The organism is Candidatus Pelagibacter sp., assembly GCF_052049935.1.
Classification (GTDB): domain Bacteria; phylum Pseudomonadota; class Alphaproteobacteria; order Pelagibacterales; family Pelagibacteraceae; genus Pelagibacter.
The window spans coordinates 1-57,671 of record NZ_JBNGZA010000010.1 but is presented as its reverse complement, the minus strand read 5'-3'; the positions used below and the strand labels follow the sequence as shown (position 1 = coordinate 57,671).

60 protein-coding genes and 5 tRNA genes are annotated in these 57,671 nt (G+C 27.6%); 49 read left to right on the top strand and 16 right to left on the bottom strand.

Features of this window, described 5'->3' with window-relative positions; genetic code table 11:
* Positions 1–62 precede the first annotated feature (62 nt).
* Positions 63–434, top strand: a complete 372-nt coding sequence (locus tag ACTT90_RS05905) for a helix-turn-helix domain-containing protein (RefSeq protein WP_440937855.1) — start codon at positions 63–65, stop codon at positions 432–434.
* 4 nt (positions 435–438) lie between these two features.
* Here the strand turns inward: ACTT90_RS05905 and ACTT90_RS05900 are convergent.
* Together ACTT90_RS05900 and ACTT90_RS05895 are read right to left on the bottom strand one after the other, a co-directional pair.
* Positions 439–514, bottom strand: a tRNA-Asn gene (locus ACTT90_RS05900).
* 52 nt (positions 515–566) lie between these two features.
* A tRNA-Cys gene (locus tag ACTT90_RS05895) sits at positions 567–640 on the bottom strand.
* Between the two features lie 121 nt (positions 641–761).
* On the opposite strand from ACTT90_RS05895, the gene ACTT90_RS05890 reads away from it, so the two are divergent.
* The 11 genes from ACTT90_RS05890 to phoB all read left to right on the top strand — a co-directional run bounded on the left by ACTT90_RS05890 (position 762) and on the right by phoB (position 13,864).
* The gene (locus ACTT90_RS05890) at positions 762–3,389 is read left to right on the top strand and encodes a valine--tRNA ligase (RefSeq protein WP_440937854.1); all 2,628 of its coding nucleotides are present in this window, start codon (positions 762–764) and stop codon (positions 3,387–3,389) included.
* Positions 3,389–5,107 carry a dihydroxy-acid dehydratase gene (gene ilvD, locus ACTT90_RS05885; RefSeq protein WP_440937853.1) on the top strand — a complete coding sequence of 573 codons (1,719 nt, stop codon included), beginning with the start codon at positions 3,389–3,391 and terminating at the stop codon, positions 5,105–5,107. Before ACTT90_RS05890 ends, ilvD begins: the two co-directional genes overlap by 1 nt.
* On the top strand, positions 5,107–6,312 hold the full coding sequence (locus ACTT90_RS05880) for a sugar phosphate nucleotidyltransferase (protein ID WP_440937852.1): 1,206 nt from the start codon (positions 5,107–5,109) through the stop codon (positions 6,310–6,312). The genes ilvD and ACTT90_RS05880 overlap by 1 nt, the downstream gene beginning before the upstream one ends.
* A complete protein-coding gene (locus ACTT90_RS05875) occupies positions 6,309–6,641 on the top strand; it encodes a diacylglycerol kinase (protein ID WP_440937851.1) in 333 nt (110 codons plus the stop codon). Before ACTT90_RS05880 ends, ACTT90_RS05875 begins: the two co-directional genes overlap by 4 nt.
* A gap of 30 nt (positions 6,642–6,671) precedes the next feature.
* The gene (locus ACTT90_RS05870; protein ID WP_440937850.1) at positions 6,672–7,829 is read left to right on the top strand and encodes an ATP-binding protein; all 1,158 of its coding nucleotides are present in this window, start codon (positions 6,672–6,674) and stop codon (positions 7,827–7,829) included.
* 106 nt (positions 7,830–7,935) lie between these two features.
* Complete coding sequence (locus tag ACTT90_RS05865; RefSeq protein WP_014953206.1) at positions 7,936–8,955, top strand: substrate-binding domain-containing protein; 1,020 nt, start codon at positions 7,936–7,938, stop codon at positions 8,953–8,955.
* A 110-nt stretch (positions 8,956–9,065) separates the two neighbouring features.
* A complete protein-coding gene (gene pstC, locus ACTT90_RS05860) occupies positions 9,066–10,469 on the top strand; it encodes a phosphate ABC transporter permease subunit PstC (RefSeq protein WP_440937849.1) in 1,404 nt (467 codons plus the stop codon).
* Entirely contained in the window at positions 10,462–11,724 is a 1,263-nt protein-coding gene (gene pstA / locus ACTT90_RS05855) for a phosphate ABC transporter permease PstA (RefSeq protein WP_440937848.1), read from the top strand. The genes pstC and pstA overlap by 8 nt, the downstream gene beginning before the upstream one ends.
* Positions 11,725–12,486, top strand: coding sequence for a phosphate ABC transporter ATP-binding protein PstB (gene pstB, locus ACTT90_RS05850; protein WP_440909487.1), 762 nt, complete (start codon positions 11,725–11,727; stop codon positions 12,484–12,486). It abuts the gene before it with no gap.
* 3 nt (positions 12,487–12,489) lie between these two features.
* A complete protein-coding gene (gene phoU, locus ACTT90_RS05845) occupies positions 12,490–13,182 on the top strand; it encodes a phosphate signaling complex protein PhoU (RefSeq protein ID WP_014953210.1) in 693 nt (230 codons plus the stop codon).
* 1 nt (position 13,183) lies between these two features.
* On the top strand, positions 13,184–13,864 hold the full coding sequence (gene phoB, locus ACTT90_RS05840; RefSeq protein WP_440937847.1) for a phosphate regulon transcriptional regulator PhoB: 681 nt from the start codon (positions 13,184–13,186) through the stop codon (positions 13,862–13,864).
* 6 nt (positions 13,865–13,870) lie between these two features.
* Here the strand turns inward: phoB and ACTT90_RS05835 are convergent, their stop codons facing one another.
* From ACTT90_RS05835 to ACTT90_RS05820, 4 genes are read right to left on the bottom strand one after another with little or no spacing between them, the layout of a single operon-like run.
* The gene (locus ACTT90_RS05835) at positions 13,871–14,092 is read right to left on the bottom strand and encodes a DUF6552 family protein (RefSeq protein WP_014953212.1); all 222 of its coding nucleotides are present in this window, start codon (positions 14,090–14,092) and stop codon (positions 13,871–13,873) included.
* A 48-nt stretch (positions 14,093–14,140) separates the two neighbouring features.
* A complete protein-coding gene (locus tag ACTT90_RS05830) occupies positions 14,141–14,530 on the bottom strand; it encodes a Fur family transcriptional regulator (protein WP_440909490.1) in 390 nt (129 codons plus the stop codon).
* Between the two features lie 24 nt (positions 14,531–14,554).
* Positions 14,555–15,358, bottom strand: coding sequence for a metal ABC transporter permease (locus ACTT90_RS05825; RefSeq protein WP_440909491.1), 804 nt, complete (start codon positions 15,356–15,358; stop codon positions 14,555–14,557).
* 1 nt (position 15,359) lies between these two features.
* Complete coding sequence (locus tag ACTT90_RS05820) at positions 15,360–16,103, bottom strand: ATP-binding cassette domain-containing protein (RefSeq protein WP_440937846.1); 744 nt, start codon at positions 16,101–16,103, stop codon at positions 15,360–15,362.
* 70 nt (positions 16,104–16,173) lie between these two features.
* Between ACTT90_RS05820 and znuA the strand changes: the two genes are divergently transcribed.
* Complete coding sequence (gene znuA, locus ACTT90_RS05815; protein WP_440937845.1) at positions 16,174–17,175, top strand: zinc ABC transporter substrate-binding protein ZnuA; 1,002 nt, start codon at positions 16,174–16,176, stop codon at positions 17,173–17,175.
* 42 nt (positions 17,176–17,217) lie between these two features.
* Positions 17,218–18,216: an Ldh family oxidoreductase gene (locus tag ACTT90_RS05810; protein WP_440937844.1), complete on the top strand. Its 999-nt coding sequence runs from the start codon at positions 17,218–17,220 to the stop codon at positions 18,214–18,216.
* Here the strand turns inward: ACTT90_RS05810 and xth are convergent.
* Positions 18,208–18,984, bottom strand: a complete 777-nt coding sequence (xth, locus tag ACTT90_RS05805) for an exodeoxyribonuclease III (RefSeq protein WP_440937843.1) — start codon at positions 18,982–18,984, stop codon at positions 18,208–18,210. The genes ACTT90_RS05810 and xth overlap by 9 nt on opposite strands.
* A complete protein-coding gene (locus ACTT90_RS05800; RefSeq protein ID WP_440937842.1) occupies positions 18,984–19,301 on the bottom strand; it encodes a HesB/IscA family protein in 318 nt (105 codons plus the stop codon). The genes xth and ACTT90_RS05800 overlap by 1 nt, the downstream gene beginning before the upstream one ends.
* Before the next feature lie 50 nt (positions 19,302–19,351).
* On the opposite strand from ACTT90_RS05800, the gene ACTT90_RS05795 reads away from it, so the two are divergent.
* The 13 genes from ACTT90_RS05795 to secF are packed head-to-tail and all read left to right on the top strand — an operon-like array spanning position 19,352 to position 30,143.
* Positions 19,352–20,470, top strand: coding sequence for a deoxyguanosinetriphosphate triphosphohydrolase (locus tag ACTT90_RS05795; RefSeq protein ID WP_440937841.1), 1,119 nt, complete (start codon positions 19,352–19,354; stop codon positions 20,468–20,470).
* Positions 20,467–22,200 carry an arginine--tRNA ligase gene (gene argS / locus ACTT90_RS05790; protein ID WP_440937840.1) on the top strand — a complete coding sequence of 578 codons (1,734 nt, stop codon included), beginning with the start codon at positions 20,467–20,469 and terminating at the stop codon, positions 22,198–22,200. The genes ACTT90_RS05795 and argS overlap by 4 nt, the downstream gene beginning before the upstream one ends.
* Entirely contained in the window at positions 22,200–22,463 is a 264-nt protein-coding gene (locus ACTT90_RS05785; RefSeq protein WP_014953222.1) for a hypothetical protein, read from the top strand. Before argS ends, ACTT90_RS05785 begins: the two co-directional genes overlap by 1 nt.
* Positions 22,450–23,400 (top strand): glycoside hydrolase family 3 N-terminal domain-containing protein, encoded by a 951-nt coding sequence (locus ACTT90_RS05780; protein ID WP_440937839.1) that lies wholly within the window; start codon positions 22,450–22,452, stop codon positions 23,398–23,400. The genes ACTT90_RS05785 and ACTT90_RS05780 overlap by 14 nt, the downstream gene beginning before the upstream one ends.
* Before the next feature lie 9 nt (positions 23,401–23,409).
* Positions 23,410–24,150, top strand: coding sequence for a segregation and condensation protein A (locus ACTT90_RS05775; protein ID WP_440937838.1), 741 nt, complete (start codon positions 23,410–23,412; stop codon positions 24,148–24,150).
* Complete coding sequence (gene scpB / locus ACTT90_RS05770) at positions 24,147–24,851, top strand: SMC-Scp complex subunit ScpB (RefSeq protein WP_440937837.1); 705 nt, start codon at positions 24,147–24,149, stop codon at positions 24,849–24,851. Before ACTT90_RS05775 ends, scpB begins: the two co-directional genes overlap by 4 nt.
* A gap of 38 nt (positions 24,852–24,889) precedes the next feature.
* Positions 24,890–25,102 (top strand): twin-arginine translocase TatA/TatE family subunit, encoded by a 213-nt coding sequence (locus tag ACTT90_RS05765; protein WP_014953226.1) that lies wholly within the window; start codon positions 24,890–24,892, stop codon positions 25,100–25,102.
* 5 nt (positions 25,103–25,107) lie between these two features.
* On the top strand, positions 25,108–25,329 hold the full coding sequence (tatB, locus tag ACTT90_RS05760) for a Sec-independent protein translocase protein TatB (protein ID WP_014953227.1): 222 nt from the start codon (positions 25,108–25,110) through the stop codon (positions 25,327–25,329).
* Positions 25,322–26,098 carry a twin-arginine translocase subunit TatC gene (gene tatC, locus ACTT90_RS05755; protein WP_440937836.1) on the top strand — a complete coding sequence of 259 codons (777 nt, stop codon included), beginning with the start codon at positions 25,322–25,324 and terminating at the stop codon, positions 26,096–26,098. Before tatB ends, tatC begins: the two co-directional genes overlap by 8 nt.
* Positions 26,091–27,350: a serine--tRNA ligase gene (gene serS / locus ACTT90_RS05750; protein WP_440937835.1), complete on the top strand. Its 1,260-nt coding sequence runs from the start codon at positions 26,091–26,093 to the stop codon at positions 27,348–27,350. Before tatC ends, serS begins: the two co-directional genes overlap by 8 nt.
* A 54-nt stretch (positions 27,351–27,404) precedes the next feature.
* Positions 27,405–27,692 (top strand): preprotein translocase subunit YajC, encoded by a 288-nt coding sequence (gene yajC, locus ACTT90_RS05745; RefSeq protein ID WP_440937834.1) that lies wholly within the window; start codon positions 27,405–27,407, stop codon positions 27,690–27,692.
* Positions 27,693–27,705: 13 nt separating this feature from the next.
* The gene (secD, locus tag ACTT90_RS05740; protein ID WP_440937833.1) at positions 27,706–29,262 is read left to right on the top strand and encodes a protein translocase subunit SecD; all 1,557 of its coding nucleotides are present in this window, start codon (positions 27,706–27,708) and stop codon (positions 29,260–29,262) included.
* Positions 29,259–30,143 (top strand): protein translocase subunit SecF, encoded by an 885-nt coding sequence (gene secF / locus ACTT90_RS05735; protein ID WP_440937832.1) that lies wholly within the window; start codon positions 29,259–29,261, stop codon positions 30,141–30,143. The genes secD and secF overlap by 4 nt, the downstream gene beginning before the upstream one ends.
* A gap of 1 nt (position 30,144) precedes the next feature.
* Here the strand turns inward: secF and ACTT90_RS05730 are convergent, their stop codons facing one another.
* Positions 30,145–30,747: a urate hydroxylase PuuD gene (locus ACTT90_RS05730; RefSeq protein WP_014953233.1), complete on the bottom strand. Its 603-nt coding sequence runs from the start codon at positions 30,745–30,747 to the stop codon at positions 30,145–30,147.
* Between the two features lie 45 nt (positions 30,748–30,792).
* Positions 30,793–33,648: an excinuclease ABC subunit UvrA gene (uvrA, locus tag ACTT90_RS05725; protein WP_440937831.1), complete on the bottom strand. Its 2,856-nt coding sequence runs from the start codon at positions 33,646–33,648 to the stop codon at positions 30,793–30,795.
* Between the two features lie 90 nt (positions 33,649–33,738).
* Between uvrA and ssb the strand changes: the two genes are divergently transcribed.
* The 6 genes from ssb (at position 33,739) to ACTT90_RS05695 (ending at position 39,115) form a co-directional block, all read left to right on the top strand.
* Positions 33,739–34,197, top strand: a complete 459-nt coding sequence (ssb, locus tag ACTT90_RS05720; RefSeq protein ID WP_440937830.1) for a single-stranded DNA-binding protein — start codon at positions 33,739–33,741, stop codon at positions 34,195–34,197.
* A gap of 7 nt (positions 34,198–34,204) precedes the next feature.
* Positions 34,205–36,784 carry a DNA gyrase subunit A gene (gene gyrA / locus ACTT90_RS05715; RefSeq protein ID WP_440937829.1) on the top strand — a complete coding sequence of 860 codons (2,580 nt, stop codon included), beginning with the start codon at positions 34,205–34,207 and terminating at the stop codon, positions 36,782–36,784.
* A complete protein-coding gene (coaD, locus tag ACTT90_RS05710; RefSeq protein ID WP_014953237.1) occupies positions 36,784–37,275 on the top strand; it encodes a pantetheine-phosphate adenylyltransferase in 492 nt (163 codons plus the stop codon). Before gyrA ends, coaD begins: the two co-directional genes overlap by 1 nt.
* Positions 37,272–37,832 carry a peptidylprolyl isomerase gene (locus ACTT90_RS05705; protein ID WP_440937828.1) on the top strand — a complete coding sequence of 187 codons (561 nt, stop codon included), beginning with the start codon at positions 37,272–37,274 and terminating at the stop codon, positions 37,830–37,832. Before coaD ends, ACTT90_RS05705 begins: the two co-directional genes overlap by 4 nt.
* Positions 37,833–37,844: 12 nt before the next feature.
* The gene (gene tgt, locus ACTT90_RS05700) at positions 37,845–38,957 is read left to right on the top strand and encodes a tRNA guanosine(34) transglycosylase Tgt (RefSeq protein ID WP_440937827.1); all 1,113 of its coding nucleotides are present in this window, start codon (positions 37,845–37,847) and stop codon (positions 38,955–38,957) included.
* 82 nt (positions 38,958–39,039) lie between these two features.
* Positions 39,040–39,115 (top strand) — tRNA-Lys (locus ACTT90_RS05695).
* A 1-nt stretch (position 39,116) separates the two neighbouring features.
* On the opposite strand, the gene ACTT90_RS05690 is transcribed toward ACTT90_RS05695, so the two are convergent.
* Complete coding sequence (locus ACTT90_RS05690; protein WP_440937826.1) at positions 39,117–39,941, bottom strand: M48 family metallopeptidase; 825 nt, start codon at positions 39,939–39,941, stop codon at positions 39,117–39,119.
* A gap of 114 nt (positions 39,942–40,055) precedes the next feature.
* Here ACTT90_RS05690 and ACTT90_RS05685 point away from each other — a divergent pair, with 114 nt between their 5' ends.
* Positions 40,056–40,667 (top strand): DUF502 domain-containing protein, encoded by a 612-nt coding sequence (locus tag ACTT90_RS05685; RefSeq protein WP_440937825.1) that lies wholly within the window; start codon positions 40,056–40,058, stop codon positions 40,665–40,667.
* Here the strand turns inward: ACTT90_RS05685 and recG are convergent.
* A complete protein-coding gene (recG, locus tag ACTT90_RS05680; RefSeq protein ID WP_440937824.1) occupies positions 40,664–42,712 on the bottom strand; it encodes an ATP-dependent DNA helicase RecG in 2,049 nt (682 codons plus the stop codon). The two genes, ACTT90_RS05685 and recG, sit on opposite strands and share 4 nt — an antisense overlap.
* Before the next feature lie 24 nt (positions 42,713–42,736).
* On the opposite strand from recG, the gene ACTT90_RS05675 reads away from it, so the two are divergent.
* Positions 42,737–43,003: a succinate dehydrogenase assembly factor 2 gene (locus tag ACTT90_RS05675; protein ID WP_440937823.1), complete on the top strand. Its 267-nt coding sequence runs from the start codon at positions 42,737–42,739 to the stop codon at positions 43,001–43,003.
* Position 43,004: 1 nt separating this feature from the next.
* On the opposite strand, the gene ACTT90_RS05670 is transcribed toward ACTT90_RS05675, so the two are convergent.
* A tRNA-Ser gene (locus tag ACTT90_RS05670) sits at positions 43,005–43,094 on the bottom strand.
* An 83-nt stretch (positions 43,095–43,177) separates the two neighbouring features.
* On the opposite strand from ACTT90_RS05670, the gene rarD reads away from it, so the two are divergent.
* The 9 genes from rarD to ACTT90_RS05625 are packed head-to-tail and all read left to right on the top strand — an operon-like array spanning position 43,178 to position 51,528.
* A complete protein-coding gene (gene rarD, locus ACTT90_RS05665) occupies positions 43,178–44,056 on the top strand; it encodes an EamA family transporter RarD (protein WP_440937822.1) in 879 nt (292 codons plus the stop codon).
* The gene (locus ACTT90_RS05660; protein WP_440937821.1) at positions 44,043–45,047 is read left to right on the top strand and encodes a lytic murein transglycosylase; all 1,005 of its coding nucleotides are present in this window, start codon (positions 44,043–44,045) and stop codon (positions 45,045–45,047) included. The genes rarD and ACTT90_RS05660 overlap by 14 nt, the downstream gene beginning before the upstream one ends.
* The gene (locus ACTT90_RS05655; RefSeq protein ID WP_440937820.1) at positions 45,037–45,798 is read left to right on the top strand and encodes a hypothetical protein; all 762 of its coding nucleotides are present in this window, start codon (positions 45,037–45,039) and stop codon (positions 45,796–45,798) included. The genes ACTT90_RS05660 and ACTT90_RS05655 overlap by 11 nt, the downstream gene beginning before the upstream one ends.
* Positions 45,791–46,942 (top strand): D-alanyl-D-alanine carboxypeptidase family protein, encoded by a 1,152-nt coding sequence (locus ACTT90_RS05650; protein WP_440937819.1) that lies wholly within the window; start codon positions 45,791–45,793, stop codon positions 46,940–46,942. The genes ACTT90_RS05655 and ACTT90_RS05650 overlap by 8 nt, the downstream gene beginning before the upstream one ends.
* Entirely contained in the window at positions 46,935–47,546 is a 612-nt protein-coding gene (gene tmk, locus ACTT90_RS05645) for a dTMP kinase (protein WP_440937818.1), read from the top strand. Before ACTT90_RS05650 ends, tmk begins: the two co-directional genes overlap by 8 nt.
* Positions 47,546–48,463: an AAA family ATPase gene (locus tag ACTT90_RS05640; RefSeq protein WP_440937817.1), complete on the top strand. Its 918-nt coding sequence runs from the start codon at positions 47,546–47,548 to the stop codon at positions 48,461–48,463. Before tmk ends, ACTT90_RS05640 begins: the two co-directional genes overlap by 1 nt.
* Positions 48,463–50,004 (top strand): methionine--tRNA ligase, encoded by a 1,542-nt coding sequence (gene metG, locus ACTT90_RS05635; RefSeq protein WP_440937816.1) that lies wholly within the window; start codon positions 48,463–48,465, stop codon positions 50,002–50,004. Before ACTT90_RS05640 ends, metG begins: the two co-directional genes overlap by 1 nt.
* The gene (locus tag ACTT90_RS05630; RefSeq protein WP_440937815.1) at positions 49,997–50,761 is read left to right on the top strand and encodes a TatD family hydrolase; all 765 of its coding nucleotides are present in this window, start codon (positions 49,997–49,999) and stop codon (positions 50,759–50,761) included. The genes metG and ACTT90_RS05630 overlap by 8 nt, the downstream gene beginning before the upstream one ends.
* Complete coding sequence (locus ACTT90_RS05625; RefSeq protein WP_440937814.1) at positions 50,758–51,528, top strand: MBL fold metallo-hydrolase; 771 nt, start codon at positions 50,758–50,760, stop codon at positions 51,526–51,528. The genes ACTT90_RS05630 and ACTT90_RS05625 overlap by 4 nt, the downstream gene beginning before the upstream one ends.
* Here the strand turns inward: ACTT90_RS05625 and ACTT90_RS05620 are convergent.
* The 3 genes from ACTT90_RS05620 to ACTT90_RS05610 are packed head-to-tail and all read right to left on the bottom strand — an operon-like array spanning position 51,523 to position 53,672.
* Positions 51,523–52,074, bottom strand: a complete 552-nt coding sequence (locus tag ACTT90_RS05620) for a glutathione peroxidase (RefSeq protein ID WP_440937813.1) — start codon at positions 52,072–52,074, stop codon at positions 51,523–51,525. The genes ACTT90_RS05625 and ACTT90_RS05620 overlap by 6 nt on opposite strands.
* Positions 52,071–53,246, bottom strand: coding sequence for a Na+/H+ antiporter NhaA (nhaA, locus tag ACTT90_RS05615; protein ID WP_440937812.1), 1,176 nt, complete (start codon positions 53,244–53,246; stop codon positions 52,071–52,073). The genes ACTT90_RS05620 and nhaA overlap by 4 nt, the downstream gene beginning before the upstream one ends.
* A gap of 3 nt (positions 53,247–53,249) precedes the next feature.
* The gene (locus ACTT90_RS05610) at positions 53,250–53,672 is read right to left on the bottom strand and encodes a zinc-ribbon domain-containing protein (RefSeq protein WP_440937811.1); all 423 of its coding nucleotides are present in this window, start codon (positions 53,670–53,672) and stop codon (positions 53,250–53,252) included.
* A 92-nt stretch (positions 53,673–53,764) separates the two neighbouring features.
* Here ACTT90_RS05610 and ACTT90_RS05605 point away from each other — a divergent pair.
* The 5 genes from ACTT90_RS05605 to ACTT90_RS05585 all read left to right on the top strand — a co-directional run.
* A tRNA-Pro gene (locus tag ACTT90_RS05605) sits at positions 53,765–53,841 on the top strand.
* A gap of 5 nt (positions 53,842–53,846) precedes the next feature.
* Complete coding sequence (locus tag ACTT90_RS05600; protein WP_440937810.1) at positions 53,847–54,128, top strand: ETC complex I subunit; 282 nt, start codon at positions 53,847–53,849, stop codon at positions 54,126–54,128.
* 3 nt (positions 54,129–54,131) lie between these two features.
* Positions 54,132–55,121 (top strand): putative transporter, encoded by a 990-nt coding sequence (locus ACTT90_RS05595; RefSeq protein WP_440937809.1) that lies wholly within the window; start codon positions 54,132–54,134, stop codon positions 55,119–55,121.
* Positions 55,121–56,062 carry a class II fructose-bisphosphatase gene (glpX, locus tag ACTT90_RS05590; RefSeq protein ID WP_440937808.1) on the top strand — a complete coding sequence of 314 codons (942 nt, stop codon included), beginning with the start codon at positions 55,121–55,123 and terminating at the stop codon, positions 56,060–56,062. The genes ACTT90_RS05595 and glpX overlap by 1 nt, the downstream gene beginning before the upstream one ends.
* The coding region (locus tag ACTT90_RS05585) for a single-stranded-DNA-specific exonuclease RecJ (RefSeq protein ID WP_440937807.1) at positions 56,062–57,671 on the top strand (1,610 nt) is incomplete at its 3' end. The genes glpX and ACTT90_RS05585, both read left to right, overlap by 1 nt.

Here is a 57,671-nt window from a genome sequence, read left to right as displayed (position 1 = left end):
GTTGCACAAGGTTTAAAAAACAGGTTGAATTCTAATTATACAAAATATTAAGTGGGGTCTTAATGGAAGATAATTTTAATAAGCATCTAGGCAATAAACTTAAACTTAGAAGATTAGCATTAGGTTTAACACAAACAAAAGTCGCAAAAGCAATCAATGTTACATTTCAACAAATACAAAAATATGAAAAAGGCACGAATGGAGTAAGTTCTATAAGATTACTTCAACTATCTAACTACTTAAAAGTGCCAATAAATTATTTTTTTGAAGATTTTTCAGAATATCTTGTGAATTTAGAAAAATCACAAGAAGGTCACATGAATGTTAATTATAACTTTTTGGCTAAAGTTTACTCAGAATTGACACCTGATCAAAAAAATAAGTTTAACAAAACTCTTCAGGTGAATAATCCAGGAATTTTAAAGGCTATTTAATTTTTGGCTCCTCGGGCAGGACTCGAACCTGCGACCAATTGATTAACAGTCAACTGCTCTACCAACTGAGCTACCGAGGAATGTAAAAACCCCAACTTACTTTTTTTTCTAATTAAAACAAGAACATTTTTGTGGAGGCAACGCCCGGAATCGAACCGGGGTACAAGGATTTGCAATCCTCTGCGTAACCATTCCGCCACGTTGCCTTATGATACTCAAAATAAGTTACCATTGGCTTTATAATTAAATTAAATCAATAGTCTATTAAATAACGATTTAATTTGATTATTGTTAATTTAGATTATTAAATTATAAACTAATTCTCTCATGAGTAGTGATAAATATATACATTCTGACGTTGAAGATAGAATTTATTCTTATTGGGAAAAAAATGGTTTATTCAAACCAAAAAAGAATTCAAAACAATATTCTATAGTTATCCCACCACCAAATGTAACTGGAAGTTTGCATATGGGTCATGCTTTAAATAATTCCATTCAAGATTTACTAGTTAGATATTATCGAATGAATAACTATGAAACTTTATGGCAACCAGGTACTGATCATGCTGGTATAGCTACACAAGCTTTAGTGGAGAGAAAATTAGAAAAAGAAAATATAAATAAAAATGATATTGGAAGAGAAAAATTTATTGAAAAAGTTTGGGAATGGAAAAATCAATATGGTGACATTATAATAAACCAGCTAAAAAAATTAGGCTGTTCATGTGATTGGAGTAGAAATGCATTCACAATGGATGAAAATCTCTCAAAATCAGTAATCAAAGTTTTCGTAGATCTCCATAAAAAAGGATTAATTTATAAAGCAAAGAAATTAGTAAATTGGGATACTGTCCTTAAAACTGCAATTTCAGATTTAGAAGTTGATCAAAGGGAAATGAATTCTTTAATTTATTACATTAAATATCCAATAGATGATTCTGATCAATTTATCACTATTGCAACAACTAGACCTGAAACAATGCTAGGCGATACAGCAATTGCGGTGAACCCAACTGATAAAAGATTCAAATCATTTGTTGGCAAAACTGTAACAATTCCAATTGTAGGAAGAAAAATTAAGATTATTGAAGATGATTACGCTGACCCTGAACAGGGAACAGGTGCTTTGAAAATTACACCAGCACATGACTTTAATGACTATGATGTAGGTTCTAGGAATAATCTAGAGATTATTAATATATTTACGGAAGAAGGAAAAATTAATGAAAATGCACCACAAGAATATATTGGACTGGATAGATTTGATGCAAGAAAGAAAATTTTAAAAGAATTAAAAGAAAAAGATTTTTTTGTAAAAGAAGAAAACATTAAAAATAAAGTTCCTTATGGAGATAGATCTAACTCTGTTATTGAACCATATTTAACTGATCAATGGTTTGTGGATGCAGAAAAATTAGCGATCAAAGCTAAAGAGATAGTTAATAATAAAAAAACAAATTTTTTTCCAGAAAATTGGTCGAAGACATATTTTCAATGGATGAACAATATTGAACCCTGGTGTATTTCAAGACAACTTTGGTGGGGACATCAAATACCTGCTTGGTATGGTCCAGATAAAAAAATATTTGTTGCTGAAAATGAAGATGATGCAAAAAAACAAGCTAAAGAATTTTATAAAAAAGATGTTGAGTTAAATAGAGATCCTGATGTTTTAGATACTTGGTTTTCATCAGGACTATGGCCTTTTGCAACTTTAGGATGGCCTGAAAAAACAGAAGAGTTAAATAAATTTTATCCAACAACAGTTCTTGTAACTGGTTTTGATATTATCTTTTTCTGGGTTGCTAGAATGATGATGTTTGGAATGGAATTTTTAAACAAAGAACCATTTAAAGACATTTATGTTCATGCATTAGTTAGAGATGAAAAAGGACAAAAAATGTCAAAGTCTAAAGGAAATGTTATTGATCCTTTGGATTTAATAAATCAATATAGTGCTGATGCATTAAGATTTACTTTATTATCAATGGCATCACCTGGTACAGATGTAAAGTTATCTGAAGACAGAGTGAAAGGTTATAGAAATTTTTTAAATAAATTATGGAATGCTAATAACTTTTTAATAACTAATAAGTGTGATTTTTCATCAACAAATGAAGTACCTAAATTATCTTTAAATATTAATAAATGGATTTATTCAGAACTAATACAAACTAAAAACACTATAGAAAAAAATCTTAAAGATTATCGTTTTGATGAGGCAGCAAAAAATGCATATAAATTTGCATGGAATTCTTATTGTGATTGGTATCTAGAACTATCAAAAACAATACTATTTTCTGATAACGAAGAAGATATCAATGAAGTTAAAAAAGTATCTTCGTATGTTTTTAAACAAATTTTAGTGATGCTCCACCCATTTATTCCATTTGTGACAGAAGAAATATGGTTAAAAAATAAATTCGATAACTCAGATAAAGATTTTTTAATGTATCATAACTGGCCATCTGGTGAGATAAAAATTGATCAATCTCAAAAAGATGTAGAAAAAATTATTGATATAATTTCTGAACTTAGATCATTTAAAAATGAATTGAATGTAAGCCCTGGGTCTTTTACAACAATATCAATCAGCAATTTGTCTAAAGAAACTAAGAAATTTGTAAATGACAATAGTACTGTTTTAAAAAAACTTGGAAGAGTTAATGATTTTTTAGAAAATGATCAAAATAAATCATCTGGATCAATGGTAATATCTGGTGAAATTTATAAGGTTTATTTTGATGAAAATGTGAATTTATCTTTGATTAAAGAAAATTTAGTTAAGAAACAAAGCAAATTAAAAGAAGAAGCTGATAAAATATTGACGAGACTATCCAACAAAGGTTTCGTAGACAGAGCTCCAAAAGATATTGTTGAACAAGAAAAATCTAATTATAATAATTTAGAAAATGATATAAAAAAATTATCACTAACCATTGAAAGCTTATAATGAAAAAATTTAATAAAAAGAAATTACCAAGTAGACATACATCAATAGGTCCAGATAGAGCCCCTCATAGATCATTCTATTATGCTATGGGTGAAACTGAAAAGGATGTATCAAAACCATTTGTAGGTGTTGTATCTACTTGGAATGAGGCTGCACCTTGTAATATTGCTTTAATGAGACAGGCTCAATCTGTTAAAAAAGGTGTTAGAGCTTCTGGTGGTACTCCAAGAGAATTTTGTACAATTACTGTTACAGATGGTATTGCAATGGGACATGAAGGAATGAAATCTTCATTAATCTCAAGAGAAGTTATAGCTGACTCTGCTGAATTAACTGTAAGAGGGCATTGTTATGATGCTTTAGTTGGTATTGCTGGTTGTGATAAATCTTTACCAGGCTTAATGATGTCGATGGTTAGACTTAATGTGCCAAGTGTATTTATTTATGGTGGATCAATTCTCCCAGGAAGATACAAAGGAAAAGATGTGACTGTAGTTGATGTATTTGAAGCTGTTGGAAAACATTCTTCAGGACAAATGTCAGCTGCAGAGCTTAGAAAATTAGAACTTGTTGCTTGTCCAAGCGCTGGTGCTTGTGGTGGGCAATTTACTGCTAACACTATGGCATGTGTTTCAGAAGCCATTGGTTTAGCTCTTCCTTATTCAGCAGGAACTCCAGCTCCTTACGAAGAAAGAGATAAATATGCAAAAGAAAGTGGAAAACAAGTAATGAACTTGTTGGCTAAAGGAATTAAGCCAAGAGATATTGTAACAAGAAAAGCTTTAGAAAACGCAGCAACAATTGTTGCAGCAACTGGTGGCTCAACTAATGCAGCTTTACATTTACCTGCAATTGCAAATGAAGCTGGAATAAAATTTGATTTAATGGATGTTGCTAAAATTTTTAAAAGAACTCCTTATCTTGCAGATTTAAAACCTGGCGGAAAATATGTTGCTAAAGATATGTGGTTAGCAGGTGGTGTGCCAATGTTATTAAAAACTCTTTATGATGGTGGATATATTCATGGTGACTGTATGACAGTTACAGGTAGAACTATGAAAGAAAATTTAAGAAATATTAAATTCAATCCAAAACAAAAAGTTTTAAGAGCTTATAACAATCCATTATCTCCAGATGGAGGTGTAGTTGGATTAAAAGGTAATTTAGCTCCTGAAGGTGGAATAGTTAAAATTGCTGGATTAAAAAAATTACAGTTTACTGGAAGAGCAAGATGTTTTGATAATGAAGAAAGTGCAATGAAAGCAGTTCAAACAAGAAAATATAAAGATGGTGATGTAATTATTATTAGATACGAAGGGCCAGTAGGTGGACCTGGTATGAGAGAGATGCTTTCAACAACCGGTGCAATTTATGGTCAAGGTAAAGGTGAGAAGGTTGCTCTTATTACTGATGGAAGATTTTCAGGTGCAACAAGAGGATTTTGTGTAGGTCACGTTGGTCCGGAGGCAGCATTAGGTGGACCTATAGCATTACTTAGAAATGGAGATATTATTGATATAGATGCTAAAAAAGGAACGATTAATGTTCGACTAACTAATGCACAATTATCTTCGAGAAGAAAAAAATGGAAAGCTAAAAAATCAGATTTTGGATCAGGAACTTTATGGAAATATGCACAAACTGTTGGACCAGCTTATTTAGGAGCTCCAACACATCCTGGTAAGAAAAAAGAGGTTAAAGAATATTCAAAAATTTAATGAAAATTCGTCCAGTAATTTTGTGTGGTGGAGCTGGAACTAGACTTTGGCCTAATTCTAAAGATCATCAAGCAAAACAATTCATTGATTTTGGTAATTGGACTTTATTAGGCAAAACCTTAGAGAGAGTTAAAGGATCAATATTTGATGCTCCAATTATAAGTACTAACGCAAAATATCTTAAACAAGTTAAGCAACACTTAAAAAGACATAAAATCAAAAAATATAAGATTGTTTTAGAACCAGCGAAAAGAAATACAGCACCAGCAATTTTAAGCACAGCTTTAATAAAAGATATTCCAAATGAACAAGCTTTAATGTTTTTTTCAGCAGATCACTTAATTGAAAAAGTAAGTATTTTTAATAGATCAATCGCCAAGAATATATCTAATTTAAACGATCAAAATATATTTATATTTGGAATTAAACCAACTTCACCTTCAAGTGAATATGGTTATTTTTTAACAAAAAGAATTAAAGGAAATATTAATAAAGTAACAAAATTTATTGAAAAACCAAAAGAAGCAAAAGCAAAACAAGTCATTAAAAAGAAAGGTTATTGGAATTCAGGAATGTTCTTTTTAAGAAAAGACTCAATAATTAATAACTTTAAAAAATATCAACCTACTATTTATAGAAATTGTATTAAGGCTGTAGAAAAAGCTAAATATAAATCTAATACTTATTATCTCAATAAAACTTCTTTTATAAAAGCAACTGCAAAATCATTTGATTATGCAATCTTAGAAAAAACAAAACAAATCAATGCGATAAAATTAGATATACCATGGTCAGATCTTGGAAGTTGGAAAGAAATATTAAAGATGTATGACAAAAATAAGAATAAATACATCAAGAAGAAAAATGTATTTTATAGACCTTGGGGCAGATATACTAATTTATTTGAAAGTAAAGAATTCTTAATTAAAGAGTTATTTGTAAAACCAAAAGGAATATTAAGTCTTCAAAAACATCACCATAGAGCTGAACACTGGTTAGTAACTCAAGGAAATCCAAAGATAACTTTAAATAAAGATAGTTTTATTAAAAAACCATTTGAACATATTTTTATTCCATTAGAGGCGATACATAGAATTCAAAATCCTGGAAATAAACCAGTTAAGATAGTTGAAGCTCAAGTAGGATCAATTCTAAAGGAAACAGATATTGTTAGATATCAAGACGTCTATGGCAGAGTTAAATGATTAAGAAATTATTTAACAACTTTTTAAATTCATTAAATGGTTTAAAAATAGTTTTTAAAGAATATTCATTTATTTTAGAATTAATTCTAGGTATTTTTTTAATGCCTTATATCTTTTTATCAAACATAGATCTTATACATAAGGTTATATTATTTGTTTTATATTTTTTATTATTAGCCTTTGAAATTTTGAATACTTCAATTGAAAAATTATGTGATAAAATCACGAAAGAACATGATTTAGATATTAAGAGTATTAAAGATTTATCAAGTGCAGCTGTTTTTTTGATTTTATTGATTTTAGTTGTAACTTTTTTTATTACATTATAGTTTTTTATTGTTACTTATTAAGTTTGACAGATGGAATTACTAAATTTTATTTTACTAATCATTATAGCTTTATTGATTTTTTTTCTTTTAAAAAAAGAAAAAGTATTAGGCATTAACACTCAAGAAAAAAATAATAATGAAAAAATTAAAATAATTGAGAACAAAGAATATAGAGGGAGTATATATAATTTATTAAATTATATTCCAGAAGGAGTTATTGTTGTAGACAAGAGTAAAAAAATTTTATTTAGCAATAATTCGGCTACAAATTGGTTTCAGATAAAATTAAACGAAAATTTAAGTGGTTTTTTAAGAAACCCAGATTTGCTCAATTTTATAGATAAAGCCTTCAAAGGCGAAAATTTATCAGATTTTGAGATAGAAATTCGAACACAATCAGTATCAAGACTTAATATCACTATATATTTAGATAAAAGAGACCTTTTCTTTGATGAAACTACATGTGTTTTATTTATCAGAGATCTAACTGAGTTTTATAAGTTTCAACAATTAAAATCTGACTTTGTTGCTAATGTTTCTCACGAACTAAGAACGCCTTTGCAATCAATCAAAATGGGACTTGAAACATTCGAAAACAATTCTGAATTAAAAAATAATTCTGAGGTAAAAAATTTCCTTCCCGTAATGATTTCTCAATCTGAAAGAATGGAAAATTTAATAAGAGATTTACTTTCTTTATCCAAAATTGAATTACAAGAACATATAAGACCCACTCATGAAATTGATCTAATAGAATTATTAGAATTTGTTATTAAGACTTACGAAAAGATTATCAAAAAAGATAATATTAGTATTGTTTTAAATAAAACTGATAATTTTAAGATTATAGGTGATAGAGATAAACTAATTGAAATATTTACGAATCTTATTGATAATTCAATTAAATATAGCGATAAAAATAAAACCATAACAATTTCTACTAAAAAAGAAGGTGAAATAAATATAGTATCTGTAGAAGATCAAGGCATAGGAATACCTAAAGAACTAATACATAGAATCACTGAAAGATTTTTTACTGTTGATCCTAGCAAAAGTAGAAGTGTAGGAGGTACAGGACTAGGTTTGGCTATTGTTAAACATCTAGTTTCTCAACATAGAGCTGAAATGGATATAAATAGTGTGAAAAATGAAGGTACATTAATAAGTATTAAATTTAACGCTTTATAATTCAACTAAAAAGTTAGTCATTGTAACAAAACTTTAACCTTCCTTTAATAAATTATTTAAAATTAGAATTTAAATAGTTTCGTATATGAATCTTAAAAGGAGAATTATGAATAAATTAACAAGTATAATATTAAGTTGTCTTTTAGTGCTAAGTTTTACATCAATTAGTCACTCAAGAGACCAAATTAAAATTGTTGGCTCTTCAACTGTATATCCTTATGCAACAGTTGTAGCTGAAAAATTTGGTAAAGGTGGAAAGTTTAAAACCCCTGTTATTGAAAGTACAGGAACAGGCGGTGGAATGAAATTATTCTGCGCTGGTGTCGGTGTTAATCACCCTGATGTTACAAATGCATCTAGAGCAATTAAACCAAAAGAAAAAGCTTTATGTGAGAAGAATGGTGTTTCAGAAATTATCGAAATAGTTGTAGGAAACGATGGTATTTCTTTTGCTCATGCTGTGAATTCACCTGATGCTAACTTTACAAAAGAACAACTTTGGAGAGCTTTAGCTGCAAAAGTTGATGTAGATGGAAAATTAGTTGAAAATCCATATAAAAAATGGAGTGATATCGATGCTAGTCTTCCAAATAAAAAAATTGAGGTTTTAGTTGCACCACCTACTTCAGGCACAAGAGATGCTTGGAACTCCCTGGTTATGGTTAAAGGTTGTTCAAAAGAGGCTAAGTCTTTATTTGGTGATAAAGCAAAAAAAGAATGTGCTAAAATCAGAGAAGACGGTTATGCAGTAGAAGCTGGTGAAAATGATACTTTAATAGTTCAAAAATTGACTTCAAATCCTGATGCTTATGGTTTTTTTGGTTATAGTTATCTAGTTGCAAACAAAGACAAAGTTAAAGCTGCTTCAATTGAAGGTGTTCAACCATCTCTAGAAGGTATTCAAGATTATTCATACCCGATTGCTAGACCATTGTTCTTTTACGTTAAAAAAGCTCATATTGGTGTAGTACCAGGTATCCAAGAATATCTTAAAGAATTTACATCAAAAAAAGCTATGAGTAATAGAGGTTATCTAGCTAAAATTGGTTTAGTTCCATTGGCTTCTGATAAATATGAAGTAACTAGAACTGCCGCGATTGATTTAAATATAATTAATATTAAGTAAAAATTAAATTTATCCACAAAAAAGGCCAGTATTTTACTGGCCTTTTTTTTATTCAATTATTAAGTTAAATTGTAACAAAACTGTAACATTACACAGTTATCAGAAGCATAATGAATTCTGTTCTAATTTTCTTAATCATAATATTTTCATTATCATTATTTTTTTATGGAAAATCTAAAAGTAAGACTATTTCAATAAATAATAATATTAAATTAAATGCACTTCCAAAATTTTATGGTTATTACCTTGTATTATGGTGCTCCATTCCAGCATTAGTTTTTTTATTAGTTTGGTCATTATTTGAACCAGTAATAATTAAATCAATAATTATTGATACTGCTGCTAATCAAGGAGCAATTTTTAACGACAAAAACGAAGCAAATTTGATTTATGAAAAAATCAAAGCTATTCATTTAGGTACATATTTAGGTGACATAGATAGCATTCTCAAAGAAAGCGCATTGTCTTATGCAAAATTTATTAATTTATTTACAAATTCTAAGATAGTTCTAATTTTTGGAATTATCATTGCATCTATAATTTATTCATTAAATAAAATTAAGAACAATAATAAAGCCAGAGACGATGTAGAACTTATATTAAAAGGTCTTCTATTTGCCTCTTCTTTAATTGCTATATTAACTACATTGGGAATTATATTTTCGCTGTTATTTGAAAGCATTAAGTTTTTTTCTGTAATAAATGTATTTGATTATTTGTTTGGAACTAATTGGAGTCCACAAAGAGCATTTGTAAGAGATGCATCAGCAATTACAGAAGCAGAGTATGCTGAATTAAAAGATGCATTTGGTTTTATACCTTTAATTGCAGGCACATCTTTCATAGCTTTCATTGCAATGCTTGTTGCTGTACCTATTGGATTGTTCTCAGGTATATATATGGCTGAATATGCTTCAATTAGAATTAGAAGAGTTTCAAAACCAATTATTGAAATTTTAGCAGGTATACCAACTGTTGTTTACGGTTTTTTTGCAGCTTTGACGGTTGGACCTTTTTTTAGACAAGTTGGAGAAAGTTTTGGATTATCTGTTTCATCTGAAAGTGCCCTTGCAGCTGGACTTATTATGGGAATTATGATCATTCCTTACGTCTCATCTTTATCTGATGATGTAATTAATTCAGTACCTCAATCTTTACGTGATGGTTCTTATGCTATTGGTGCAACAAAATCAGAAACAATTAAAAAAGTTGTGATACCTGCGGCACTGCCAGGAATTATTGGATCAATTCTTTTAGCTGTATCTAGGGCAATAGGTGAAACTATGATTGTTGTAATGGCAGCAGGTTTAGCTGCTAACTTAACTATTAATCCATTGGAATCCACAACAACAATTACAACTCAAATTGTAATGATTTTAGTTGGCGACCAAGAATTTGATAGTCCAAAAACACAGTCAGCGTTTGCTCTTGGTTTAACACTTTTTATTGCAACATTGATTTTAAATTACATAGCCCAAAGAGCTGTTAAAAAATATAGAGAAAAATATGACTAAAGAAGAAAGATTAAAAAAAAGACATAGTGCAGAAAAAAGATTCAGGTTTTATGGTATCGCTTCAATTTTTGTTGCATTACTGTTTGTTCTAATTTTAGTTCATAATATTTTTTCAAAAGGAAGTTCAGCTTTTATGAAAACTGCAATAAATGTTGAAGTATTTTTTGATCCTGAACTCATTGATGTCCAAAATGGAGCATCCATAGATGAAATTATGCAGTCAGACTTTTTCGATATTACGATTGAAACACTACTAAAAACATACCCTGTAAATGATTTTGACCAAGAAAATGAATTAATTGATCTGTTTACCACTGACGCAGAATTAGAAATCAAAAGAGCTTTAATAGATAATAATAATTTGATTGGAAAAAGAATTAATTTAGAAATAACTGCATCGGATGATATTGATCAATTGCACAAAGGTAATTATCCAAGAGATTTACCAGAGGACAGAAGACGGATATCAAATTTTCAACTACAAATTTATGATACTTTAGTTGAAAATAAAAAGATCGTTAAAAACTTTAATAATTATTTTTTTAAAAATGGAGATTCAAGAGACCCAGAATTAGCTGGTATTGGAGGAGCTTTAGTTGGTTCATTTTACAGTATTATAATATGTTTATTATTAGCTTTTCCTGTAGCAGTTTTAGCATCTATATATTTAGAGGAATTTGCTCCTAAAAATAAGATTACTGACTTTATTGAAATAAATATTAATAACTTAGCTGCTGTACCCTCTATTGTTTATGGATTGCTAGCGCTTCAAATATTATTAGCAACTATTCAACTACCAAGGTCTACACCATTAGTTGCTGGAATTACTTTAGCTTTAATGACTTTGCCAAGAATCATTATTCCATGTAGAGCATCTTTAAAAGCTGTTCCACCATCTATAAGAGAGGGTGCATTAGCTGTTGGAGCATCTAAATTTCAATCAGTTTTTCATCATGTTGTTCCTTTAGCTTTACCAGGAACGTTATCAGGAACTATTATTGGATTAGCGCAAGCACTAGGAGAAACAGCACCATTAATTTTAATTGGAATGGTTGCATTTGTTGTTGATATTCCATCAACTCCCATTGATCCATCATCTTCTTTGCCTGTACAGGTGTATTTATGGTCTGAATCAGCAGAAAGAGGGTTTGTTGAAAAAACATCAGCCACTATAATGATGTTATTAAGTTTTTTAATTGTAATGAATTTTTTAGCAGTATATTTAAGACAAAAATTTGAAAAGAGATGGAATTAAATGAGTGATATAAAAATTAAATCAAAAAATTTAAATGTTTTTTATGGAGAAAAACAAGCTCTATTTGATGTTAATTTAGACTTAAATGAAAAAGAAGTCACTGCACTAATTGGACCATCTGGCTGTGGTAAATCTACTTTTATAAGATGTCTAAATAGAATGAATGATGTCATAGATATTTGCAAAGTCACTGGAAATATTGAAATAGATGGCATTGAAATCAATGATAAAAATTTAGATGTTGTATCTCTAAGAGAAAGAGTGGGGATGGTCTTTCAAAAACCAAATCCATTTCCAAAAAGTATTTATGATAATATTTCTTATGGCCCCAAAATACATGGAAAAGGTGAGAGTAAAAGTGAACTTGATGAAATTGTTGAGAGTAGTTTAAAAAAAGCTGCATTGTGGGAAGAAGTAAAAGATAGATTAGACGAACCAGGAACAGGTTTATCAGGTGGTCAACAACAAAGATTATGTATAGCAAGAGCAATTTCTGTTAATCCAGAGGTTATCCTTATGGATGAACCTTGTTCAGCTCTAGACCCAATAGCAACTGCAAAAATTGAGGAATTAATAGATGAGTTAAAAAAAACCTATACAATTGTAATTGTTACTCACTCAATGGCACAAGCAGTAAGAGTTTCTCAAAAAACTGGCTTTTTTCATCTAGGAAAATTGATTGAAGTAGGAAAAACAGAGAAAATTTTTAAAAATCCTGACAACAAAATGACACAAGATTATATTACAGGTAGATTTGGATAAATTATGAGTAACGAACATACAGTAAAATCATACGAAGAAGAGTTAAGACATTTAATTGACTCAGTAATTAAGATGGGGAGTTTAACCGAGTCACAAATGGTCGACTCTATGGATGCTATTATAAAAGTTGATAAAGATTCTATTGATAAAATTATTAAAAGTGATGAAGAGATAAATAAATTTAGATCTAAAATTGATACTCAAATAATGACCCTTTTAGTTAAAAGAGCACCGATGGCAATTGACCTTAGAGAAACAATAAGCTCTTTAAAAATTTCACAGGATCTTGAGAGAATTGGAGATTTATCAAAAAGTAATGCAAAAAAAGTTAAGCCCTTACCTTTAGATTTACCAGAAGAATTATTAGGAAATTTAAAAAGACTTGGTGATTTAGTTCTAAAACAGTTGAATGATGTCTTAGATAGCTTTGTTAATAAAGACTTTGATAAAGCTAAAGAGGTATGGGAAAAAGATGAACAAGTTGATGATCTTACATATATTGCCATGGAAAGTGTTATTGATTTCTTATCTAAAGACAAAAAGAATTTAGATTTTTCTACTCACTTAATATTTGCAACTAAAAATTTAGAAAGAGCAGGAGATCATATTACCAATATAGCTGAAAATGTTTGTTATTTGATTAAGGGTGAATATTTAAAAGGTAACAGACCAAAAGGAAAAGTTATCCAAGAATAAAATGAATGGAAAAATTTTTATTATTGAAGATGAACCTTCAATAATTCAATTAGTCCAACATAATCTTGAAAAAGAAGGTTTCATAGTATCTTCATCAGAAAATGGCAATGAAGGTTTAAAACAATTAAAAAAATTTGAACCAAATTTGTTGTTATTAGATTGGATGTTACCTGATTTATCAGGGATAGAAATTTGTAAAAATATAAGAAAAGATAATAAATTTAAATCTTTACCAATAATTATGCTTACAGCCAAAGGTGAAGAAGAAGATAAAATCAAAGGTTTAGACAGTGGGGTAGATGATTATCTAACTAAACCATTTAGTTTTAATGAATTATTAGCAAGAATTAAAGCTATTCTTAGAAGATCAAATCCAGAGATAGTTTCTGACAATTTAGAATATGAAGATTTATTTTTAGACAGAATAGAAAAAAGAGTGTTTAGAAATAAAAAAGAAATAAAACTAGGACCTACTGAATTTAGGTTGTTAGAATTCTTTCTAATGAATCCAAAAAGAGTTTATTCAAGAGATCAAATTTTAGAAAATGTTTGGCCAAATAATGTAAACGTAGAAAGCAGAACAATTGATGTTCACATTAGAAGATTAAGACAATCTATAAATATTGATAATACAAAAGAACTAATTAGAACAGTTAGAGCCTCTGGATATTCTTTAATTTAAATTTTTCTATATTAGAATTTTATAAAAACCTATTAAGAATAAAGGTATTTGTAATCCAAAGTTAGTAAGTATTGCCTTATCTTTTGAAAGATATCCTGCTACCGTCCAACCAACTACACCTAATCCATGGAAATATATATTGATAGGGTAGTAATTTAAATTTGTAAGCAATATTCCTGTTAAAACTAAGAATGTACTAATCCATTTTAAATATTTTTTAATAAACATCAGAAATGTTTATTTCAGTATTGTTAAAGATTTATTAAAAAAAATAATTTACTTACACTTTTTACACAAACCAAATAACTCAAGGTTGTATCTTGTATAATTCATTCCAGAATTATCTTTAAAACTTTTTAAATATTTTGAAATTTTTGTGTCTTTAATTTCTTCAATATTTTCACATTTTTCACAAATAGAAAACGCTGTAGTCTTTGTGACATCACAATTTGTGTTTTTACATGCTACGAAAGCATTTTTACTTTCTATTTTATGTATTTTACCAATCTCAATTAATTTATCTAAAGCTCTGTATACTTGGGGAGGCGCTTTGATACCTTTTTTTTTAACATCAAATAAAATGGAATAAGCTTTAAGTGGTTCATTAGAATTTTTGATTGTATCAAGAACTATTTGTTGATTTTTTGAAAGAAATTCTTGTTTCATATTTATAACTTTATTCATTATAGATTAGTTTTTCAATTGCGGTGATTGTTTTATTTTAAATAAAGACAATATAAATAAGAATAAAGAAGCAGCAATAATAGATGGACCTGATGCTGTATTAAATTCTAATGATGAAAAAAGACCTAAAATCACAGACATCAAACCTCCAATCACAGAAAAAATAACCATCATTTTAGGACTACTAGAAATATTTCTAGCCATTGCTGCAGGTATAATTAACATTCCGGTAATCAACAATAATCCAACCATTTTTATTGATATTGCAATTATTGCAGCCATTAAAATTGTGAAAATGATTTTAGACCTTTCTGGATTTAGGCCTTCTGCTTCAGCAAGTTCATAATTAACTGTTGATGCAAATAAAGGTCTCCATATTAATTTAAGTATACAAAGAATAATTGCTCCACCAATCCAGATAACGGTAATATCTTTAACAGTAACAGCTAAAATATCTCCAAAAAGTAAACCCATTACGTCAAATCTAATAAATGTTAAAAAACCAATAACAACTAATCCAACTGCCAATGAAGAATGAGCCAAAAGACCAAGTAAAGCATCTCCTGGTAAATTAGTTCTGCTTTGAAGTTTAATTAAGATTATTGCAACAATTGAAGAAATTAGAAAAACAGAGAGAGCAATATTTAATTCAAATGAATAAGCAAGCGTAACACCCAATAAAGCTGAATGTGATAATGTATCTCCAAAGTAAGATAATCTTCTCCAAATAACAAAACAACCAAGAGGTCCTGTGACTAAGGCAACCCCAATTCCAGCAATCAAAGCTCTTATAAAAAAATCATCTAACATCTTAATTCTTTTTAATTTCACCATCATTTGAATGAACATGATCATGATTATGTTCATATAAAGCAAGAGTTTTTGAAGCTTGCTCACCAAATAAGGCTTTGTATTCATGATTTGATGCAACATCTATTGGTGAACCAGAACAACAAACATGACCATTTAAACAAACTACATGATCTGTAGCACTCATAACGGTATGAAGATCATGTGAAATTAATAGAATTCCACACTTTAATTCATCTGAAATTTTTTTGATTAATTCATATAGAGCAATTTCACCAGTATAATCAACACCTTGAACTGGTTCATCTAAAACTAAAAGTTCTGGTTTTTTAGATATTGCTCTTGCAAGTAATACTCTTTGAAATTCTCCTCCAGAAAGACTCCCTAGATTATTATTTTTTAAATGAAGAACTCCCGTTAAATCTAAAGCCTCATTAATTTGTTCGTCATTTATACTTTCAGTTAGATTCATAAAATCTTTAACTCTTAAAGGTAAAGTCCAATCAATAGATATTTTTTGAGGAACGTATCCAATTTTGTTAGTAAATTTTTCAACTTTACCTTCAATATTTTTATAAATACCAAGTGCTATTTTTGCAGTTGTGCTTTTTCCTGATCCATTGGGACCAATAAGAGTTACAATTTTTCCTTTTTCTACACTTAAAGAAATTCCCTCAACAAGAATTTTATCTTTAATCTTAAATCCAGCATTTTCTAATTTGACTAGAATTTTTTTAGAACTCATTTTATGTATTGACTTATAATTGTTACATTATTACATAGTGTTATATTATAACAATATAATAATACAACATATGAAAAACATTAAAAAATTCCCATTTATCTTAACTATTCTATCATTATTAACAATTATTGTACCTGCAAACGCTGAAATTAAAGTAGTAGCTTCAATCAAACCAATTCATTCATTGGTAAGTTATTTGATGGATGGTGTAGGTAAACCTGATTTAATTGTAGATGGATACGCGTCTCCTCATGGATTTGCATTGAAGCCGTCACATGCAAAAATGTTACAAAATGCTGATTTGATATTCTGGGTTGGAGAAGATTTGGAAAATTTTTTAGAAAAACCATTAAATTCAATAGCGAAAAAAGCTGAAAAGATAGAATTATTAGAAATTAAAGGATTAACAAAATTAGAATTCAGAGAAAGAAATATTTTTGATGAACATGATGATCATGCAAAAGAAGAAGATGACCATGATGATCACAATCATGATAAAGATGGTCATAAAGAAGATAACCATGATGATCACGATCATGATGAGCACGACCATGAAGGACATGCGCATGGTGAGTATGATCCACATATTTGGTTGGATCCGATGAATGCAAAAGCGATTTTAAGTGAAATGGCAGAGCACTTGATGGAAAATGATCAAAAAAATGAAGCTAAATATAAAGCAAACTTAAAAAAAGCACATAAAGATTTAGATAAACTAACAAAGAATGTTAAATCTGAATTAAACAAAGATTTCAAATCAATCGTTTTTCATGATGCTTATCAATACTTTGAAAAAAGATTTAATATAAATGTATTAGGTGCTTTCACTGTAAATACTGATGTTATGCCTGGAGCAGAGCAATTAGCAGAAATTAGAGAAATAATTGAACACGACAAAGTAAGTTGTGTATTTTCTGAGCCTCAATTTAACCCTGATATAATCAAAGCAGTTGCTAAAGATATGAATATTCAAACTGGCGTTATAGATCCTTTAGGAGCTACACTTAACCCAGGCAAAGATTTATATTTTGATCTAATTAGCAACATGTCAAAATCTTTTAAGGGTTGTTAAATAAAAATTGATCTTTAGCCATAAATAATATCTAATAATGGGATGAGTACAGTTTCCCTAACACTAGATGAAATATTTAATTTAGCTAAAAAGACTTTATTAGCTAATGGATGCGATGATGATACAGCATCTATTCTTGCAGATTTAATTAGAAATGCTGAAAGAGATGGTTCTTTATCTCATGGTCTCTTTAGATTACCAGCTTATGTTTCAGGATTAAAAAGTGGGAAGATAAATGGTAAAGGAAAACCTGAAGTAAAAAAGATTTCACATTCAGTTATAAAAGTTGAAGGAAATAATAGTTTAGCCCCAGTAGTTTTAAATAAAGGATTACCAGAACTTGTTAAAGCAGCTAAAGAAAATGGTGTAGCCGTTTTAGCAATAAACAATTCTCATCACATGGCTGCTATGTGGCCAGAGACAGAAAAATTAGCTGAAGAAGGTTTAGTAGCATTTGCATGTACATCTTATAAGCCAGCTGTTGCACCAGCTGGTGCAATCAAACCTTTGTTTGGAACAAATCCAATTTCATTTGCATGGCCTAGACCAGGAAACACTCCTGTAGTTTATGATATGGCTACAGCATCCATGGCTATGGGTGAAGTTCAAGTTGCTAAAAGAGAAGGTCATAAAGTTCCTCTTGGCACAGGATTAACTAAAGATGGAAAAGAAACAACGGATCCAGGAGAAATTGCAGATGGCGGTGTATTATTACCTTTTGGTGGTTACAAAGGCTCAGCTATTGCAATGATGGTTGAATTAATGGCAGGTGCTTTAGTAGGTGATAATTTTAGTTATGAAACAGCAGCAAAAGATAATAATGATGGAGGACCGCCAAGTGGGGGAGAATTTATTATAGCAATTTGCCCAAACAAAACTTCAGGCACCAATTGGCAAAATCATTCAGAAGAATTTTTTGAGAAAATGAAATCTATGGGCGAAGTAAGACTTCCTGGTGAAAGAAGACATAAAAATAGATTAGACACTGGTCCAAGAAATATTAATGAAGAATTAGTTAATAAGATTAAATCTCTAAGCTAAAGTAATCTCAATCGGTGTGTGGTCAGATGGTTTTTCTCTACCTCTTGGATCTTTATTTATATTAATCTCTTTAACATTATCTATTAAAGAATTTGATATTAAGAAATGGTCAATTCTCATTCCATTATTTTTTTGCCAAGCACCTCTCATATAATCCCAAAAAGTGTATCCTTCTTTGTCTTCATAAAAATGTCTGTACACATCATTAAGACCAAGATTTAACATTTCTCTATATTTCTTTCTTATTTCCAATCTAAATAATGCATCATCTTCGAAGCTTTTTGGATTATAAACATCTTCAGCAGAAGGAATTATATTAAAATCACCAGCTAGAATAATTTTTGAATTTTTTTTACTTAAAGACTTAAGTTGTTTGATTAGTTGATTTATCCAATCTTTTTTATATTCATATTTTTCTGTATCAACTGGATTACCATTTGGAGTATAGATATTAATTAACTGTATTTTCTTTTTTTTATAATCAAGTTCAGCAGAAATAATTCTTGATTGTTTTAATTTATCTTTAATTAAATCTGTTCTAATATTCGAAAGTTTATTTTTTGAAATTATTGCAACTCCATTATAACTTTTTTGTCCAAATACATGACATTCATAATCCATAGAAGCAAAATCATCATAAGGAAAATTAACATCTTCAGTTTTAATTTCCTGCATCATTAAAATTTCAGGCTTATATTTAAGTAAATAACTCTTAATATTTTCTATTCGAGCCCTAACAGAGTTGACATTCCAGGATGATATTTTCATTAAAGAGAAAAAGAAACACCACAACCACAAGAAGATTTTGTTTGTGGGTTAGTAATTTTGAACTGTTCACCAATTAATTCAGATACATAGTCTACTTCTGAGCCTTTTAACAAATCTGCAGAAGTCTTATCAATTAAGATATTTTCATAATTTAAATCATCTTTATTTTTACTCTGATCAAAAGTGAATTCATATTGAAAACCAGAGCAACCACCACCTTTAATAGCGATTCTAAAAAAACTTCCCTTATCTTTTTTTGATAACAAATTAGTTATTTGTTTTAACGCTTTATCAGTAAATTTAATTTCTTTAATCATAAATGAACACTGTTATTACTAATATAATACTAAATTTGTATATTTAAAGAATGAAAAATTACTCAAACATTGGGGAATTCAAAAGTAAAGGGAGGTTATTTAAAGAATCACTTTCTAAATACAGATCTCCATTTCAAAGGGATAGAGATAGAATTATTCATAGTGCTTCATTTAGAAGATTAAAACATAAAACTCAGGTTTTTGTTAATACGGAAGGCGATCATTTTAGAACTAGAATTACGCATTCAATTGAAGTAGCTCAAATAGCAAGATCAATTTCAAAATATTTAAAATTGAATGAAGACTTAGCAGAAACCTTAAGTCTTGCTCATGACCTAGGGCATACTCCTTTTGGTCATGCAGGCGAAGATGCATTAAGTGAATGCATGGACAATTATGGTGGTTTTGACCATAACTTGCAAACATTGAGAATTATTATGTTTCTAGAAAACAAATATCTTAAGTTTGACGGTTTAAATCTAACAATTGAAACTTTAGATGGTTTATTAAAACATAATGGTCCTCCAAAAGATCTTAATTTAGTAGAGCAGTTAATTGGACTTCGATCATTTAAAAATATGATCGCTTATAAAAACCAGCCCTCATTAGAGGCTCAAATTTCAGCTATATCGGATGATATCGCTTATAATAATCACGATATTCAGGATGGTATAAAAGCAAATTTATTTAAATTGGAAGAGTTAATTGAAATTAAATTTTTTAAAGATATTTATAAAAAATATAAAAACAAAATAAATAAGACTAATTATAACATTGCTATTTATCAAATTATAAGAGACTCAATAGATTTGATGATCAAAGATTTAATAATGAATACTCAGACAAATCTTAAAAATTATAGAATTAAGACAATTAACGATGTCAAAAAGACTGATAAAATGGTTGTTAGATTTTCAAACGTTATGCAATCTTCATTAGATGAAATCAGATTTTTTCTAAGAGTAAATATGTATGATAATAAAAACGTTTTACTAAAAAATAATAATGGAAAAAAAATTATTAAGATTTTATTTGATAAAATTAAAAATAAACCTCTTAAATATATTTCTAAAAAACAACTTTCTAAAGATAAATACAGGGCAATAGCAGATTATATTTCTGGTATGACAGACAGATATGCAATTAATTTAAACAAAGGTCTTAAATGAATATTTTTGATTTATATTTAGATAAAATTAAAGATGTATTGAGTTCTTTGTCAAAAAATAATGAAATTATTTTACCTGAAAGTTTAGAAGGTATAAATGCAGAAATACCACCTGCAAAATTTGATTGTGATATTTCTACTAACGTTGCAATGGTATTATCAAAAGCTAACAAAAAGTCCCCGACAGATCTTGGAAATCTAATATCTAAATCTTTAGTTGAGAAGGATAAGGTGATTGAAAAGGCTGAGGTAGTCAAACCAGGATTTATTAATATCAATTTGAAACCGGAATTTTGGACTAATTTTTCAAAAGAGATATTAGGAAATTCAAAATCTTTTGGAAAAAATGAAAAAGAAAAAAAACATAATTATCTAGTTGAATTTGTATCTGCTAACCCAACTGGACCATTACATGTGGGCCATTGCAGAGGTGCCATATTAGGTGATGTTATTTCAAATGTTTTATTATTTAATAATCATAAAGTAACAAAAGAATATTATGTAAATGATTATGGAAATCAGATAATAAATTTTACTAAGTCTGTTTATTTTAGAATTAGAGAAATTTTATTCAGTGAAAAATTTCCCATTGAAAATGAAGATTTATATCCTGGTGATTATTTAATTGATTTTGCAAAAAATATTTCATCTGAGAATAAAGATATAGATTTCAGTAATTATGAGAAAATTTCTACTAAGCTTACTGAATTATCAATTGAACAAGCTTTAAAACTGATAAAGAAAAATTTAGAAAGTCTTGGCATTATTCATGATAATTTTGTTAGTGAAAAAAAATTGGTTGAAAATAATGAAGTTCAAGATGTTATTAAATATCTAACAAATAATAACTATGTTTATACTGGAAAAATCAAGGCTCCCGAAGGAGAGGATAATAAAAATTGGGTGGAACGTGATCAGCTACTTTTTAAATCAACGGATTTTGGAGATGATAAAGATCGAGCTTTACAAAAATCTGATGGATCATGGACATATTTTGCTAGTGATGTTGCTTATCATAAAAATAAGTTAGATAGAAAATTTGATTATTTAATCAATATCCTTGGTGCTGATCATGCTGGTTATATTAAAAGAATTACATCTTCTGTTGATGCGCTTTCAAATTCAAAGAATAAATTAATTTGTAAAGTTAGCCAGTTAGTAAAATTAATTAAAGATAACAAACCTTTTAAGATGTCAAAACGAAAAGGTGATTATATTACTGTTGATGATTTAATAAGTGAAGTTGGTAAGGATGCTACGAGATTTATTATGTTAAACAGAAGTAGTGATGTAGAATTAGATTTTGATTTCGATAACGTAATTGAAAAATCAAAAGATAATCCTCTTTACTATGTACAATATGCGTATGCTAGAATTTCATCTGTATTCAGACATTTAGGAAAAGATATCAATAAAGATTTAGATATAAAAAATTTTAATTTTAAATATTCAAAAGAAGAAATAAAGATATTAAAGAAAATATCTGAATGGCCAAAATGCATTGATACATCATGTAAGAAGCTAGAACCTCATAGAGTGCCTAGCTATTTATATGAACTTTCATCTGAATTTCATTCATATTGGAATTTAGGTAAAGATAATCCAGAAAAAAGATTTATAAATGAAAATAAAGAAATATCTGATGAAAAATTAGTTTTTTTAAAGGTTATTTCTAATTTGATAAAATCTGGAATGGGAATTGTTGGAGTTTCAACACCTGAGAAAATGTAATGCTGAAAGAAATAAAATATTTAATTTTCACAATTATAATTTTTTTATTTCTTTTTTTTACAGGCAAATATTATTTTTCAGATGAATATAAAAAAAAATCTTACAGATCTTTAAATAATATTAACAATAAAATAGATAATTATTCATCGAAGCTACCTATATTAGAAAGTGATACAGATAATATTGTCGAATATGTTAAGCAAAATACTAAAAAAAAGAAAAAATTTAATTTTTGGAAATTATTAGAAGATGATAAAGAGTAGGAGAGCTTTTATAACAGGTATAAAATCCTTAAAACTCAATTCATCTGAAATAAAATTCTTAAAGAAATATAAACCTTGGGGTGTCATTCTTTTTTCAAGAAACATAAAAGATATTTCGCAAACAAAAAAACTAACTGACCATATTAGAAAGATTTTTAGAGATAAAAATTATCCAATCTTAATTGATCAAGAAGGGGGTAGAGTAAATAGATTAAATAATATTATATCATTTAATACATTAACTTCTGAATATTTTGGAGATCTGTATAAAAAGAATAAGTTTAAATTTAATATTGTCTATAAAATGTTTGTTGATCAAACATCTCATTTATTAAAATTAATTGGAGCTAATATTAACACATTACCAGTTTTGGATATAAGAATAAAAGGTTCTAGTAATATAATTGGAGATAGATCTTTTTCAAAAGACCCTAAGATTGTTTCAAAAATAGGCGATCTTTGCATTAAATATTTTCATGATAATTCAATAGGAACTGTAATAAAACATGTACCAGGTCATGGTGAAGCTAAAGTTGACAGTCATCTCTTTACACCAACTGTTAAGAAAAAATTATCAAAATTAATAACTAGTGATTTTTCTGCATTTAAAAATAAGAAAAGTTTTTTTGCGATGACTGCACATGTAATTTATGATGATATTGATAAATCTAATACAGCAACACACTCAGAAAAAGTTATTAAACTTATCAGAAATAAAATTGGCTTTACAAAAATTTTGATTTCCGATGATTTATCAATGAAAAGTTTAAAAAAAGATTTAAAATTTAATACAATTAGAACATTCAGCTCAGGTTGTAATATTGCTCTTCATTGCAATGGTAGATTAAATGAAATGACAACAGTTGCGTCAAACTCACCATTAGTAGATAGTTTTATTATTCAAAAAACTTCAGAATTTTATAAGATTTTAAGATAAGATATTTTAATGAGCGAAGTTGATTCTGATCTTTTCAATGTTGATATCAGTAACTATCAAGGTTCTCTTGAAGTTTTGCTTGATCTAGCTAAAGCACAAAAAGTTGATTTAGAACAAATTTCTATAACAAAATTAGCCGATCAATTTAATGTTTACATTAAAAAAAATTACAATTTAAATTTAGAAATTGCCTCTGAATATTTATTAATGGCTACATGGCTTGCATATCTAAAATCTAAATTACTATTACCAGGTACGCCTGAAGAGGAATTTAAAGTTCAAGAGGTGGCTGAAAAATTAAAATTACAATTAAAAAAATTAGAATTAATTAGACTTTTATCTGATCAAATGTTGAAAAGAAAAAGATTAGGAAGAGAAATTAGAACAAGAGGAATGAAAGCAAATATAAGATCAATTTATAATTCTGAGTATAAACTTAATTTATTTGAGATTTTGAAAACTTACGCAAATATAATTATGACAAAAGATTTTCAAAGAATGAATATTCCTAAATTACCTGTTTATACAACTGAAGATGGCATAAAAAGAATTAAAGAATTTTTTGGAAAACTTTTAGATTGGAAAGATTTAGAAGAATTAATTCCAAAAAATTTTAAAGATGGTAAAAATTTTAAAAAAACTGGTAGAGCAGGAATATTTGCAGGATCATTGGAACTAGTTAAAGAAGGAAATTTATCAATCAAACAAGAAGATTTATTTAAGAAAATTTATATTAAAGAAAACAAATGAAAAAAGAAAAATTAGAAAAAAAAGATAATGTAGTTAAATTTCCATCTAAAAGATCTAACTTGGAAAGAGAAATTGAAGCTATCATTTTTGCAGCAGCAGAACCATTAGATTTAGAAACAATTGAAAATAAAGTTTCTAGCAAAGGTAATATAAAAAAAACGTTAGAAAAATTACAAGACGAATATTCTTCGAAAGGAATAAATCTAGTTTGTATATCAAAAAAATGGTCATTTAGGACTGCACAAAATTTATCTAGTTTAATGTCTAAAGAAAAAACTGTAGAAAAAAAATTATCAAAAGCTGCAATAGAAACTTTAGCAATAATTGTTTACCACCAACCTGTTACAAGAGCAGAAATAGAAGAAATCAGAGGTGTTGCTTTTGGCACAAACACACTTGAAATACTAATGGAACTAAATTGGGTCAAACCAGGTGGAAGGAAAGATGTTCCAGGAAAACCTATACAATACGTTACAACAGATGACTTCTTAAGTCATTTTAACCTTCAAAAATTATCTGATTTGCCTACTGTTGATGAGCTAGGTGCTGCAGGATTAATTGATACATCAAGTGTAGATAATGCGATTTTTGGTACTGGAAAATTCTACAAAGAAAAACAAGATGAAAAAAAAGAAGATATCTATTCAAATATCGATGAAATGCTCAACAGCACTCTTAATAAAGAGGAAGATGAAAATTGATACTTTTATTTTAACTACAAAAAGGCTATAAACATTTTATGAGTATCGGAATTTGGCAAATAGTTATTATAGTTATTTTAGTAGTACTTCTTTTTGGAAGAGGAAAAATTTCAAGCTTAATGGGCGATGTAGCTAAAGGAATTAAAAGTTTCAAAAAGGGTATGGCATCTGATGCAGATGATAATGAGCCTAAAAACATATCTGATAATAATCAAAATAATAATAACCAAGACTCCAACAATAAAGATTAAATCACATGCCTACTATTGGTTGGTTTGAGATTTTAATAGTAGTTGCCCTTGCTATAATTGTTCTTGGACCTAAAGACTTTCCAATAATGCTAAAAAAAGTTGGTTCTTGGATCGGATCAACAAAAAGATACATCAATAATATTCAAGATGAAGTTTCAAATATTAATATTGAGCCAGATGAGACTGATAAAAAAGAAAAAGATAAAAAAATAGATAAAGATGAGTGAAGATAAATTTGAAGGTGGTTTCGTAAGTCATTTAGCTGAATTAAGACAAAGGCTAATTCATAGTTTTATTTTTTTAATTATATTTTTTGTAATTTGTTATTTCTTTTCAGAATATATTTATGGTTTTCTTGTAGATCCTTTTGCTCAAGCTGTTAAGGATGATAATTCAAATAGAAGATTGATTTTTACAGCTCTTCAAGAAACTTTTCTTACTTATTTAAAAGTTTCTTTTTTCACAGCTTTTTTTGTTACATGTCCATACATATTAATGCAGATTTGGAAATTTGTTGCTCCTGGTCTTTATAAACATGAAAAAAAAGCAATCATGCCTTATTTAATACTTACACCAATATTATTTTTTTTAGGTGGCATGCTTGTTTATTATTTGATTATGCCATTAGCTATAAAATTCTTTTTATCTTTTGAAAGTACAGGTGCTTCTACTAATTTGCCAATTCAACTTGAGGCTAAAGTTAATGAATATTTATCTTTAGTAATGAAATTAATTTTTGCCTTTGGCATTAGCTTTCAGCTACCCGTTGTCTTAAGTTTATTGGCAAGAATCGGTGTTGTAGATTCTGATTTTTTAAGAACTAGAAGAAAATATGTTGTTGTTATAATTTTTGCTGCAGCAGCAATATTAACACCACCTGATCCTATAACTCAAATCGGATTAGCAATACCATTATTAATATTGTATGAGTTATCAATATTTTCTGTAAATTTAATTGAAAAAAAAAAATTAGAACAAGAAGAAGCTGATGCATAATATTAAAGATATTAGAAAAGACTTAAAATCTTTTGAGGAACACTTAAAAAAAAGATTTTTTAATGTTGATATTGATGAAATTAAAAAACTTGATGAAAATAATAGAGAATTAATACAGAAAAAAGAAACTTTAGAACAAGAAAAAAAAGAAATTTCAAAATCAAAAGATCAAAATTTATTCAAAAGATCTAAAGAAATATCATCAGAAATTGATAACTATTCAAAGGAACAAACTGAAATTAAAAACAGATTAGAGAACATTTTATCTTCTATTCCAAATATTCCACATTTAGACGTGCCGATAGGAAAAGATGAAAATGAAAATTTAGAAGTTTCAAAATCTGGTAAAATACCAGAATTTGATTTTAAACCGAAATCTCATTTTGATTTAGGTGAAAAATTAGGAATGTTAGATTTTGATTTAGCTACCAAAACGACTGGTGCTAGATTTGTTTTTGTTAAAGGTAAGTTAGCATTAATGGAAAGAGCAATTACTAATTTTATGTTAGATACCCATATACATAAAAATTCTTATAAAGAAATATCTCCTCCTTTAATGGCATCAGCTAATACAATGTATGGTACTGGTCAATTACCTAAATTTGAAAATGACCAGTTTGAATTAAAAATGGAAGAGGGTTCAGATAGAAAGTTTTTAATCCCAACAGCTGAAGTTATTTTGACAAATATAGTTAAAAACCAAATTGTTGATAAAGCAAATTTACCAATGAGATTAGTTGCTGCTACACCATGTTTTCGTAAAGAAGCTGGTAGCTACGGAAAAGATACTAAAGGAATGATAAGACAGCACCAATTTTACAAAGTTGAGATGGTAAGTATTGTTGAAAATCAAAATTGCTTAGAAGAACTAGAACGTATGACTAATTGTGCAACTGATATTTTAGATCAATTAGAATTACCATACAGAAAAGTTATTCTATGCACAGGAGATATGGGTTTTAGTGCAGAAAAAACTTATGACATTGAAGTTTGGTTACCTTCAGAAAATAAATATAGAGAAATTTCATCTTGTTCATCATGCTCAACATTTCAAGCTAATCGAATGAAATCTAGATATAAAAATGATAATAAGGAAACTCTATTCGTTGGTACATTGAATGGCAGTGGCTTAGCAGTTGGTAGAACAATGATAGCTATTATGGAAAATTACCAACAAAAAGATGGCTCAATAGAAATTCCCAAAGTCCTAAGACCCTATATGAACAATATGGACAAAATAACTTCCAATTAAAGTTGTTTTCATTAATTAGATAGTATAAAAATCAGCATCATTTAAAGGAGAATTATGGAAGGTTCAGGAATAGGTCAATTTATACCGTTAATTTTAATATTTGTAATTTTTTACTTTTTTCTTATCAGACCACAGCAAAAAAAAGTTAAAGAACACAAAGCTATGGTTGAGAACTTAAAAAAGGGTGACAAAGTTATTACTTCTGGAGGAATAACTGGAACTATTGAAAGAGTTGTCGATAACGAAAGAGTTGAAGTTGAAATAGCTGAAAATGTTAAAGTTGAAATTATTAAAGCTACTGGAATTCAGTCTTTAATGGGTACACCAGAAGTTAAAAAATAATCTAATATATTAAGTGTTATATTTTTCTAAAACTAGAATTGTATCTATACTAGTATTTATATTAGTGTTTATTTTTATTGTTTCTTCAAATTTCCTTAATTTTACAAATCAAACAATTAATAAAAGAATAAATTTAGGTTTAGATTTGCAAGGTGGGTCTTACTTATTATTAGAAATTGATAATAAACCTGTAGTCCAACAAAAACTTCAAAACTTAACTACAACTATAAGAAATTACTTTAAAGATAACAATATCAATATATTTGATATATCTATAGAGGAAGAAAACATTTATTTTAAAGTAGATGATTTAAATAAAGAAAAAGTTGTATCTACGTTCAAGGATGAAGAAAGTGAAATTAATCCCTATTATCCAAGATTTAAATCACATCAATTAGATATATATGATGAAAACAATAGATTAAAATTATCATTGTCCAGACAAGGTTTAATTGAATTAAAAACTTCATCACAAGATCAAGCAATCGAAATTGTTAGAAGACGTATAGATGAAATAGGTACAAATGAACCAAACATCTTAAAAAGAGGTAATAATAGAATTTTAGTTGAGTTACCGGGTCTTGATGACCCTGCGAGAATTAAATCATTATTAGGCAAAACAGCTAACTTAACTTTTAGATTTGTTACACAAAACAATTCTGAAACTTTTGGTGTAGAAAAACTTGTTTATGAAAATAGTTCTGAAGAAGCTCTAGTTAGTAAAAGAATTATTTTAAGCGGTGAGAATCTTTTAGATGCACAACCTAGAATGGACACACTAAATAATGAAACTGTTGTTTCTTTTACACTTGATAGAATAGGTGCTAAAAGATTTGGTAAAGCAACATCATCAGGTATTGGTAAGCAATTAGCAATTATATTAGATGGGAAAATTATAAGTGCCCCAGTAATTCAAGACGCAATTGTTAGTGGGAATGGTCAAATAAGTGGTGGCTTCACGTTTCAATCAGCTACGGATTTAGCATTATTATTAAGATCTGGTGCTTTGCCTGCTCCCATGAATATAATTGAAGAAAGAACTGTAGGACCTGATTTAGGTCAAGACTCAATAGATGCAGGTATTTTTGCTTTAATTATTGGATCTATATTAGTTTTAGTTTTTATGTTTATAAAATATCGAATATTTGGCTTAATTACTAATATCACATTGATACTCAATTTAATTATCTTAATGGGAGTTTTAACATTGTTTGAAGCAACGTTAACCTTACCGGGTATTGCTGGTATTATTTTAACTGTAGGTATGGCGGTTGATGCAAACGTACTTATTTTTGAAAGAATAAAAGAAGAATTAAAGAATGAAAAAAATAATATAATTGCATTTGATAGTGGTTATACAAAATCACGAACTGCAATTATTGATGCTAATATAACAACATTGCTAGCTGCTATAATATTATTTTTTATGGGATCTGGTCCCATAAAAGGTTTTTCAATTACGCTTGGTGTTGGAATATTTACAACATTATTCTCTGTGTATTTCATTGCTAGGTTGTTGACTAGTTTATATGTATCTAAAAATAAGGATAAAGAGGTATTAATAAGATGATATCTTTTAATAAATACTACAATCTATTCAATATAGTTTCAGTTATTTTAGTTGTTTCATCTATTTTATTGCTTGTTTTTAAAGGATTAAATTTTGGTATTGATTTTAAAGGTGGAACATTAATCGAATTAAGAGCAGCAGATAAAAAAATTAATATTTCTTCACTAAGAGACTCTTTGAATAACATGGACCTTGGTGATGTATCAGTTAAAAATTTTGGTAATGAAACTGATTTCTTAATTAAATTTGAAAACAACTCTAAGAAAAATATTATTGAAGATATAAAAAATAATTTAGAAAATTCATTTGGTAATACATTCAACTTCAGAAGAGTAGAAAATGTTGGTCCTAAAGTTAGTAGCGAATTATTAAGATCAGGGATAATAGCTATATCTGTAGCATTAGCTGTAATGTTATTTTATATTTGGATTAGATTTGAATGGCAGTTTAGTTTAGGAGCCATATTAGCTTTATTTCACGATGTATTCGTAACTCTTGGTTTTTTTTCACTATTCAGTTTGGAAATAAATCTTTCAATTATAGCAGCTGTTTTAACAATAGTAGGTTACTCTATGAATGATACTGTCGTTATTTATGACAGAGTAAGAGAAAATTTAAGAAAATATTCAGATATAAGAATATTTGAATTAACAAATATTTCAATAAACGAAACACTTTCAAGAACGATTATTACATCAGCAACAACTTTATTTGCATTGTTAGCAATATATTTGTTTGGTGGAGAAATTTTAAAAGGTTTTTCTTTAGCGATGATTTTAGGTGTTGTATTTGGAACTTATTCATCTATCTATATAGCAAATACAGTTCTTGTGAGATTAAACGTAACTCAAAAAACAGTTCTAAGAGAAGATAAAGAGTAACTTAATATAAGTTTTGAGCTGCAACCATTGTTAATAACATTGGTAATGATAACAATGTATTTGTTCTAGAAAACAACATAGCAGTTTTTGCAGATTTTGCTTTTAATTCAGGATCACATTCAACAATACCTAAGGCTCTTTTTTGATTTGGCCATATTACAAACCATACGTTAAATGCCATCACTAAACCAAGCCACATTCCAATGCCTATAGCAGTATGTTTTGGAATACCTGATCCAATGCTTAAAGTCATTGCATCATGAAGATATCCATTTAAGCCTGCAAGAATTAAACCAGATAAAACTGTAAATGCAGCAGCCCATCTAAAGTAAAATAGAGCAGCAGGAGCAATAACTTTACCTATTGCAGGTTTTTGTTCATCTGGAATTTTTCCCATATTTGGAATCTGAACAAAGTTGAAATACCATAATAAACCAATCCACATTATTCCAACTACAACATGAACATACCTAGCTATCCAGCTCCAAAAAGCTCTATCAAAACCAAAACCATCGTTTTGCATGAATAGACCTAAAAATAAGATAATTGCTAATGCAAGAGAGGCATGAATTGTTTTTGATAATGAAGATAATAAATTTGACATGATTCTTATTTTATACACTAAAATTAATGAAATTTTAATTATAAATTAGTTCAAAAGGGGTTTTAAAAATTTACCTGTATAACTGTCTTCAATTTTGACAATTTCCTCAGGTTTTCCTTCTGCTATGATTTTTCCACCTTTTACGCCGCCCTCGGGACCCATATCTACAATATAATCAGCTGTTTTAATAACGTCTAAATTATGCTCAATTACTACGACTGAATTTCCTAATGCAACAAAAGTGTGAAGAATTTCTAATAGTTTTTTAATATCATGTTGATGTAATCCTGTTGTCGGTTCGTCAAGAATATACATCGTTCTCCCAGTAGATCTTTTTGAAAGTTCTTTAGCAAGTTTTATTCTTTGAGCCTCTCCTCCTGATAGAGTAGTGGCCTGTTGTCCTATTTTTATATAGCCTAAACCTACTTTTTTTAGAGTTAAAAGTTTTGATTTTATATTTGAAATATTTTCAAAATACTCACATCCTTCATCAACTGTCATATTCAATACATCTGCAATACTTTTATCTTTAAATTTTATTTCAAGAGTTTCTCTATTGTATCGTGTTCCTTTACATTCATCACATTGAATATACACATCAGGTAAGAAGTGCATTTCATAAGTAATAACACCATCGCCTTCACAAGCTTCACATCTTCCACCTTTAACATTAAATGAAAATCTTCCAGGCTTGTATCCTCTTGATTTAGACTCAGGTAAAGCTGTAAACCAATCTCTTATTGGACCAAATGCTCCAGTATATGTGGCAGGATTTGATCTTGGGGTTCTGCCAATAGGTGATTGATCAATATCAATTATCTTATCAACTAGTTCAGTACCTTTAAATCCTTTGAATGGTTTTGGAATTTTTCTAGATTTGTTATTATTTAAAGCAAGGTTAAGAGCATTATATAATGTTTGTAGAACTAATGTTGATTTACCACTACCAGATACACCAGTTACACATGTGAGGCTACCAAGTGGTATTTTTAAATTTACATTGTCAAGATTATTACCTGATGCACCGGTAATTTCTAAAAATCTTCCATTTTTTGCAAGCCTTCTTTTTTTAGGAACATCTATTCTAAATTTGTTTGATAAATATTTTCCTGTTATACTTTCTTTATTAGCAGTAATTTCTTTTATTGTGCCTTGAGCAATAACTTCACCACCTTTACTTCCAGCTTCTGGACCTAAATCAATAATATGATCAGCATTTTCCATTGTCTCAGTATCATGTTCGACAACAATAACTGTATTACCTAGATCTCTTAATCTTTTTAAAGCACTAATTAATTTAACATTATCTTTTTGATGAAGACCTATAGATGGTTCATCTAAGACATAAAGTACTCCAGTTAAACCTGAACCAATTTGTGATGCCAATCTAATTCTCTGAGCTTCACCACCAGAAAGAGTGCTGGACTCTCTTGATAGTGTTAAATAATCTAATCCAACATTTAATAAAAATTTTAATCTTTCATTTATTTCTTTTAGAATATGTTCAGCAATTTTTAGTTGTCTTTTGTTTAATGTTTTTTCTAAGTCGTTAAACCATTTAGCTGCATCACTTATGGATTTTTCGGTTACTTCACTTATATGTAAATTATCGATTTTTACACATAAAGCCTCATCCTTTAACCTATGTCCATTACATCTTTCACATTTTGTGTCTGATTGATATTGAGCTATTTCCTCTCTTTTCCAATCACTATCTGTTTCTAGATAACGTCGTTCAAGGTTGTTAATTACTCCTTCAAATGTTTTTTTATGTGAGTATTTTTCATACCCGTCATCATAATTAAACTTTATTTCCTCATCATCAGATCCATATAAAATAATATCTCTAATTTTTTTGGGTATTTTGTTCCACTTATCTTCTAATGAAAAACCATAATGTTTAGCTAAAGAAGCTAGAGTTTGAGCATAATACATTGTTGTTGTTTTAGCCCAAGGTTCAATAGCTCCATCAGCTATACTTTTTTTATCATTTGGGATTACAAGATTTGGATCTACATTTAATTTTACACCTATGCCTTCACATTCTTCACAAGCTCCAAATGGACTATTGAATGAAAATAATCTTGGTTCTATTTCTTCAATTGTAAAACCACTTTCAGGACAAGCAAATTTTGTTGAAAATATTAAGTTTTCGATTTTTCTAAATTTTTTAGGTAATGTTTCATCCTCATATTCAACAAATAATAAACCATTTGCAAGATTTACTGCTGTTTCAATACTTTCTGCTAATCTATTTCCTAATGAAGAATTTAATACAATTCTATCAACTAAAATTGAAATATCATGTTTAACTTTTTTATTTAATTCTGGAGATTTATCAATATCGTATAAAACATTATCAATTTTAATTTTTCTAAATCCTCTTCTTTTAAAACTTTGAATTTCTTTTTTATATTCTCCTTTTCTACCTCTAACGACAGGAGCATATAAATATATCGTAGATTTTTTTGGGAGCTCTTTAATTTTGTCTACTATTTGGGAAATAGTTTGAGATGTAATTGGCTTACCTGTAAAAGGAGAGTAGGGAATACCAGCTCTCGCATATAATACACGCATATAATCATAAATTTCAGTTACAGTTGCAACTGTAGATCTGGGATTTTTAGATGTATTTTTTTGTTCAATAGATATTGCGGGACTTAAACCCTCAATAAGGTCTACATTAGGCTTTTTCATTTTATCTAAAAACTGTCTTGCGTATGCAGAAAGACTTTCAACATATCTTCTTTGACCTTCTGCATAAATTGTATCGAATGCTAATGAAGATTTTCCTGATCCAGATAACCCTGTTATTACAACAAATTTATCTTTTGGAATTTCAAGGGAAACATTTTTTAGATTATGTTCTTTTGCCCCCTTAATAAGTATCTTTTTGATCATAAATTTTTGTTGCTTTGTCTAATAAAATTATTATTCAGAGTAAAGTGTGATATAAATCTATTTAATTTAATTAACAAATATTAAAATATTATGGCAGGAAGTTTAAATAAAGTATTATTAATTGGTCGTTTAGGCGCAGACCCAGAAATCAAACAAATGGTTAATGGCAAAAGTGTTGCTAGATTAAGTTTAGCAACTAGTCAAAGTTGGAAAGACAAAAATACAGGTGAAAAAAAAGAAAAAACGGAATGGCACCGTGTAGTTGTATTTAACGAAGGTTTAGTAAATGTAGTTCAACAGTATTTGAAAAAAGGTGCTCAAATCTATGTTGAAGGACAACTTACAACTAGAAAATGGAAAGATGAACAATCTGGACAAGATAAATATTCTACTGAAATTGTAATTCAAGGTTATAATTCTTCACTCACAATGTTAGGTGGCGGAAGTGGGTCTGGCGGAATTCAGAATGATTCAATGTCTCAAATTTCAAATGATATGTCTGACAATTCACAGATATCAAATGAAATGGATGATGATATTCCTTTTTAGTTAAGTAATGCAAAAAACAGAATTACCAAAAGACAATAATATAAAACTGATCTCAATGCATGATGAGATGAGCTCATCATATCTATCTTATGCAATGAGTGTTATTGTTTCTAGAGCTCTTCCTGATATTAGAGATGGATTAAAGCCAGTTCATAGAAGAATTCTGTATGCGATGTATAAAGGTGGATATGACTGGTCTAAACAATTTAGAAAATCTGCAAGAATAGTCGGGGATGTTATAGGTAAATATCATCCTCATGGTGATCAATCTGTCTATGATGCATTAGTAAGAATGGTTCAAGATTTTTCGATGAGTTTACCATTAGTTGATGGTCAAGGTAACTTTGGTTCCATAGATGGAGATCCTGCTGCAGCAATGAGGTATACCGAAACAAGATTGTCCAAAGTAGCTCAATTTTTAATTGATGACATAGAAAAAAACACAATTTCTTTTAAAAGTAATTACGATGAAACTGAAAAAGAGCCTTCTGTTTTACCTGCCCAATATCCAAATCTTTTAGTAAACGGAGCAGGTGGTATAGCAGTTGGAATGGCAACTAGTATTCCACCACATAATCTTGGTGAGATAATTGACGGCACTTTAGCTTTAATTGATAACAAAGATATTACAGTTAAACAATTAATGAAACACATACCTGGACCTGATTTTCCAACTGGTGGTGTAATTATTGGTAAAGACATTATTAAACAAGGTTACAGCAAAGGAAGAGGTTCTTTTAAAGTAAGAGGTCAAATATCTATAGAGCAAATGAAAAATGGAAGAGAGAGACTTGTTATAACTTCAATTCCTTATCAAGTTAACAAATCTGTATTAAATGAAAGAATAGCTCAATTAGTTAGAGAAAAAAAAATTGAAGGAATTAAAGATATTAGAGATGAGTCAAGTAGAGAAGGAATAAGAGTTGCAATTGATTTAAGAAATGGTGTTGAACCTGAAACTGTTAAGAGACAACTTTATAAAAATACTCAAATTGAAAGTTCATTTGGTTTCAATACTTTAGCAATTGTTGATGGCAAACCTCAGACATGTAATCTAAAAGATTTTTTAACAAATTTTTTATCTTTTAGAGAAGATGTTGTAATTAAAAAAACAAAATTTGATCTTCAAAAAGCAGAAGAAAGAGCTCATATTCTTATTGGCTTATCTGTTTCAGTAGAGAATTTAGATAAAATAATTAAAATTATTAGATCTTCAAAAACACCTGATGATGCAAAGAAAGCAATTTTATCTACTAAATGGAAAATAAATAAATCACAGAAATTAATTTCTTTAGTTGAAAATAAAAAATCTAAGGGGGCTTATAGTTTATCTGAAGCTCAAGTAGTTGCTATCTTAGAATTAAGATTACAAAAATTAACAGCTTTAGGAATAAATGAAATTGAAGTTGAAATAAAGAAACTTGCAGAATTAATAACAAAATACAAAAAGATTATTTCTTCGAAAAGAGAACTTTTAAAAGTTATTAGTGACGAACTTCAGAATATTAAAGAAAAATTTTCAGTAAAAAGGAGAACTGACATCATAGATGCGGTGTTAAATTATGATATTGAAGAAACAATTCAAAAAGAAGCTGTATTCATAACAGTTACACTTCAAGGTTATATTAAAAGAGGATCACTAAACAATGTTAAGCAACAAAAAAGAGGTGGAAAAGGAAAAACCGGAATAACAACAAGGCAAGAAGACTCAGTTGTTCAAACATTGTCTGTTAATACACATACATCGGTATTATTTTTCTCAACAGAGGGATTAGTTTACAAAATTAAAGCGTGGAAAATTCCTGAGGGATCATCTGTTTCAAAGGGGAAATCTTTATTCAATATTTTACCTTTAAAAAGCCACCAGTCTATAAGCTCTATTATGCCTTTTCCTGAAGACGATCCAGAATCAAAAGATTTAATGATTATATTTGCTACTGCACAAGGAAAAGTTAGAAAAAATAGTCTAGAAGATTTCTCTTCAATTAACGCTTCTGGAAAAATTGCAATGAAATTAGACCCTAACGATAGAATAGTTGGCGTAAAAATTTGTAGAGATGATCAAGACGCAATGTTGAGTACTAAACTGGGTAAATGTATTAGATTTGAAACTAAGAAATTAAGGGTTTTTAAAGGCAGATCTTCTAAAGGAATAAGAGGTATTGATCTTGCGAAAGATGATCAAATTGTATCTCTGTCAATTATTCAAAATGATAAATCATCTAAAAATGGCAAACAATCATCTGCTGAAAAAGCTGAATTAAAAGCAAAGGAAAAATTTATTTTATCAATAACAGAAAATGGTTATGGAAAAAAAACATCTCATTATGACTACCGAGTTACTAACAGAGGTGGCAAAGGTATAATTGGCATTGTAAATTCTGCAAGAAATGGAAACATAGCATCTTCTTTTCCAGTTTATGATGGTGATGATATTATAATCTCAACTAATAAAGGAAGAGTTATAAGAGTTGCTGTTAAAGAAATAAGAACAGCTGGAAGAAATACTCAAGGTGTTAGAATTATCAAATTATCTGGTGATGAAAAAGTTGTTTCAGCCACGAAAATTGATGATAACCTAGTTTAATGTCAAAAACTGCTATATACCCTGGAACATTTGATCCAATAACTTTTGGTCATATAGACGTAATTAAAAAAGGACTAAAGTTATTTGATAAAATAATTGTTGGTGTTTCGGATGTTAATAATAAATCTTATTTATTTAACTCTGAAGAAAGAATTCAAATTGTAAAAGATGCTCTCTTTAAAGATCTCAAGTTAAATAAGAAAAAAATAGTAATAGTATCTTTTACATCATTAACGACTGATTTATGTAAAAAGTATAAATCAAATATTATATTAAGAGGTTTAAGAGCAGTGTCAGATTTTGAATATGAGTTTCAATTAGCTGGAATGAATAGAAAATTAAACTCTAATATAGAAACATTATTTTTGATGTCAGATGTAGAAAACCAAATTATTTCATCTCGATTTGTTAAAGAAATAGTAAAATTAAATGGAAACATAGGAAAATTTACTACCAAAAGTACAATAAAATCTTTAAAAGAAAAATTATGAAAAAAATTTTAATAAATTTATTTGTTTTACTTTTTTTATTAACCAATCAATCAATAGCTGAGGAGAATATAATGATTTTAAAATTAAAAGATGGAGATGTAAAAATTGAGTTATTTCCGGATGTTGCCCCTAATCACGTCAAAAGAATTAAAGAATTAGCTGATAGTGGTAAATATGATGGTGTAGTTTTTCATAGAGTAATTGATGGTTTTATGGCTCAAACAGGTGATGTACAATTTGGTAATTCTTCAAATGATAATTTTGATTTAAGAAGAGCAGGTATGGGTGGATCTGATCTACCTGATTTAAAACAAGAATTTAATAGTTTACCTCATGACAGAGGAACTTTATCAATGGCAAGAGCACAAGATCCAAACAGTGCAAATAGTCAATTTTTTATTTGTTTTAAACCAGCACCTTTCTTAGATAGACAATATACTGTTTTTGGAAAAGTTATCGAAGGTATGGAACATGTTGATAGCATTAAAAGAGGTGATAGTAATAATAATGGTGCTGTTGACGATCCTGATAAAATTATAAGCTTTAAATCTCTATAGTTTATTTAATAGATGGCATTAAAGAATTTTGCCTTCAAACTTTTGAATAAAGATAGTTATGCCCGTCACGGTATAATTGAAACCCATAGAGGCAATATAAGAACACCAGCCTTTATGCCGGTTGGCACCCAAGCTACAGTCAAAGCTTGTTTTATAGATGATATAAAAAAAACTGGTTCAGATATAATACTATCAAATACTTATCATTTGATGATAAGGCCTGGAGTAGAACGTGTTATGTCTGCTGGTGGACTACACCAATTTATGAATTGTAGTTTACCAATTTTGACAGACTCTGGTGGTTTTCAAGTGATGTCTTTGTCTAAGTTAAATAAGATTGATAGAGAAAAAGGTGCAATATTTAATTCCCACGTAGATGGAAAAAAATATTACTTAAGCCCTGAGGAAAGTATACGGATTCAATTAGGCTTAAATTCTGACATCGTTATGATTATGGATGAGTGTCCAAAAAAAACAACTGACTACAATATAATTAAAAATTCAATGGAGCTTTCTTTATACTGGGCTGAAAGATCTAAAAAAGCATTTGGAAATAATCCTCACAAAGCATTGTTTGGTATTATACAAGGTGGTTTGTTTAATGATCTCAGATTAAAATCTTTAGATGGACTTCAAAAGATAAATTTTGATGGTTATGCTGTTGGTGGTTTGGCAGTTGGAGAAACTCAAAAAGAAATGTTCAATGTATTAGATGGTTTAAAAAATCATCTACCAGAGGAAAAACCTCACTATTTAATGGGCGTTGGTACTCCTTCAGATATTTTAGGGGCTGTAAAAAGAGGTATTGATATGTTTGATTGTGTATTGCCATCTAGATCTGGAAGAACCGGCTTAGCTTTCACTTGGGATGGTAGAGTAAATATTAAAAATAACAAATACCAATCAGATAACACTCCTTTAGATAAAAATTGTGAAAATTTTAGTTTAAATAGATATAGCAAAAATTATTTGAATCATTTGTTTAACACTAATGAAATTTTAGCATCGATGTTGTTGACTCTTCATAATATCAATTTTTATCAAGAATTAATGCAGGCAATAAGAGAAAATATTCAAAAAGGCACTTTTGATGAATTTCATGATAAATACATTGATAAGTTGTAATAAAATTTAAAAATTTGTCTAAATTGTCATTTGATATATAGAAATAAATCTGTATATAACAATTTCAATCATTTTGATTTGTGGGCCGTTAGCTCAGTTGGTAGAGCAATTCCCTTTTAAGGAATGGGTCGCTGGTTCGAGCCCAGCACGGCTCACCACTTATAAATCTATAGGTGGGTAATCTAAAATTATTTCACTAACCCAACTGTCAATATTTTTAATTCTATTATCTGATGATGGATGTGTGCTCATGAACTCAGGAGGTTCTTTTCCTTTGTTGAATTCTTTCATTCTTTCCCAAATTTTTCTCGTTTCTCTAATGTCATATCCAGATAATGATGCAAAAATCATCCCTAGATAATCAGCTTCACTTTCTTGTTTTCTATTAAACGGATTCATTATACCTAGTTGAGATAATAAACCTACAGTATCCATCCCAGTTGTTCTATTTATATCAGATAAAATACCTCCACTAAAAATGTCCAACACTCTTGTGCCCGTATTTAACAACACACCTCTGCTAGCTCTTTCGACTGAATGTTTTGCTACCGCATGTGCTATTTCATGTCCCATTACTGCGGCCAAACCATTTGTGTTTTTAGTAACATCTAGAATTCCTGTATATACTGCAATTTTACCTCCAGGCATACACCATGCATTTCTAATTTTTTTATTTTCAATTAAAATATATTCCCAATCAAAATTTACAGTTGGATCAGTGATGTTAGACCTATAAAAATATTCACTGATTGAATCTTCCATTTTTTTTCCTATTTCTTTGATTTCATTTAATTTCTGTAAATCTTCACTCATTGTTTCTTTTTCTTTAATCTGCTCATAAGCTTGAGCAGCTTGAGCGTTCAATTTTGCTTCTGGTATAATTTTTAATTGTTTTCTTTCTGTAATAGGTGCTGTCGCACAAGAATTAAGAATTAATGAACAACAACTACAACCCGCAAAAGTTAAAAATTTTCTTCTATCCATTTTATAATTAATTGTTAATATACATTATATGAATCTTAATAACAAAATTTTAGCTGTACTTTTTATAATTGCAATTAGTTTTGTTATTTACTCGAGCTATAACTAAATATTTAAATGGGTAAAAAAAGAAGATCTTTATCACTAATTCTCAGAAATTATTTTATTGCTGGAGTTGTTGTATTAATTCCAATTGGTTTTACCTTATATTTAAGTAAAGTTTTGATTAGCATCTCATCGAAAATATTACCAAAAAATATTAATCCTAATAATTATTTACCTTTTGAAATTCCAGGCATTGAGATTTTAATTTCAATTATTTTTATTACTTTTGTAGGCGGTCTCTCTTTATCATTTTTGGGTAAAAGAATATTAAAATTGATTGATGATCTCTTTAAAAGAATTCCCTTTTTAAGAACTGTTTATTCTGCAATAGTTCAGATGACCGAAACATTTTCCAAGAAAGATGACAATAAAAAAAGTGTTGTTTTGATTGAATATCCTAGAAAAGGAGTTTGGGCAGTAGGTTTTGCTACAAAAGAAAACGATGGTGAAATGTCAAAAAAAGTTAATAAAAAATTGATTAATGTTTTTGTCCCAACAACGCCTAACCCAACTAGTGGTTTTTTACTTATGTTTCCAATAGACGAAGTGATTTATCTCAATATGAGTTTTGAAGAAGCATCTAAATTTATTGTTTCTGCTGGTACTTCAAATATTAAAAGTTAAACTATATCATTAATTATATCAGCTCTATCGTACAGCTTGAGTAAAGGCTTAAAATTACTTATATCTTCATTTACTTTTTCAATTCTATTTATTTCTTTTTCAGCAATTTTAAATAAGTCACTGTTATGAATTGGATCAGCTAGCTTAAATGTTTTTACTCCACTTTGTTTAAAACCTAAAATATCACCGTAACCTCTTAACTTCATATCTTCCTCTGAAATTTCAAAACCATCGTTTGATGATTTTAATATTTTAATTCTTTTTTTAGCATTTTCACTAAGGTTAGATTTAAACATTAATATACAATTAGATTGTTTAGAGCCTCTTCCAACACGTCCTCTAAGTTGATGAAGTTGAGAAATTCCAAATTTATTTGCATTCTCAATAACAATTACAGTGGCGTTGGGAAAATCTATACCAACTTCAATTACTGTTGTAGACACCAATATTTTATATTTTTTTTTTAAAAAATTATTCAAAATCTTTTCTTTTTCATCAAAATCAGTTTTACCATGAAGTAATGCAACTTGATCAGGAAAAATTTTAGATAAAAATTTGAATTTAGAAACAGCAGACTCATGATCAATTTTTTTTGACTCCTCAATAAGTGGGCAAACCCAAAAAATTTGGTTATCATTATTTATTTCTTTTTTTACAAATTTTAACACATCTTCGATTTTACTATCTAGTTTACTATAGGTTTTCACTTCTTTTCTTGATTTAGGTTTTTCTTTTATTATAGAAACATCCATGTCTCCATAAATTGTCATAGTTAATGTTCTTGGTATTGGTGTAGCAGACATTAATAATACATCACAATTCTCACCACCTTTATCAGATAATTTCTTACGTTGATTGACACCAAATTTATGTTGTTCATCTATTATTACTAAACCTAGCTTTTTAAATTGAATTTTATTTTGAAAAATTGCATGCGTTCCGAATATTAAATCTATTTTATTTTCATTTAATTTTTTAATAGTAATTTTTTTCTCTTTATTTTCAGATTTACTAGATAATAAATCTAGATTTATCTTATTATCAAATAGCTCTTTGGCTAAATTATAATGTTGTCTTGCAAGTATTTCTGTTGGGGCCATAAATGCTACTTGAAAACCAGCTTTAATTGAGTTTAGAGATGCAATTAAAGACACGATTGTTTTTCCACTTCCAACATCACCTTGTAATAATCGAAACATCTTATTTTCTGATTTTAAATCATCATTTATTTCAATTAATGCTTTAATTTGATCATTAGTAAGTTTGAATTTTAATTTAGAAATTATATTCTCTTGAATAGAGTTATTAAATATTTTTTTTTGTTTCTTAATCTTCTTAATCTTTTTTCTTATTTCTGAGTTCACTAAAAAAAAAGAAAATATTTCATCGTAAGCTAATCTTTGATAAAAATTCTTTGAATGTTGACCAATATTTTCTGCTTTATGAAGTTCTTTAATAGCTTCATTCCATGAAATATTATTAAATTTTTTACATATATGTTGTTTGTGCCATTCTTTCAAATCAGGTAAATTTAATAAAATCTGATTAATTATTTTATTATAGATATTTTGACTAATTCCTTCTGTTAAAGAATATTCATTATGTTTAGTTTTAATTAAATCTTCATTTTCAGAAATATATTTTGGATTTGTAATTTGATATTTGTTTCTAAAATTAGATACTTTTCCACTTATTGTAACTATTTTTCCTAAAGGTAATATTTTTTTAATATAGCCTTCATAACTATTAAAAAATATACATTCTAATTGTCCTGTATCATCTTTACATAAAACTTTATTTGGTAAATTTCTTACTCTAGGAAAAAGATATTTTAAAGGAGTAACAGATACAGTTTGGATTTCGAAAATTTTTAAATCTTTAATTTTAGAAGTATAACTTCTGTCAGTATATGTTTTGGGCAATTTCCACAATAAATCAAAAATATTGTTAATTCCCTTTTTCCTAAGCAAACTTTCAGTTTTTTTTCCAACACCTCTCAAATTTGAGAGGTCTGATAGTAAATATTTATGACTGTTTTTATTCATTAGAATCACTAATATAATTTATCAATGAATAACGATATAGATAATTTAAAAAAAAAAATCCTTTATAGATCAATCTATCGTGGAACAAAAGAAATGGATAATCTAATTAGTTCATTTGTTAAAAGTATTATTAATGGTTTAGATTATGATGATTTAAAACAATTAGAAAAATTTCTGGATATAGATGATGATAATTTATTAAGATTCTATAACAATATTGATAATGACATTTACTTGGAGGAAAATGAAATTACAAAAAAATTCAAAAGTTTTAAGTTAAACCAAAAGTGAATGGCGGAGAGACTGGGATTCGAACCCAGGAAAGAGTTGCCCCTTTGCCGGTTTTCAAGACCGGTGCTTTCAACCGCTCAGCCATCTCTCCGTGGTGAGTGTTTTATTATCATAATTATTTAATTCAACAAGAAAATCATTTAAAGATATATCAATCGTTTTATTATTAGATAAATGAATAAAGATTTCAATAAAGGTCTGTTTTTAACTAGTTTAGGCTCTTTCTGGTGGGGGTTTATTGGGGTAATTTATTTTGAAGCTATTTCATTTATTGGATACATAGAAGTTATAGTTCATAGATGCTTATGGACTGCAGTAGCATTATTAATAACCACAACATTCTTTTTTAAATGGGATGAATTTTTAAGAACAATTAAAGTAAAGAAAAATTTATTTAATTTATTTATTTCTGGTTTTCTCATTTTTTCAAACTGGTCAGTGTGGATTTATGCTGTAGCAACTAACAGAATTATAGATGCTAGTTTTGGATATTTTATTATGCCAATAATAAGTGTTTTATTAGGTTTTGTTTTTTTTAAAGAAAAATTAAATCAAAAAAGAATAATATCTATCTCTCTAGTTATATTCTCAATATTTTTCTTAATTTTTTTTAGTATTAAATCAATTCCATGGGTTGGATTACTAGTAGCAATTAGTTGGGCTTTTTATAATTTATTTAGAAAAAGAATTAATGTTCAAACAGATATAGGTTTATTAATTGAAAGCCTATATATTTTACCAATTGCTTTAATTGTTTTCTATATGATTATTGATAAGGGTACGAATGATTTTAATATAGAAGATCCATCTTTAATGTTATTTTTAACATTAGCTGGTCCAATGACTGTGATACCTTTATTCTTATATGTAAGAGGTGTTGAATTGTGTGGATTAGGTCCAACTGGAATGGTTTTTTATATCACTCCAACTTTGCAGTTTTTGTTAGGATTTTTTTATTATAATGAAGAATTTTCAATAACTAAATTTGTTAGTTTTATTATTATATGGATTGCTGTATTTATTTACTTAAGAGATTTATATGAAAAAAATTAACTTATTGATAATTACAATTTTTTTGTTTTTATCAACTAATTCCTATTCAGATATAAACTCAGATTTTGAAAAGTGGAAAAAAAATTTTAAAAAAGTTGCTTTATCAAATAACATTTCAGAACAAACTTATAATTTAACAATTAAAGATACAAAATATCTACCAAATGTTATCAAATACGATCGATTTCAACCTGAATTTTATGAAAATACAAAAACATATATTCAAAAAAGAACATCAGAAAAAAAAGTTAAATCTGGGAAAACATTATTCGAAAAAAATATAGACCTAATATCAAAGGTTGAAAAAGAATTTAAAGTCGAAAAAGAGTTGATGCTAGCGCTAATGGGGATTGAAACCAATTTTGGAACTTATGTTGGTAAAATGGATATCTTATCATCTTTAGCAACATTAAGTTTTGATAAAAGAAGATCTGAGTTTTTTACTGATGAATTAATAACTTTGTTGAAACTAATAGAGTCAAATAAAGTTGATTATAAATCGTTATATGGTTCTTGGGCTGGAGCTTTTGGTTTTTTTCAGTTTATGCCAAGCACAATAAATAATTATGCAATAGATTATAATAATGACCAAAATGTAAATTTAAAAAATAATATTGATGCTTTTGCATCTGCTGCAAATTATTTATCAAAAATTGGATGGAAGAAAAATGAACCTTGTTATAAAAAAATAGAACTAAAAGATAATATACCCACAAAATATTTAAACACTTCAGCGAGAAAAATTAAAAATAAAAAAAAACTCAAATCATTTAAAAAATATATTAAACAAGATTTTTATCCATTGGAATTAAATCAAAATATTTTAGTTGGGATTATAACACCTGACAAAGATATCGTTGATAATGCTGAAACTTTGAAACCAGCCTATATAGTTTTTAATAATTACGAAGTAATATTAAAATGGAATAGATCTTTAAGATTTGGTTTAGCAGTTTGCACATTAAAGGATAAATTTAAAAATGAACTGTAAAAAAATATTATTAATTTTAACTCTCATCTTTATTACAAATTGTACAACTACTATTCAGAAAAATAATAAGAATATAACATCTATTGAAGATCAATATTCTAATAAAGGTTTTACAATGATTTATAATGAAGATTTATTTAAGAAAAAAATAATTTCTAAAAAAATTGATAACAGATCCCACCTTATATTTAGTAAACATTTAAAAAAAAACTCTAGTGTAAAATTAACCAATTTACTAAATGGAAAAAGTACAATTGCAAAAGTAAAATCAAATAGTGCAGAATTTCCCATATTCTATAATTCAGTTATTACAGAACGAATTTCACAAGACTTAGAAATTTCAATTAATGAACCGTATATAGAAATACAGCTAATTAATAATGAGACATCATTTATAGCAAAAAAATCAAAAACCTTTGAAGAAGAAAAAAATGTTGCAGAAAAAGCACCAGTTGATGGCATAATAATCAATGATTTAAATGAAAATAAAACTAACAAAAAAGATAAAAAGACTAAAGATATTACGTACTCTGTAAAGATTGCAGATTTTTATTACAGAAAATCTGCAGAACAAATGCTCAATAGAATAAAAGAAGAGACAAAAATTAAGAAATATAAAATTATCAAATTATCAGAAACTAATTTTAGAGTTATATTAGGTCCATATAATGATATAAAAACCTTAGAAGATTCATATAATAAAGCGACAGTATTAAATTTTGATAACTTAGAAATATTAAGAAATGATTAAAAAATTTTTATTTATTATTTTTATTTTAAAAAGCTTTATCTCTAGTGCCTCAGCTAATTTTGAGATAAATGCTAGAACTGCAATTTTGCAAGATTATTTTTCAGGTGAAATTTTATACGAAAAGAATGCAGATGCATCAATTTATCCGGCTTCAATGACAAAGATTATGACTGCTATTGTTGCTTTTGATTTAATTAAATCTGGTGATTTAAGTCTTGATGATAATTTTATTGTTTCAGAAAAAGCTTGGAGATTGTCAACAGCAGGTTATTCATCAATGTTTATAATGGTCGGAGATGAAGTTTCGGTTGAAGACTTATTGAGAGGTATCATAGTTGCATCAGGAAATGATGCGTGTATAGCTTTAGCGGAAGGTATAGCGGGCACAGAAGAAGAATTTGCAATCTTAATGACTGCTAAAGCACAAGAAATTGGAATGGAAAATACTAATTTCTCTAATTCTTCAGGTATAAATGACCCAAATAATTATTCTACAGTTAGAGACATATTACTTATGTCTAATTATCTAATTAAAGAACATCCTAAATTTTACAAATACTTTGCTGAAAAAGAATTTACATGGGATAGGACAGGGGGCGATCCAATAACACAAGGTAATAGAAATCCATTACTTTATAAAAATTTAGGTGCTGATGGTATTAAAACCGGTTATTTAGCAGTTGAAAAATACTCCTTAGCTTCTTCTATAATGCGTAATGGAAGAAGATTAATAGCTGTTGGTAGTGGATTTAATTCTAAAAATGCAAGATCTAGAGAAAGTACTAAAATTCTAACTTATGGTTTAACAAATTTTGATCTTGTGAAAATAGCTGATTCTCAAGCACCCATAGCAGAAGTTGATGTTTGGTTAGGTAAACAAAATAATGTTAAAGTTTATACCAAGAAAGATATTTATAAGACTATAAAAAAAGCCAGAAAAAAAAATTTGAAGATAAGCGTCAATTATGAAGGTCCAATTGAAGCTCCAATTAACAAAGATGATGTACTTGCAAAACTGAAAGTTGTGTATGAAAATGAAATTATTGGAGAATATGATCTTTTTGCACTTCAAGATGTAAAAAAACTTAATATGTTTTCAAGATTGTTGAGATCCTTAAATTATTTAATTTGGGGTGATGTCTAATAAACCAATTATTGTTTTTGAAGGTATAGAAGGATCCGGCAAAACTTCTCATATAAAAAACGTAGAGAAATATTTAAAAAAAAATAACAAAAAATTCATTAAAATTAGAGAGCCAGGTGGATCAAAAAATTCAGAAAGAATAAGAAAGTTAATTTTAGACAACAAATCTACATTTAACAATACAACAGATTTATTATTATATTTAGCAGCTAGAAGTGAAAATATTTCTTTATTAAAAAAACACTACAAAAAAAAAATTATTTTATTAGATAGGTTTACTGACTCAACAATTGCATATCAACATTATGGTATGGGTGTAAAACTGAAAATTATAAATTTTATTAATAATTATTTGCTCAAAGATATTAAAGTTGATTTCACCTTTTTGCATTTAGTGAATAAAAAAAACTTACAATTAAGATTAAAACAAAGAAAAAAATTAAATAGATACGATAAATTTAATTTTAGATTTTATAAGAAAGTTCAAGATGGATTTATTAAAATTGCAAAAAAAAATAAAAAGAAATATTCATTAATTGACTCAAATCTAGATTTTAAACTCAATAAAGAAACAATAATAAAAATGATAAATAAAATTATATAATGAATTCAGATCCTTTTAAACAATTACAATTATATGGATATGAAAATTATTTTGAGGAATTAAAAAATTTATACATAAAAAATAAATTACCAAATAAAATACTTTTAAATGGAAAAAAAGGAATAGGTAAATGCACATTTGCTAATCATTTTATAAATTTTATTTTATCAAATGATGAAGAGGATAGATATGATGATATTAATTATCTTATAAATTCTAATAATAAATCCTTTAAACTTATCATTAATAAATCATCACCAAATTTTTTTTTAATTAAACCAAAGGAAGATAAAAAAAATATTGAAATAGATCAAATTAGAGAACTAATTGATTTCTGCAATAAATCTTCATTTAATAACAAACCAAGATTTGTAATAATCGATGATATTGAATATCTAAACCTTAATTCCAGCAATGCTTTATTAAAAATTTTAGAAGAACCTAATAATGGAATTTATTTTATATTGATAAATAATTCCTCAAAAATATTATCAACAATCAAATCAAGATGTTTAACTTTTAATATAAGTTTTAATTTTGAAACTATTAAAAAAATTTTTTCTCAAATTACAAAATTAGAAATTAATGAACTAATTTCTGAAGATTTAATTTGTCATTATTTTACAATAAGCGATTATCTTTCAATTTTTGAATTTTCAAATACTAATAAACTTGATTTATTAGATTTAAGCTTAAAAGACTTAGTTAAAATTATCGTTGAAAATAAAATTTATAAAAAGGACAAAATTTTGAATAAATTAATTTACGACTTTATTGAGTTATATTACTTAAAAAAAGAACCTTCGGACCTAAATTACCGCAATTTTGATGATCATATTAGATCTGTAAATAATATGTCAAAATTTAATCTTGATACTGAAAGTATTTTTCTTAGATTGCATCAAAATTTAAATTAATGAATAAAAATTTCTATATAACCACACCAATATATTATCCTTCGGCTAAACCACATATGGGGCATGCTTATTCAAGTATTATTGCTGATTTTTTCGCCAGGTTCAAAAGAATTGATGGCTTTAATGTACATTTTTTAACTGGTACTGATGAACATGGATTAAAAATCCAGCGTTCAGCAGAAAAAAAAAATATTGAACCATTATTATTTTGTGATGAGATTAGTGAAACATTTAGAAATTTGTCATCTAAGTTAAATCTAACCAACACAGATTTTATTAGAACTACAGAAGATCGTCATAAAAAATCTGTTCAACATTTATGGAGTGAACTCGAAAAATCAGGAGATATATATTTGTCTAAATATTCTGGTTGGTATTCTGTATCTGACGAAGCTTACTATAATGAGGATGAAATTGAAGAATTAGATGGAGAAAAAATTGCAAAATCTTCCAAATCTAAAGTTGAATGGATTGAAGAGGAGTCATTTTTTTTTAAATTATCAAAATGGCAAAATTCTCTTCTTGATTACTATGAAAAAAATCCTAATTTCATATCTCCTGAATCTAGGAAAAATGAAGTTATAAGTTTTGTTAAGAGCGGACTTAAAGATTTATCAGTTAGTAGAAAAAGTTTTTCTTGGGGTATAAAAGTCCCTAATAATAATGAACATATTATATATGTATGGCTAGATGCTCTAACAAATTACATAAGCGCTCTCAATTATCCTGATAAAAATAATGATCTCTATAAAGAATTTTGGCCAGCAACAATTCACTTAATAGGAAAAGATATTTTAAGGTTTCATGCTATATATTGGCCTGCATTTTTAATGGCTGCTAATCTACCTTTACCAAAAAAAGTATATGGTCATGGATGGATACTTTCTGACAATGTAAAAATGTCAAAATCAAAAGGAAATATTTTAGACCCTTTAGAAATAATTGATAATTACGGTTTGGATCCTCTTAGATATTATTTAATTAAAGAAGTTTCTTTTGGTAATGATGGAAATATATCTCAAGAAAGACTTGAAGATTGTATAAATAGCGACTTAGCAAATAATTATGGTAATTTATGTCAACGTGTAACTGCGTTCGCTTCAAAAAATTGTGATGAAAAAATTCCTCAAGATATAGAATTTATTAAAGATGATAAAAATATTTTAGAAAATTATGAAAAAAATTTACAAACTATTAGAGAAAAAATTGACAACCAAGATATTAATTTTTACATTAATTTTATTGTAAACTGCTTATTTGATGCAAATAAATATTTCAATGACCAAGAACCATGGAAAAAAAAAGATGATAAAAAAAGATTAAATACTATTGTTTATACTACTCTAGAAATTGTAAGAAAAATAACTTATTTATTATATCCAATAATTCCATCTTCTTCATTGAAAGCTTTAGAAATTTTTAATCTGAAAGAAAGTGATATTAATTTATCTTCTATTAGTAACCATATCTATTTAAAACAGGGAAACAAATTAAATAAAGTAGGAATTTTGTTTAAAAAAATAGAAAAAGAAAATGATTGATTCTCACTGCCACCTAGATCATGAACCGTTATTTAATAATCTAGAAGCAGTAATTCAAAGATCAAAAGATGTTGGTATTACAAAATTACTTACTATCAGTACTTCTTTAAAGAGCTTTCAAAATGTTAAAAAACTTATCCAAAAAGATGAAATAATTTATGGTAGCTTTGGTATTCATCCTCATGAAACCAATAATGACCAATTAACAAAAAAATTAATTATTCAAAATTCAATACCCTATAAAAGAATAATTGGAATAGGGGAAACTGGCTTAGATTTTTTCTATAAAAACTCAAATGAAAAAAATCAAGAAACTAGTTTTGTAAACCATATTGAGGCTGCTATAGAATTAAATTTACCTATAATAATTCATTCAAGAGATGCTGAAATTAGAACTTTTGAAATTTTAAAAAGTTATAGAAATCAAAATCCTAAACTTTTAATGCATTGTTTCACAGGTAGTTTAGATTTTGCAAAAAAATTACTGGAACTTGGATCTTTTTTTTCAGCAAGTGGAATAATAACATTTAAAAATTCAAAAGATTTGCAGGATACATTTAAGTATATACCAATTGAAAAAACACTTATTGAAACTGATAGTCCTTTCTTGGCACCAATACCAAATAGAGGAAAAAAAAACGAACCATCATTCATTAAACATACCGCTATTAAACTTAGTGAAATAAAAGAAATAGATTTTGAAAAATTAGTTTCTGAAACTACAAAAAATTTTAATAGATTATTTAATTTTTCATGAAATTCATAATATTAGGTTGCGGCAGTTCAATGGGTGTGCCCAGAGCTGATGGTAATTTTGGTAAATGCAACCCCAATAATAAAAAAAATTATAGAACTAGATGTTCAGCTTTATTAAAAACCGCTAATAAAAATATCTTAATTGATACTTCACCAGATTTGAGACAACAATTAATTAAAAATAAGATTAACAATATAGACTATGTATTATTTTCACATATGCACGCTGATCAAACACATGGAATAAATGATTTAAGAGTTTTCTATATTAGAAATAAAAAAACTATTCCAGCTTTTGCTGATAATGCCACAACAAAATATCTTAAAAAATCTTTTAGTTATTGCTTTAAATCTTTCAGTAAAGAATATCCTGCAATAATTCAGCTAAATAAAACTAAAAATATTATGAAGTTAAAGGATAAACAAAAAACTATAAAAATAAATTCATTTCCTGTTCCACATGGAAAAGTTAAAAGCATTTGTTATATATTTAATAAAAAATTAGCATACATAAGTGATGTAAGTAATATTGAAAAAAAGCATTTTAAATATTTTAAAAATTTAAAATATTTGGTCATTGATTGTCTTTGGTATAGATACCATCCATCACATCTAAATTTAGAAAAAGTATTAGAATTAATAAAAATTTTTAAACCAAAAAAAACGATTTTAACAAATCTTCATTCTGATCTTGATTATGAAGAATTATTAAACAATTTACCAAAAAAAATAATTCCTGCCTATGATGGAATGACTTTGAATTTATAAAATCTTTTCTAAAACAGTTATAATTTTTGAAGATAATGGTTTTGTAAATGAACCATAAGCTTCTTCAATTTTACCTTCATTATTTATTATGATTTTATGGAAATTCCATTTTGGAACAGATGAATTTCCAAAATTTTCTTTTGCCCATTTATAAATAGGATGCGCATCATCACCCTTAACATTAACTTTTTCTGTCATAGGAAAAGTAATATTAAAATTTGTTTCACAAAATTCTTTTATTTCTTTATTTGATCCAGGCTCTTGACCTCCAAATTGATTTGAGGGAACACCTAAAACTATAAAATTTTGATCCTTATATTTTTCGTATAAATTTTGTAATTCTGTATATTGTTTTGTGAAACCACAGTTACTTGCAACATTTACTAGCAACACAGTTTTGTCTTTATAATCTGACAACTTAATATTCTCACCTGTAATAGATTTAATTTCAAAATCATAAAAAATTTTTTCATATTTTGCATTTGATTTTGATAAAAATGTAAACATTAATATTGTTATAAATAAAGTTAATTTTAATAATTTCATCTTTTCTTTGATGAAATTAATAATATCAGATACCCAAATACTGTAGATAATAAAGAACCAGATAAAACACCTATCTTAACTCCGTCTATATACTGAAGATTATCTACAAATGCTAAATTACCAACAAATAAACTCATAGTAAAACCAATACCAGTTAATATTGAAACACCATAAACACTTAACCAATTTGAATTATTTGGCATCTCTGCAAATTTAAATTTAATTGATAGATAAGAAAATAATAGAACACCTATTTGTTTACCAAAAAATAAACCAAGCAATATTCCTAATGGAACAGGATTTAATAATGTATTGAATGTTAATCCACTTAAACTTACACCTGCGTTTGCAAATGCAAATATTGGCATAATAATAAACGCAACATATGGTGAAATTGCATGTTCTATTTTTACAAGTAATGAAAAATCTTTATCTTTAATTCTATGTGGAATGGTAATTGCTAATAAAACTCCCGCAATTGTTGCATGTACACCTGATTTGTATGTAAAGTACCACATAAATAATCCAACAATCAAATAGGGTGTAAATATTTTGACTGAAAATTTATTTAATATCAATAAAACAATAAATGATAATAATATTAAACCTAAATTCGTTATACTCAAATCACCAGAGTAAAAGAAAGCAATGATTAAAATTGCTCCTAGATCATCAATTATAGCAAGGGCTGTTAAAAAAACTTTTAAAGATATTGGTACTCTTGAACCAAGTAAGGATAGAATACCCAAAGAAAATGCTATATCTGTTGCTGAAGGAATTGCCCATCCATTGATTGTTTCAGCATTACCGTAGTTAATTACAACATAAAATAAAGCTGGTATCACCATTCCACCAACTGCAGCAATAATTGGAAGTAAAGCTTGTTTTAAATTTGATAGCTCACCTTGTAAAAATTCTCTTTTTATTTCCAATGTTACAAAAAAAAAGAATATTGCCATTAAAGCATCATTAATCCAATGATGAACAGAAAGTTTCAGTCCAAATTCATTTATTCCAATAAACAAGTATTTTTCTAATGAGTGAAAATATAGATTACTAAAATTACTATTGCTAATTATAAGAGCTAAAATAGCAGCTATAAGTAATATAAGACCACTTGCAGCTTCTAATTTAAAAAACCATTTAAAGGGCTTTGAAATATAATTAATCATAATTTAAGAAATTAGATCTTTAATAAAAAATTTAATATCTTTCAATGTTTCTATCAAATTAAATAAAAATAATTCTAACTTTGGAAATATATTACTTAAAGGTGATTTAAATGTATCCAAAATAATAATTACAGCAATAATTGTTATTATAAAAACTATAAAATAACCAAAAATTTTAAAAAGAATACCACTAAAGTTTTTTTGATTTTTCTTGTTTTGTACTTCTAATTCTTCATTCTCATTTGGTAAATTTTCCGTAATTTCTTCAGTTTTTTGATTATCTGATAATTCTAAATCTGAAAACTTTGAAATTTTGTAAAACCATTTATGATCACAAGCACTACATTGTAACAATCGTCCATTTCCAGGTATAAGAGCAGAATCTACATCAAAGTTTTTATTACAATTTTCACAGCTAATAATCATAGGATTTATATAGCAGAAATGTTTAAAATGTCCTTATTTTGATTATCTTTATACGTTGAAAATTATAATAAGTACTGTATTAGTTATTTGCTCGGAGTGTAGCGCAGCCTGGTAGCGCATCTGGTTTGGGACCAGAGGGTCGCAGGTTCGAATCCTGCCACTCCGACCATTCTTATGAAAAAAGCTAAAATTTACATTCCAAATAAAAATCCAATGCAGTCAGGTTTGGGAAAAACAAACAAATGGATATTAGAATTTGAAACTAATAATCCAACAGAAAACCCTCTTATGGGTTGGGAAAGTTCTGATGATACATTTACTGAATTAAAATTAGAATTTTCCTCAAAAGAATTAGCTGTTGAATACGCAAAAAAAAATAAAATTGATGCTGAAATAATAGAACCTAGAAAAAGAAAAACTGTAAAAAAATCATACGCAGATAATTTTTTAAAATAATAAATGTTCAGATTTTTTACTCAAAGAAGTTGGTTTTTTTGGTCTTGGATTGGTTCTTTTATAATTTTATCTTCTTTGTGGATTCAAGTTAAAATAGATGTAAAAATAAATGAGTGGTTTGGACAATTTTACGACATGATCCAAAAAGCTTTATCAGCTCCAAATTCAATAACAATTGACGAATATTGGGCAAGTCTATTGTCATTCATCACATTAGCAGCAATGTATGTTGGCGTTGCAGTCCTTGTAAGTTTTTTTACATCTCATTATTTATTCAGGTGGAGAACAGCTATGGTTGAGTGGTATCATAGCGTTTATGATAAAGCTCGAAAAATTGAAGGTGCAGCACAAAGAGTTCAAGAAGACACGATTAAATTTTCAAGAATAATGGAGTCATTAGGTACAAGTTTAATTGAAGCTTTAATGATATTAATTGAATTCATGCCTATACTTTTTGGATTAAGTATTGGAATACCAATTTTCTTCTTTGGTGATTGGGATTATGGATTAATTGTCGGCGCTTTGATTTGGTCAGTAGGTGGAACAATTTTTTTAATTTTGTTAGGACTAATTTTAAGATTAGTAGGTGTTGAATATGATCTACAAAAAAAAGAAGCTGCATATAGAAAAATTTTAGTTATTGCTGAAGATGATGGCTCTATAAGACCAAAATCAATTGATGAATTATTCGATGATGTAAGAAATATCCATTTCTTAAGTTATATAAGATATTTATATTTTAATATTGGCAGAATTGCTTATTTACAAGCCAATGTTTTGTCAGCTTATGTTTTTTTAGCACCAGCAATCGTTGCTGGAGCCGTAACATTAGGTGTTATGCAGCAAATTATAAGAGCATTTGGAAGAGTAGAGGGATCTATGCAATACATATTAAAAGCATGGCCAACAATTATTGAATTAGCAAGTGTATACAAAAGATTAAGAGAATTTGAAAATAAGATACAAGCAACTGAAGTACCTCAGGAAATTTAATGACCATAGATAAGAAATATATTGATCAAATAATAAAAGTTTCATCTAAAGCAGCATATGCTTCATCCTTATTAGTAGGAAAGAATGATAAAATAGCCGCAGATAAAGCTGCTGTTGATGCAATGAGAAGAGAATTAAATATGCTTGATATGAATGGAAAAGTTGTTATTGGTGAAGGTGAACTTGATGAAGCACCAATGCTTTATATTGGCGAAATTCTAGGAACAAAAAAAGGTCCAGATTTTGATATTGCAGTTGATCCTGTTGAGGGTACAAATTTTGCTGCAAAAAATTTACCAGGAGCACTATCTGTTATAGCTATAGCTGAAAAAGGAAATCTCTTTCATGCACCGGAAACATATATGGATAAAATTGCTGCTAATATAAATCAGACAAATGTCATTGATTTAGATTTTAATACAAGGACAAATTTAGATAACCTTGCTCAATATAAAAATAAAAACATAGAAGATTTAGTTGTTTGTATATTGGATAGACCAAGACATAAAAAAATTATCAATGAAATTCATAATTCAGGAGCAAAAACTAAATTAATAACCGATGGTGATGTAGCTGGTGCTCTACTAGTTACTAAAGAAGATTTTAATGTTGATCTTTTTTTGGGAATAGGTGGTGGTCCAGAAGGAGTTTTAGCAGCATCAGCTCTGGATACATTTTGTTGTTTTTTTCAAGGAAGATTTATTTTTGATAATTATGAAGACAAAAAAAGAGCGAAAAATATGGGTATAAATGATTTAGAAAAAAAATATTCATTAAATGAAATTGTTTCGGGAGACTCAATTTTTTGTGCCACAGGTATTACCTCAGGAGATTTAGTAAATGGTATAAGTGTAAATGGTAATACTTTTATATCTGAGACCTTAGTTACTCACAAAAAATCAAATTTTAAGAAAAATATATCAAAAACATATGATATTTAATGATTTCTGTTAATGGAAATTCATGGGAAGAAACTGAAGTTAATAAGAGATTAGTTCAAAAGATAAAACAAGATTTTAAATTTAGTGAAAATATATCAAAACTTTTAATTAATAGAGATTATAACCAAGAAGAAATTTATTCATTAAATAATACTATTAATTTCAAAAATCCTTTTATTAATGATCCAGACTTTATCAAATCAAAAAAGTTAATTCTTGATTATATCAAAAATAAAAAAAAAATACTTATTATAGGTGATTATGATGTTGATGGTTCTGTTTCAACATCAATGTTAATAAAATTGTTTCAACATATTAATCATTCATATGATTTTTATATCCCTGATAGAACTTCTGATGGTTATGGACTCTCTGAAAATTTGTTACAAAAACTTAAGAATAGATTAACTGATTTAGTTATAATTGTAGACTCTGGATCTAAATCACATAATGCAATAAATTATTTGAATGAACTAAAAATAAAATCGATTATTATTGATCATCATGAAATATCAAAACCTTTTCCGAAAAGTACAGTTTTAATAAATCCAAAAAAAAATACTGAAAATTATAATCAGATTAATCTATGTGCTAGTGCATTAGTCTATTTTTTAATTGATATATTAAAAAAAGAATTAGATTTAAATATTTCAACAAAATTAGATCTATTCTTAACTGCTTTAGCCACAATCTGTGATGTTATGCCTTTGAGAGATCTAAATAAAAATATCATAATTAAAGCATTTAAAGAATATAATTACAAAGATTCATATTTTATTAATTATTTATTAACTAAAATAAAAAAAAAAAATAACTTTGAATATGATGATTTTGGATATTTGATAGGACCAATTCTTAATTCAGGAGGAAGATTAAATAAATCTAATTTGCCTGTTAATTTAATTACTTCTTCAAATAAAACAGAAATTAAAAAAATCTCAGATATTTTAATTCAACTAAATAATAAAAGAAAAGATATTGAAAAGAAAATTATTAATAAGATTAATGAAAATGATTTAATTCATATCAAGAATAATTTCTTGATAATAAAAGATATTGGCATACCAGAGGGTCTAATTGGTATAATTGCAACTCGATTTCTTGAAAAATTCAACAAGACAACTATTGTTATTACTCAATCTGGAGATATATTAAAAGGTTCAGCCAGATCAATTTCTAAAATAAATATAGGCTCAATCATTAACATTGGAGTTTCAAATAGAATATTACTCAAAGGTGGAGGTCATCAAATGGCTGCTGGTTTTTCATTGAAAAAAAATGATTTTAATAATTTTAAAAAATTTTTAAGTGACATTAAAATTTCAAATTTGGGTATTACAAAAAAGTATGTTTCGAAAATCTCATCTTCAGCAATTAATTTAGAATTTGTAAATGATATTTATAAATTAGCTCCATTTGGTAATTCAAATGAAAATCCTATATTTCTTATTGAAAATTTAAGAATTTATAAACCCAAAATAATCAACAAGAATCATATTTTTTGTTTATTAAAAGATAATACAAATAAAATTTATGATGCTATAGCATTTAATGTTATAAACACAAAAATTGAAAATTATTTATTAAACTTTAAAAATGAGATAAATAT

Excerpts from the sequence above, each read along its gene's own strand:
- scpB (WP_440937837.1), top strand. The coding sequence starts at position 24,147 with ATGAAAAAAGAAAAATTAGAAAAAAAAGATAATGTAGTTAAATTTCCA.
- tatC (WP_440937836.1), top strand. The coding sequence starts at position 25,322 with ATGAGTGAAGATAAATTTGAAGGTGGTTTCGTAAGTCATTTAGCTGAA.
- ACTT90_RS05610 (WP_440937811.1), bottom strand. The coding sequence starts at position 53,672 with ATGATTATTAGCTGTGAAAATTGTAATAAAAACTTTGATGTAGATTCT.
- ACTT90_RS05595 (WP_440937809.1), top strand. The coding sequence starts at position 54,132 with ATGTTCAGATTTTTTACTCAAAGAAGTTGGTTTTTTTGGTCTTGGATT.
- gyrA (WP_440937829.1), top strand. The coding sequence starts at position 34,205 with ATGCAAAAAACAGAATTACCAAAAGACAATAATATAAAACTGATCTCA.
- uvrA (WP_440937831.1), bottom strand. The coding sequence starts at position 33,648 with ATGATCAAAAAGATACTTATTAAGGGGGCAAAAGAACATAATCTAAAA.
- ACTT90_RS05810 (WP_440937844.1), top strand. The coding sequence starts at position 17,218 with ATGAGTACAGTTTCCCTAACACTAGATGAAATATTTAATTTAGCTAAA.
- ACTT90_RS05705 (WP_440937828.1), top strand. The coding sequence starts at position 37,272 with ATGAAAAAAATTTTAATAAATTTATTTGTTTTACTTTTTTTATTAACC.
- znuA (WP_440937845.1), top strand. The coding sequence starts at position 16,174 with ATGAAAAACATTAAAAAATTCCCATTTATCTTAACTATTCTATCATTA.
- ilvD (WP_440937853.1), top strand. The coding sequence starts at position 3,389 with ATGAAAAAATTTAATAAAAAGAAATTACCAAGTAGACATACATCAATA.
- metG (WP_440937816.1), top strand. The coding sequence starts at position 48,463 with ATGAATAAAAATTTCTATATAACCACACCAATATATTATCCTTCGGCT.
- ACTT90_RS05655 (WP_440937820.1), top strand. The coding sequence starts at position 45,037 with ATGAACTGTAAAAAAATATTATTAATTTTAACTCTCATCTTTATTACA.
- pstB (WP_440909487.1), top strand. The coding sequence starts at position 11,725 with ATGAGTGATATAAAAATTAAATCAAAAAATTTAAATGTTTTTTATGGA.
- ACTT90_RS05835 (WP_014953212.1), bottom strand. The coding sequence starts at position 14,092 with ATGTTTATTAAAAAATATTTAAAATGGATTAGTACATTCTTAGTTTTA.
- ACTT90_RS05650 (WP_440937819.1), top strand. The coding sequence starts at position 45,791 with ATGATTAAAAAATTTTTATTTATTATTTTTATTTTAAAAAGCTTTATC.
- ssb (WP_440937830.1), top strand. The coding sequence starts at position 33,739 with ATGGCAGGAAGTTTAAATAAAGTATTATTAATTGGTCGTTTAGGCGCA.
- ACTT90_RS05820 (WP_440937846.1), bottom strand. The coding sequence starts at position 16,103 with ATGAGTTCTAAAAAAATTCTAGTCAAATTAGAAAATGCTGGATTTAAG.
- nhaA (WP_440937812.1), bottom strand. The coding sequence starts at position 53,246 with ATGATTAATTATATTTCAAAGCCCTTTAAATGGTTTTTTAAATTAGAA.
- recG (WP_440937824.1), bottom strand. The coding sequence starts at position 42,712 with ATGAATAAAAACAGTCATAAATATTTACTATCAGACCTCTCAAATTTG.
- ACTT90_RS05685 (WP_440937825.1), top strand. The coding sequence starts at position 40,056 with ATGGGTAAAAAAAGAAGATCTTTATCACTAATTCTCAGAAATTATTTT.
- ACTT90_RS05780 (WP_440937839.1), top strand. The coding sequence starts at position 22,450 with ATGATAAAGAGTAGGAGAGCTTTTATAACAGGTATAAAATCCTTAAAA.
- ACTT90_RS05675 (WP_440937823.1), top strand. The coding sequence starts at position 42,737 with ATGAATAACGATATAGATAATTTAAAAAAAAAAATCCTTTATAGATCA.
- coaD (WP_014953237.1), top strand. The coding sequence starts at position 36,784 with ATGTCAAAAACTGCTATATACCCTGGAACATTTGATCCAATAACTTTT.
- ACTT90_RS05640 (WP_440937817.1), top strand. The coding sequence starts at position 47,546 with ATGAATTCAGATCCTTTTAAACAATTACAATTATATGGATATGAAAAT.
- ACTT90_RS05625 (WP_440937814.1), top strand. The coding sequence starts at position 50,758 with ATGAAATTCATAATATTAGGTTGCGGCAGTTCAATGGGTGTGCCCAGA.
- ACTT90_RS05785 (WP_014953222.1), top strand. The coding sequence starts at position 22,200 with ATGCTGAAAGAAATAAAATATTTAATTTTCACAATTATAATTTTTTTA.
- tatB (WP_014953227.1), top strand. The coding sequence starts at position 25,108 with ATGCCTACTATTGGTTGGTTTGAGATTTTAATAGTAGTTGCCCTTGCT.
- phoU (WP_014953210.1), top strand. The coding sequence starts at position 12,490 with ATGAGTAACGAACATACAGTAAAATCATACGAAGAAGAGTTAAGACAT.
- ACTT90_RS05730 (WP_014953233.1), bottom strand. The coding sequence starts at position 30,747 with ATGTCAAATTTATTATCTTCATTATCAAAAACAATTCATGCCTCTCTT.
- pstC (WP_440937849.1), top strand. The coding sequence starts at position 9,066 with ATGAATTCTGTTCTAATTTTCTTAATCATAATATTTTCATTATCATTA.
- ACTT90_RS05905 (WP_440937855.1), top strand. The coding sequence starts at position 63 with ATGGAAGATAATTTTAATAAGCATCTAGGCAATAAACTTAAACTTAGA.
- ACTT90_RS05775 (WP_440937838.1), top strand. The coding sequence starts at position 23,410 with ATGAGCGAAGTTGATTCTGATCTTTTCAATGTTGATATCAGTAACTAT.
- ACTT90_RS05600 (WP_440937810.1), top strand. The coding sequence starts at position 53,847 with ATGAAAAAAGCTAAAATTTACATTCCAAATAAAAATCCAATGCAGTCA.
- ACTT90_RS05795 (WP_440937841.1), top strand. The coding sequence starts at position 19,352 with ATGAAAAATTACTCAAACATTGGGGAATTCAAAAGTAAAGGGAGGTTA.
- ACTT90_RS05875 (WP_440937851.1), top strand. The coding sequence starts at position 6,309 with ATGATTAAGAAATTATTTAACAACTTTTTAAATTCATTAAATGGTTTA.
- secF (WP_440937832.1), top strand. The coding sequence starts at position 29,259 with ATGATATCTTTTAATAAATACTACAATCTATTCAATATAGTTTCAGTT.
- xth (WP_440937843.1), bottom strand. The coding sequence starts at position 18,984 with ATGAAAATATCATCCTGGAATGTCAACTCTGTTAGGGCTCGAATAGAA.
- ACTT90_RS05630 (WP_440937815.1), top strand. The coding sequence starts at position 49,997 with ATGATTGATTCTCACTGCCACCTAGATCATGAACCGTTATTTAATAAT.
- ACTT90_RS05890 (WP_440937854.1), top strand. The coding sequence starts at position 762 with ATGAGTAGTGATAAATATATACATTCTGACGTTGAAGATAGAATTTAT.
- ACTT90_RS05660 (WP_440937821.1), top strand. The coding sequence starts at position 44,043 with ATGAAAAAAATTAACTTATTGATAATTACAATTTTTTTGTTTTTATCA.
- rarD (WP_440937822.1), top strand. The coding sequence starts at position 43,178 with ATGAATAAAGATTTCAATAAAGGTCTGTTTTTAACTAGTTTAGGCTCT.
- ACTT90_RS05765 (WP_014953226.1), top strand. The coding sequence starts at position 24,890 with ATGAGTATCGGAATTTGGCAAATAGTTATTATAGTTATTTTAGTAGTA.
- serS (WP_440937835.1), top strand. The coding sequence starts at position 26,091 with ATGCATAATATTAAAGATATTAGAAAAGACTTAAAATCTTTTGAGGAA.
- pstA (WP_440937848.1), top strand. The coding sequence starts at position 10,462 with ATGACTAAAGAAGAAAGATTAAAAAAAAGACATAGTGCAGAAAAAAGA.
- ACTT90_RS05865 (WP_014953206.1), top strand. The coding sequence starts at position 7,936 with ATGAATAAATTAACAAGTATAATATTAAGTTGTCTTTTAGTGCTAAGT.
- tmk (WP_440937818.1), top strand. The coding sequence starts at position 46,935 with ATGTCTAATAAACCAATTATTGTTTTTGAAGGTATAGAAGGATCCGGC.
- yajC (WP_440937834.1), top strand. The coding sequence starts at position 27,405 with ATGGAAGGTTCAGGAATAGGTCAATTTATACCGTTAATTTTAATATTT.
- ACTT90_RS05620 (WP_440937813.1), bottom strand. The coding sequence starts at position 52,074 with ATGAAATTATTAAAATTAACTTTATTTATAACAATATTAATGTTTACA.
- tgt (WP_440937827.1), top strand. The coding sequence starts at position 37,845 with ATGGCATTAAAGAATTTTGCCTTCAAACTTTTGAATAAAGATAGTTAT.
- ACTT90_RS05690 (WP_440937826.1), bottom strand. The coding sequence starts at position 39,941 with ATGGATAGAAGAAAATTTTTAACTTTTGCGGGTTGTAGTTGTTGTTCA.
- ACTT90_RS05830 (WP_440909490.1), bottom strand. The coding sequence starts at position 14,530 with ATGAAACAAGAATTTCTTTCAAAAAATCAACAAATAGTTCTTGATACA.
- argS (WP_440937840.1), top strand. The coding sequence starts at position 20,467 with ATGAATATTTTTGATTTATATTTAGATAAAATTAAAGATGTATTGAGT.
- ACTT90_RS05825 (WP_440909491.1), bottom strand. The coding sequence starts at position 15,358 with ATGTTAGATGATTTTTTTATAAGAGCTTTGATTGCTGGAATTGGGGTT.
- phoB (WP_440937847.1), top strand. The coding sequence starts at position 13,184 with ATGAATGGAAAAATTTTTATTATTGAAGATGAACCTTCAATAATTCAA.
- ACTT90_RS05880 (WP_440937852.1), top strand. The coding sequence starts at position 5,107 with ATGAAAATTCGTCCAGTAATTTTGTGTGGTGGAGCTGGAACTAGACTT.
- ACTT90_RS05870 (WP_440937850.1), top strand. The coding sequence starts at position 6,672 with ATGGAATTACTAAATTTTATTTTACTAATCATTATAGCTTTATTGATT.
- glpX (WP_440937808.1), top strand. The coding sequence starts at position 55,121 with ATGACCATAGATAAGAAATATATTGATCAAATAATAAAAGTTTCATCT.
- ACTT90_RS05800 (WP_440937842.1), bottom strand. The coding sequence starts at position 19,301 with ATGATTAAAGAAATTAAATTTACTGATAAAGCGTTAAAACAAATAACT.